The sequence below is a fragment of the Bacillus sp. ABP14 genome, assembly GCF_001831375.1.
In the GTDB taxonomy this organism is placed as follows: Bacteria; Bacillota; Bacilli; order Bacillales; family Bacillaceae_G; genus Bacillus_A; species Bacillus_A paranthracis.
Window position 1 is genome coordinate 793,926 of sequence record NZ_CP017016.1, and the last position, 57,545, is coordinate 851,470.

A 57,545-nucleotide genomic window follows, 5' to 3' on the forward strand; every position below is an offset into this window, starting at 1 on the left:
GTGCGACTGGTCAAGGAAGTGCTCAACTATTGAAATATAAAATTCTATCACAGTTCCGAGATAAATTAGAGATTGTAGGGATTACAGGTTATTATCAATTGAAAGTAGAAGATCTCTACAAAGAAAAGATAGATTGTATTATTAGTACGATTCATATACCAAGTGGTTTACCTGTGCCTGTTATAAAAGTAAACTCAATATTTGATGATAAAGAGATTAAGTCAATTGGTCAGCAGTTATTTACGCATGTGAATACTAGTGTGCAGCAATATATGAAGGAAGATTTAATCTTTTTAAATTACAGTGCTTCTACGAAGGAAGAGGTTATCCAATTTTTATGTGAGAAAGCTGCTGAAAAAAATTATGTACCAGAAAACTTTTATGACTCTGTTATGGAAAGAGAGAATACATCCCCTACAGCGGTTGGAAATTTAGTTGCGATTCCACATCCAATGCAGTTATTAAGTGAGAAAACATTTTTGATGTTTTGTACACTTAATAAAGCGGTTGACTGGGGAGATAAGAAAGTACAAGTTATTATTTTATTTAGTGTAAAGCGCAATAATAATGAAGATTTACAAAAGCTTTATGATTTTTTATATGATATTATGTCTAATCAAAATACGATAGAGAAATTAGCTCAGGCTGAAGTGGTTGAAGATTTTCAAGAGATATTATTATCGTTATAAGAGAAGTATATAAAAACTTCCGTTACACAACGGAAGTTTTTTATGTTTAATTGTATGCGTTTTCATAATAAGATAACCATATAGAAAAAAGATAGCTTGGGGGAATTTGAAATGACTGATATGCAAACTCCATTTGCGTTAATTTTACATGGTGGCAACGCGAGAAGCGCGTCACTTGAAGCAATTGCTTTTGCAAGACAAGGAGATTTTGAGAATGCGAGTGAAAAGATGACACTTGCTAGTGAAGAAATTTCAGCAGCTCATCGCATTCAAACAGACTTAATTCAAGAAGAGGCAAGAGGAAATCATGCAGAAATCAGTTTACTGTTAGTGCATGCGCAAGATCATTTAATGAATGCAATTACAGTGAAAGAACTTGCTGAAGAATTTATCACTCTTCATAAACGAATAGAAGAGAAAGTGACAGTATAAGATGTACATTTTATTATGTTGCGCAGCAGGCATGTCAACGAGTATGGTTGTAAGAAAAATGCAAGAAGAGGCAATGAAACAAGGGAAGAATTATAAAATTAAAGCAGTTGATTCAGAACTTGTGAAACTGGAGATAAAAAATGCTGATGTTGTTTTAATCGGACCACAGGTGAAGTATTTGCTTCCAGCGGTACAGTTTCTTGCGAAGTCATACGATATACCAGTTGCAATTATAGAGCAACGAGATTATGGCATGTGTGACGGTTTGAAAGTATTGAAACAAGCAGAACAATTAGTTTTAGCATAATTATATTTTTTTAAATATAAACATTATAATGTTATAACTTTATTTCATAGTAAGGAAAAAGAGGAGGGGTATTGATGAATGGTTTTATGAGTTTTATGGAACAAAAGATTATGCCAACAACGCAAAAGATTGCAGGACAACGACATTTATTAGCAATTCGAAACGGAGTTATTTCTACATTGCCGTTAACGATTGTCGGATCATTTTTCGTTATCTTTTTAAATTTACCAATTGATGCATATATGGAGTGGATTGCACCGTTTCGTCATATTTTAGATATTCCATTCCGATTTACAGTAGGTTTAATGGCGCTATACGCAGCATTTGGGGTAGGAGCTTCACTCGCCAACTTTTATCAGCTCAATCAGTTAAGTGCAGGGTTGTTATCTGTACTCGCCTTTTTACTAGCATCAGTTGAACCAATTCAAATTACGAAAGCTGTACCAGGTGTTATTGATGCAGGTAGATATATTTCAGTAGGAACATTAAGTGCAACATCTTTATTCGGAGCAATTGTTACAGCTTTAATTGCAGTAGAAATTTATCATTTTATGATTAAGCATAATATCTCGATTAAATTACCAGATAGTGTACCACCAGCAGTTTCAAATTCGTTTGCAGCATTAATTCCAACTTTAGTCGTTATTCTTTTATTCTGGGGTATTCGTTACGGTTTAAAATTTGATGTAAATACAACAATCACATATTTAATCGCACCACTAAAATCAGTATTAGTAGGAAATAATTTATTCGGCGGTTTATTAACGGTATTCTTAATCGTGTTCTTCTGGTCATTCGGTATACATGGTCCTGCGATTTTAGGACCAATCATTCGTCCGATGTGGGATTCAGCAATTCTTGAAAATATGGAAGTATTCACAGCTACAGGAAATGCACATCAATTACCAAACTTATTTACAGAGCAATTTATTCAATGGTTCGTATGGATCGGTGGATCAGGCTCAACGTTAGCTTTAGTTATTATGTTTATGTTCTCTAAATCTAAGTTCCTAAAAGAGTTAGGTAGATTATCATTTGTGCCAGGCTTATTCAATATTAACGAACCGATTATTTTCGGGGCACCAATTGTAATGAATCCAATCTTAATTATTCCATTCGTTATTACACCGTTAGTGACAACGACAGTATCATATTTCGCAGTTGTTTCAGGTATGATTCCGCTGATGATGGCGAAATTGCCATTTACGATGTTAGCACCAATTGCAGCGGTTATTAGTACGGACTGGACAATTATGGCTGGTGTACTTGTACTTGTTAACTTTGTTATCTCATTCGTTATTTACTATCCGTTCTTCAAAATGTATGAGAAACAACAATTAGCAGGAGAGGAGAAAGAAAAATGCTCGGAGCAATTATCATCTTAATTACATTTGTAGCGGGGCAGTGTATTGCACATTATTCAAAATGGGTACAAAGTAAATCTTTATTAGTTTTACTACTAGTATCAATTGTATTTATCGGTAGTTCAATGGGTGCCTATGTAATGCTAAGCTTACAATCACCGTACGTAATTATTGTACCAACGATTTTATGTGCAACATGTTTATCTGCAAAATATAGATTTACGAGCATGGCATTAATACAACGTGTGAAGGAGATGCAAAAGCATGGAGCGTAAATTAGGAATTTCACTTTATCCAGAGCATTCAACGAAAGAAAAAGATATGGCATACATTTCGGCAGCGGCACGCCACGGTTTTTCAAGAATATTCACATGCCTATTGTCTGTGAATCGTCCGAAAGAAGAAATTGTAGCTGAATTTAAAGAAATTATTCATCATGCGAAAGATAACGATATGGAAGTTATTTTAGATGTAGCTCCAGCTGTCTTTGATCAGCTCGGTATTAGTTATAGTGATCTATCATTTTTCGCAGAGTTAGGTGCAGACGGTATTCGATTAGATTTAGGGTTTGACGGATTAACTGAAGCGAAAATGACAAATAACCCGTACGGCTTAAAAATTGAGCTAAACGTAAGTAACGATATTGCATACTTAGAAAATATTCTTTCGCATCAAGCGAATAAGTCAGCTTTAATCGGTTGTCATAACTTCTATCCGCAAAAATTTACTGGACTTCCATACGAATATTTCATTCGCTGTAGTGAACGCTTTAAAAAACATGGTATTCGCACGGCAGCGTTTATTACGTCACATGCAGCTAACATCGGCCCATGGGATATTAACGACGGATTATGTACATTAGAAGAGCATCGTAACTTACCGATTGAAGTACAAGCGAAACATTTATGGGCGACAGGGCTTATTGATGACGTTATTATCGGAAATGCTTATGCGAGTGAAGAAGAGTTAGAGAAACTAGGAAACTTAAATCGTTACATGTTACAGTTAAAGGTACACTTTGTAGACGAGGCGACTGAAGTAGAGAAGAGAGCCACGCTACAAGAATTACATGTAAGACGCGGCGATATAACAGAATATATGGTACGTTCTACAGAAGTACGTAAGAAATACAAAGACTATGACTTCCCGGTGCGCGAAAGTGTACGACAGGAAAGAGGGCAAGTTGTAATTGGAAACAATTCATTTGGTAAGTATAAAGGTGAACTACAAATCATTCTAAAAGAAATGCCGATAGATGAACGGAAAAATATTGTCGGTACAATTGTAGACGAAGAGTTATTCTTACTAGATTATGTAGGAGCTTGGACGCAGTTTACTTGTGTGGAATAGGGGAGAGAAGGAGAGGATGCTGTGGCATCCTCTTTTTTCTGTTGAAATGGTAGTCTATCGTATATAGAATGCAAAGAGATAGACTTAATTTGGACGGGAGAGAAGGAGATGGAAGAGTATATAGATGATTTATTAAGGCGGATGGATGATGAAGAAGCAGGTATTCGGCAATGTGCGTATGAAGAAGCGAGGGAGTTAAATGATTTATCGCTTTTTTCTTGTTTCCAAGAGAAAGTAACGGAAGCACGAAAAGTATATATAAAAACGAGCCTTTATTTTTTAATTACACAACTTGCAATAAATACTAGAGAGATGTATATTGCAGATTATTTGATAAATCGGTTAGAAAGTGAAGAAAGCAGGGTAGTGTTGGATAGTATGCTTATAGATTTAAGTAAATTATCTGAAGCGAGCAATGCACATAAAATTATTCCTTACATATATCATAAAAATAGTGGAGTTCGTTATTCCGCTGTCATTGCTTTAAAGTTGTGTAAATCGTTAGAAGCAGAAGATGCCTTATTGAAGTTACTTACAGTGGAAGAGAATCGAGATGATATTGTAAATATATGTGCTACTTTACATGAGATTGGAACAAAGCGATCAATTTTATCTTTAACGAAACTTTTACACAGCGATAGTGCTTATATTCGTTCGGCAGCCATTGAGACTTTGGCAGAAATCGGAAGAACAGACTTACAAATAGTTTATATTGATTCTTTATCTGATAGAAGTGTCATGGTGAAATATGAGGCCATTCGAGCTATTTATGCATATGGAGATGAAATGGCGATTAAGCCAATTTGCGAACGTGTAACGAAAGTTGTTTCTAGAAGACGTAAAAATCAAGTAGAGTCTATTGATGAATCAGAAATCCTCATCGCTCTTCGTTTCTTACATAAGTTTGCTAATCATGAAGAAGTTCTAAAGACATTTGATAAAGTGTACAAAAAACGTGGAAACTTGTTTATGTCGGAGAGGAAATGGCTTCGAGATAATATTACTTACTTTCAAGAGAAAGAAAGAATGTAAGAATCATAAAAAAAGAGTCAGCCTCAATGAGACTGACCCTTTTTTACAAACTAGTTTAATACTTTAACTGTAACTGTTTTACGTCCCCAGTTACTTGATGTACCTTTATCAGGCATTAAAACATCGATTTTGTTTCCTTTAATAGCTCCACCAGTATCACCAGCGATTGCTACTCCGTAACCTTCAACCCATACTTTTGAACCTAATGGAATGACACTTGGATCAACCGCGATTAGTTTCATGTTTGGATTAGCTGTTAAGTTGTGACCTAAAGCTGATTTTACTTGGTCGCCTGCTTTATAACCATTTTCAAGTGGATCTGCTGTATAAGCTGTTGCTACAACGCGTAATTCACGAGAAGATGATGGTGCACTTGTTTCAGTTTCTTTTGCAACAGGTTGTTGTGTAGCTGGTTTTTGAGCTTTAGCCGCTTCACGAGCTTTAGCTGCTTCTTGAGCTTCAGCTGCTTCTTGAGCTTTAGCTGCTTCACGAGCTTTAGCTGCCTCTTGAGCTTTAGCCGCTGCTTGAGCTTCAGCTACTTCTTGAGCTTTAGCTGCTTCACGAGCTTTAGCTGCTTCTTGAGCCTTAGCTTCTGCTTGAGCTTCAGCTGCTTCTTGAGCTTTAGCTTCTGCCTGAGCTTTAGCTGCCTCTTGAGCCTTAGCTGCTTCACGAGCTTTAGCCGCTGCTTGAGCTTCAGCTGCTTCGCGAGCTTTAGTTGCTTCCTCCGCTTTAGCTTTTGCTTGCGTTTCAGCTACTTCACGAGCTTTAGTTGTTGCCACGGCTTTAGCTGTATCTTGAACTGTAGTTGTTTTTGCAGCTTTAACTACTGGTTGAACTTTAACTGGAGCTTTACCTGTTAAGTAAGGAACGTGAACATAAGCTGTTTTTCCGTTATATTCAAATTGGATCCAACCATTTTCAACTTGGTGTGTTGTTTCGATTACGTCATCTTGTTTCAATTTACCAAGAATCTCTGAGTCTGTGTTTGCACCAGCACGTACGTTTAATACGTTAGCTGTTACGTAGTAAGTGTCTTTTGTGTAGTCAGCACTAATGAAAGCTTCTTTACCGCTATTCAATTTCACTTTTGACCATCCGTTTTCTGTATGTAAAACGTTAACTTTATATCCATCTAATAATTTTCCTACAACTTTTGATTCAGTAGTTGGGTTTTCTCGTACATTTAGTACATCAGTCGTTACGATTGTTTCTGCTTTAGCAGATGTTGTGAAAATCCCAAGACCAAAAACCGCTGCTGTTGCTATACCCATAAATTTTTTCATAATAGCCTCCATTGCATTTGTTTTCGTTGACCTCATTATAGCAACCATTATTTTCTTATTTGCGAAAAACATAAAATTACAAAGCTTTCGTAACGGGTCATTAATATTTTGTAATAATTCCAGTAATATCCTAAAAGTGCTTTCTTATAGTTTTTAGGGGAGATTTGAGCATGTGATGCATAAAAAAGGTAGTATTTCAATTTCTGATAGGTTAATATTGTTTCTATAGTGTTACGTAATTATTTCGTAATCATTACAAAAATGGCGTATTTTGCTGTCGGAACAGAAAAGTAGTTATGTAAAAATAACTATTTTAGTTGTGGAGAAATAAAAATGAGGTGAAATTTAATAAAATATCGCTATAATTGTTACAAAATAAGTCGAGGTATGGAAAAAATTACGCCTTGATTTTCGACTTTCACATAGTATTTTTGCAATAATAGGATTCTATAATAGATTTAGTAGATTAAAATAATGAAAGATGTTTATAACGTGAAACATATATAATAGAAGAAACATGATTTAATAGATAAATAAAAAACGTAGGAGTGTAAACTCCTACGTTTTTGTTTATTCATATCGTAAACATTCAATTGGATCCAGTTTTGCAGCTTTGTTAGCTGGCAGTAAACCAAATATAATACCGATTAACATGGAGATACCTACTGCAAGAAGTCCAAGTTCTTTTGAGACAACGAGTGGCCATCCAGCAAAGATGGAGACAATCCAAGCGAAGAAGATACCGAGCATGAAACCGATGAAACCACCGAGTCCTGTTAAAATACAAGATTCAATTAAGAATTGTGTTAATACTTTACCACGCGTTGCACCAAGTGCTTTACGAATACCAATCTCACGTGTACGCTCTGTTACAGATACAAGCATAATGTTCATTACACCGATACCACCAACAAGTAAGGAGATAGCGGCAATACCACCGAATACCATCTTCATCATACCGATTGATTCATCTAATTGCTTCGTAAATTCACCTAAGTCTTGTGCTTCGAATTTGTGCTCAAATTTAGGAGCTTTCATTTCGTTTAAAACAGAAACGGCTTGTTTTTCTACACTTTTACGTTCGGCCGGAGAGGTCATTGTTAATCTTACAGAGTCATACTCAGTTACTCCTGAAATGACAGGCGCGTTTTCAAGTGATGTATAACCTTCAGGCATAGGCATTCCGAAGTCGTTTTTCGTTTCGTATACACCAACTATTTTATACGGCTTTCCTTTTATATCTGTGTATTGATTTGATTCCCAACCACTAAATAATTTGTTGAAAGCTTCTTCATTTAATATAACAGCAGGGATTGCTTGGTTTAGCTCACTGTCGTTTAATTCACGACCGTGAACTAATTTTATTTTCGAATCTGTCATAAAGGCGCCTGTTCCGCCTTTTAAATCAAGATTTACATCTTTTGAACCAGCAGATGCTTTTACTTTCATACTTACATCTGGATACACATCTTTAACGCCTGGTACAGTTTGCAGTCGGTTTAGCATATCAGCTGTAATTTTGGCATTATCTGTTCCATAGTCAGGATTGTTGTAGTAAATCGTTACTTCGTTATCTTTTCCTTGGCCTAACTCTTTTTTAAACTTTGCGTTTGTACCATCACCCATTGAAATGATAGTAATAATGGCACTAATACCGATAATAATACCTAACATCGTTAAAATAGAACGCATTTTATGGGCAAAGATAGAGGAAAGGGCCATGCGTATATTTTCACTCGTGTTCAAAATTAACCTCTCCAATCTTGGACGATATTTCCGTCACGAATTACAATTTGACGTGCTGCAGCTTCCCCGATTTCACGATCATGGGTAATCATAATGATTGTTGAGCCTTGTTTGTTTAATTCGTAAAAGAGGTCCATAATTTGTGTACTTGTTTTCGTATCAAGTGCTCCAGTCGGTTCATCGGCTAAAATGAACTTTGGATTATTTACGATTGCACGTGCAACAGCGACACGCTGTTTTTGTCCACCTGATAATTCGTTCGGTAAGTGAGTAGCACGATCAGCTAAACCTACTTTTGTTAAAGCAGCTAATGAGCGCTCACGTCTTTCCTTTTTATCAACTCCAGCGTAAATAAGAGGTAGCTCTACATTTTGAAGTGCTGTAAGTCTCGGTAATAACATAAAGTTTTGGAATACGAATCCGATCTCTTTATTACGAACGCGTGCAAGTTCTGTTTCAGACATGTTTGAAATGTTTTGTCCAGCTAGTTCGTACGTACCTGTCGTTGGTTTATCTAAACAACCGATAATATTCATTAAAGTTGATTTACCAGAACCAGATGGTCCCATAATGGAGGTGAATTCTCCTTGGTTCAGTGTTACGTCAATTCCGTGTAATATTTGAACGGATTCTGCACCATTTTGGAAGGATTTCGTGATGCCTTTTAAGTTAATCACTGGGCGACAACCTCCATACCATCTTTTAAGTCTTTTTCAGGTTTAGAGATAATTTGTTCTCCTTTTTTCACTCCAGAAACTTTTGCTTCGCTATCAGTCTCGAATTCAACAGTAATTGCTTGTTCTTTCGCTTTACCGTCTTTTATGACGAAGACAACATTTTTGTCACCTTTTTTCACGATGCTGCTTTTCGGAACAATTGTACCAGTTGCTTCGCCAGATTTACTCGTTACGTAAACGTGGAAGCCGTTTTGTAATTCTTCACTATTATCTAATGTGACAGTGAATTGATAGTTAGAAACAGTTTTATTTTCGTCCATGCTCTTTAATGGTGTAGAACCGATTTCTGTTACTTTTCCTGTCCAAGTCTTACCAGCGACAGTTTTTGAAGAAACAGTTACTTCTTGCCCAACTTTCATACTAGCAAGCTCATATTCAGAAAGTTGACCTTTTACTTTAAATGGACCAGCATGACGAAGTGTAATACCGCTCATACCTGTTTTTTCATCAGCAATTTTTACGATATCATCAATTACGCCATCAGCAGGACTCGTTACAGAAAGTGTGTTTACTTTCTCTTTTGCAGCTTTAATCATTTCATCAGATTTTTCAACTTCAAACTTTTTCATTTCAAGCTGTGATTCTAATTGTTGTACCTCGATTTCTGATGCTTTTAATGCTTCAGCAGGAAGGCCTGCATTTTTATCTTTTTGTAACTTTTGTTTTGCTGCATCAATTTGTTTTTGGAACAATGTTACTTCTTTTTGTGCGATTTTCTTTTGCATTTCTGCTTCAGTTACACCTTGTTTCGCAGTTGGGTCATTGTATTTAAATAGAAGCTGCCCTTTTTTTACTTCATCACCTTTTTTTACAGCTAATTCATACGTACCTTTTGTTGGATCAAATGAAATTGTTTCAATTCCGTTTGGAATGACTTCACCGCCAAATTTTTGCGCGTTTTCAATTTGTTTTTCTGTTACTTTATATCCGCTATATGCCATTGCTACTTCTGAACCGCCGCCAGCAAATGCAAAGTATGATCCAGCTGCAATTCCGATTGCTACTACACTAGTAATTAACACTTTATTTTTCTTCTTCATCTATTTATCACCTTTTCGTTCGTTTTAGTATCTACATTAAGTATAGAAGAGGGAAAGAATCTGACAAATCGTTTTAGCTTACAATAACCTTACAGTTTTGTAAGGTATGAATATGTAAATGTAAGGTAGAGCTTGTCCCAGTGTAAGCAAATGAATTGACGCGTGTTTTTTTTCTTACAATAATATTGTATGAAGGAGAGGAGGAAGGAAGATGGAAGCTTATTTTAGTGCGCATCCATTAAAACCGTTTATTCCCTACTCAAGGCAACATGCCATTATATTATTTATTCTGTTGGTGGGAATCGTTTTTTTATATCAATACCAAGATGTATTACGTCAAAATGAGTGGAATATAACGGTTCGATATGCGATTGCATTTCTATTTATAGGGAGTGAAATTGGACTTCATATGTGGGAGTGGAAAGCAGGGATTTTTGAGCTAGCCACTTCATTACCGTTTGAGTTATGTACGATTAGTTTGTTGTTAGCGTCAATTATGATCATAACGAAAAGTTACCGTATATATGAGATTGTATTTTTTACAGGAATTATTGGTGCATCACAAGCCATTTTAACTCCAAACTTGCAGTATACTTTTCCGCATTTTCGGTTCATTGAATATTTTATCGCGCATATATTGCTCATTTGGGCTCCACTCTTTATGACTTGGGTGGAAGGATATCGTCCGACAGTACAATCTATTAAACGCACAATGATATTTTTAAACATATTGATTCCGATTGTTTCGTTTGTAAATTACAAAACAGGTGGTAATTATATGTTTTTAGCTCATAAGCCAGAAACAGCTTCATTACTTGATATGTTAGGACCACATCCTTACTATATTATTTCATTAGAACTCGCAGCGCTTATTGGATGTTTTATTTTGTATATGTCGTTTGCGAAAAGAGAAAAACAGTTACATAAAGAATCGTTAGGGTCATAACCTAGCGATTTTTTATATATTAAATATTTACAATTCAGAAAATTAAGAATAAAATTGAGGAGTAAATTATAGAGAGAGAAGGGCGAAAATGGTCAAAAAAGTATTTTTGAATGGGATGGAAGTGACGGTTCAATTTCTTATTTCGATTTTGGGTATTATTTGTTTAGGGACATTGCCGAAACTATTTTATGGATTTGAGCTACATGCATCACAGTACATAAAGAGTTTACAAGAAGTGTTTGTGAATTTAATGGACATCTCCAATTTTAAATATGTGGGAGATAAATTTTTATTTCCACAGTTGTTTGTCCATTATAAAGAAACAATTATTATATTTTTAGCTGCTTTTTTCATTTCATTATTTGTAGCATTTTGTATTGTTTATGTAATTATGAGTAGTTCACCGCGTATACAACATCGAATTAAATCATTTCTTATCTTCCTAGAATCCATTCCAGATATCCTTCTTATTTTAGTATCACAAATTTTAGTTGTATGGTTTTTTAAACAAACAGGTTTTTTACCTTTTCAAATTGCTTCAATTGGTGGCGAGTCGATTAGAGGGTTGCCAATATTGTGTTTGAGCATCCCGACTACGATTATGTTTGTAAAAATGGTCGTGCTTCGTTTTGAAAATGAACTAGAAAAAGATTATGTACTATTTGCTAAGGCGAAAGGGCTGGGGCGCTTTCATATTTTAAATCGTCATATTTTACGAAATGTGTTGCTTAGTACATTATTCTTTGCGAAAACGAATATCTTTTTTATGTTATCTAATTTATATATTATAGAATGGATTTTTAATACGGGTGGTATTTTTATGTTTTTGAAATCGTATGAGGGTATTAGAGTTGAAGTTTTTATCGTGAGTGTACTGCTTATTTATATTCCGATTTTTATTTTATTTAAATTGTTTCATTATCTCATTCCGGCTGCGATGAAGGAGAGATTATAATATGTGGACGTATATAAAACGTGATAAAAGATTTTGGATAAGTATTGGGTTTCTTCTTCTATTAGTTCTTTTGAGCATCGGAAATACGTTATGGAATGATGGACATATTAGACAAGTTACATTGCAATATGATGCGGATGAAAATCCACAAGTGCCACCGTTTCCACCTTCATTACAATTTTTACTCGGGACAGATCGGAAAGGATATGACCTGTTACATTTAGTCATTGAGGGCGCGAAATGGACGGTTGGTATATCTATTTTAATTGCGGCACTTAGAATGGTAATAGGTGTATTTTTCGGTGTCGTGCTCGGAACGTACATAAAAAGAGGATTTTCAAAAATTGAGGCTTTCTTTGATAGTTTTACAGTTATTCCGACAGTTATGATTGCGTATTTTTTTCTTCAATTTGCAAGTACATTTGGAAGTGGGGAGGAAACAACAACCTTTTTTGAAAGGGCTTCGTTTCAAGTTGTCTTACTTGTAATGCTTGTAATGCCAGTTATTGCACTGTATGTTGCGAAGGAAGTTCGTAAATTGCGAACGGAGGAATTTGTTGATGCCGCGCGCATATTAGGTGGATCGAGAAGACATATTGTTATAAAGCATCTTTTCCCGCATCTTTATATGACGTTTATACTTGTATTTTTTCAGCAGTTTACGCAGACTCTTACTATTTTACTGCACTTAGGGTTACTAGAAATATTCTTTGGCGGAACGGTTAAGTTTTTAGGACCGATAGAAGAAATAGAATCTTACACACATGAATGGTCAGGGTTAATTGGAGTCTATTTTAGATCATTAACAGTGAATCCGTGGATCCCTCTCGTTCCGATTACATTTTTTGGACTTACTATTTTTTCAGGAAATATGATTGTAAAAAGTATCGAAGAGGCGATGATGAAAGTAAGGTTAGGAGGAGAGCTAAAGAAGGATGTTGTAGAAGAGGAACAATCTGTTGTGCAGTCAAAGGAAGAGCTGTTTACGTTTAAACATACGATGTAAAGAATCTAGGAAACTAGGTTCTTTTTATTTTGTTATATTACAATATCGTAAGAGAGATGTAATGAAAATCGATAGGGGAGAAATACGATTTCGTATACACTTCATGTATAGAGAAATACGAGGGCGGGTGAAGGTATACGATGGATTTTTTAGAAGTATCAAAACGTAGTATAAAACGAAATATGAAAGATTATTTTCTATACTTTATTTCATTAGTAGGCAGCATTATTATTTATTTTACATTCGTATCGATTAAACGAAATGAAAGTGTAGTAGCTCTTTTAAAAGAATCGGATAAGGTGGAAACGACATTTACGTTTGCACAAATATTGTTGATTATCTTTTTAACGATATTTATTTTTTATTGTAATGGCTTCTTTTTACGAAAGAAGAAAAAAGAAATTGCACTATACAGTTTACTAGGTATCCGTAAAGAGGAGATTGCGAAGTTACTCTTTTATGAAACATTATTAGTTGGTGCTGCGGCAAGTGTGTTAGGTATTCTTGCTGGTTTATTTATAGCGAATATGTGCGCAGGGTTTCTCGTAAAGTTAATGGGAAGTGCATTTACTTTTACATTTACGATTTCATTTTTATCTATAGTAGAAGTTCTTATAACGATAGGTGCAATTTTTTTTATTGCATCATGGAAAAGTAAAAAGTTAATTTATGAGCATCGTTTAGTTGAATTACTATATGGCGAAAATCAAAAAGAAGAGGCACCTACGTATTCAAGTAAGAAGGCAAAACGAGCGATTGTTTTATTAATTACAGGTTATATCATTGCGCTACTTACACAAGTTTTTGGATTTGGAGCAATTTTTATTACAGGTCTACTTATTTTTGGCTGTATTGTAAAAGGTACGTTTTTACTATTTGAGCAATATACAGTGAAATCACTCCATAAAATAAAGGGAGATAAAACGAAATATTGGAATGGAACGAACATTTTATCGATTTCTTCATTGTTCTTTAGAATAAAAGGAAACGTAAAGATGTTAGCTTTACTATCTTTATTAAGTGCGGTAACACTATGCACAATTGGTATGAGTTCTAGTATGTATTATGGAGCAAAGAAAACAGGAACACTTATGAATCCAGTTAGTTATGAATATGTAACCACTGGGAAGGAATTAAATAAGAAAGTTAGAGAAGAGATACAAAAACATGGAGGAATCATTAAGGGTGAAACAAAAGTAGAGTTGTTTTCGGGGCAAGTAAATATAGATGGTTCGAGTATGTTAACAGGATATTTAATTAGTGATGGCAATGTACAAGTTATAAAAGAGTCAGATTATAATAAAGCAGCTCCTATGTTAGGTAATAAAAAAGCTGTTTTAGGTTCTGAAAAGGAAGTTGTTTTATTAGATCCGTATAAATCATATAACATCGAAAAGAATTCACTTGAAGGAAATAATGTGTCCTTTGAAGGGATGAAGAGAGATGTAACAATTGTTGATCACCGCGAAGAAACAGTTGTTAGCGCGAAACTTGCACCAGTTGGACTTGTTGTTCAAGATTCGTTATTTAATAAGTTGCAGCAAGGACATGCTGTTTCTACAGTTAGAGGATTTATCGTCGAAGGAAATGGTAATGCAGAGGTAACGAAAAATTTAGCGAATATCCTTTCCAAAGAAGCGAAATTCCAATCATTTGAAGAGGCCAGCCAATCTGAATTGCAAGATGGCGCAGTGTTATTGTTTGCTAGTATATTTTTAGGGATTGTTTTTATTCTTGCAACGGGGTGTATTTTATACTTTAAACAAATAACAGAAGCGATGGCAGAGCGTCCAGCGTACGGAATGTTAAAGAAAATTGGACTAACGAAAAAGGAAGCAACAGAGTCTGTAAGAAAGCAAGTAGGTGCAATATTTTTAGTACCATTACTTCTTGCGATTTGTCATACATTCTTTGCATTTTTAAGTTTGATGGGCTTTACAGGAATGTTTGAATATAGTCTTCCTTTATTAGGAAGTATAGGTGTGTATATGATCATTTACTTTGGTTACTATATGTTAACGGTCCGTTCGTACACAAATACAGTATGTAGCGATAGAAAATAAAAAAGAAGCAAGCATGAAATCCATGCTCGCTTCTTTTTTATTTTGTAGAAACTTCGCCTTCAGCTTCTGTTTGCGGAATAAAGTATCCGATTATACCACCAATTATTGCTGGAACGATCCAACCGATTCCTAAGTTATAAAAAGGAATCGTGTGTACGATATTCGCGATAAAACTTGGTATCATTTCCACATTATCAAGTGCGTGAATACAGCTAATGATGAATGCTGCGATCATTGCTCCGATGTAGACAGAAGGTTTACGTTTCGTATATTTATCTATAAATGATACGAAAATTAAAATAATCGTAATTGGATATAAAATAATTAATACAGGTAATGTAATTTTGATTAATAAACTTAAACCTAAGTTTGAAATCACGAAGCTGAAAATACAAACGTATAGTACGAGCTTTTTGTAAGAAACATTTGTTAGTACTGTTGCGAAATAGTTTGCAAATGCACTTACAACACCAATTGCTGTCGTTAAACAAGCGAAGATAATGGCGATGCTTAATAAAACATTACCGCTTGTCCCAAAGAAGTGGTACATAACAGTCGCTAATAGTTGACCACCGTTCTCGAATTGTCCTAAGTTGCCGTTTGAAGCACCGATATAACCGAGTAAGAAGTACACAATTGTTAAAAATAGAGCTGCAATGCTTCCGCAAATAATTGTATATTTGGCGATAGATTTCTTCTCTTGTATACCGTTTTGGCGAATTGCATTTACAACAATCGTTGATAATACAAGTGCACCGATTGCATCTAACGTTAAAAATCCTTCAAGAAATCCTTTGAAAAATGGAATTTCTTTATAGTCACCAATAGGTTCTGTAAATGTTCCTGGTGAAAGTATCGCTTTTGTTGCCATAATTGCAATAATTCCAAGTAAAATTGGTGTTAATATTTTTCCGATATGATCTACTAATTTTGATGGATTTAATGATAAGAAGTAGACGACTGTAAAGAACATCGCACTAAAGATTAACATAGAGTACCATTGGTCCGGGAAAAGTGGTGCAATCCCAATTTCATAAGATACAGATCCAGTTCGTGGAATAACAAATAGTGGGCCGATTGAAAGATAAATAATGATAGCGAATATTGCTGCGAATTTTGGATGAACACGGCTTGCTAACGTGTTGAAACTACCACCGGCAAGGGCAACAGCGACAATAGCAAGTAGAGATAAACCGACGTCTGTAATAATAAATCCTGTAATGGAAATCCACATATTTCCTTCGGAAGAAAGACCGAGAAGGGGCGGGAAAATCATATTACCAGCACCGAAGAAAACTGCGAATAGTAATAAACTAATCGAAAGTATTTGCGCTGGTTTTAAAGTTGTACGCATATAAAGAAAATCCTCCTAATGAGTGTTTTTGTCGAAAATTCAAACAATTTGTCGAGTAACTGTTATTATTTTAAAGGTCTGATGACTAGAAAGCAATAGGGAATTTTGAAAAAATTAAAAAATAATGCATTAAATCGAATAAATATACTATTTATATGTTTAATAGGAAGGATTTAACTTATACGTAAAAAAACACATATCACTAGGATACGTGTTTTAAAAAAATATTTTTTTATCGCGTTCTTCTTTTAAAATTTCAACCGCTTCTCTGAAACGTTGTGAATGGACAATTTCTCGTTCACGTAAGAAGCGTAGGCTGTCATTTATATCTGGATCATCTGATAAGTTAATAAGCCATTGATATGTTGCGCGTGCTTTTTCTTCAGCCGCAATATCCTCATATAGATCGGCAATTGGATCACCTTTAGCTTGTATATAGGTTGCAGTAAATGGAACACCAGCAGCGTTATGGTAGTGAAGTGCACTATCATGATCAGCGTAATGAGGGTCAAGACCAGCAGCTTTCATTTGTTCAGGCGTTGCATCTTTCGTCAGCTTATAAACCATCGTAGCAATCATTTCAAGATGTGCAAATTCTTCTGTACCAATATCAGTAAGGAGACCAATGACTTTATCAGGAATTGTATAACGTTGATTTAAGTAACGGAGTGCAGCAGCTAATTCTCCATCTGCACCGCCATATTGCTCAATTAATAATTTTGCAAGTGCTGGATTGCAAGTTCCTACTTTAACAGGGTATTGTAATTTTTTTTCATAAATCCACATAGTTTCTCTCCTTTATATTTGCCATGGCCAAGGACCTTTGCTCCATTCCCAAGGGGCATTCGAATAACTGTTTCCAAACTGTTGGAGTGGTCCGTATTTTTCTTCCATCTGTTGTTTTAATACTCTTCGTTTATAGGAAAAGTCATTAAATTGATTAATAGCAGCAGTGTCGTCGGGATGTGTATCTAAATAAAGAGTGAGTTCGACTAGTACAAAGTCTAGTTCTTGAAGCTCTAGTAACAGCTGATAATATTCTTCTGGTAGCGATTGAGTCACGTCAGTAGTCACCGCCCTTTTTTATAAGGATTTTCATAATAGTCATAAAAAACAGGCCATAAAGTCCCTTTTTGTAGTGCTTCTTTTGGCGTGAATTGCGGTAAGTTTGGCGGTTGAAAGCCTAAAAATAAATTAGGAGGAGTAGAATAATATTTTTTTCCGATAGGAGGACAAGGATCGAGAGGACTATGATAGGGCACAAATGATCTCATATATTTATTCACGAATAAACCTCCTTACATGTTCATTACTACGTATTGTATTCAGACATAATGAGCATTTATGACACATATAAAAAAGTAATAGGTACGGGGGGAATGAATGTGGAGACTGTGAAACAATTCATTGTATTGGAAGTGAAAAACTTAAAGGAAACGTTGTATTTTTACGAAGGGATTTTAGGAATCAAACCTAGTTTAGAAAGACCGCAATTAGATACAACAGGAGTTTGGTATGATTCTGATTCAAAGAGAATTAGTTTTGTCATGAATCGCGTGTTAGGTGGACGGGAAAAAACTGTTACAGATTCATGTGAGGTTTTAACGTTTACGATTTCTAACATAGAGAAATTGAAAAAGAAGCTGGCGTTTTATGAGATTTTATATACAGAAAATGAATATGCGAAGAGTATTGTAGTACAAGACCCAGATGGATATAAACTTGAAGTGATGGAGAAGGATGAATAGACGGAGGGGATTTGGTGGAGAGAAATTATGAAGAAAGTGCGTTGTTTGAGCATCAATTTTGGCTAAAGGTACTTACTGATCATGCGCAGTTTTTACTTGATGCATTAGCTCCAAAGGAAAAAGAAGATATAAAAAAAGCTATTTATTTTGTTGAAACATTTACGAATCTGTTAAATAAAGTTCGTAATGTGAATCTCGTGGCATTTTCCAAAGAGGCGGAACAAGCAGCTAAGGAAATACGAATGTTTAAATTAAATATTATACAGAAACAGTTGGAAGGAAAAATTACCATTCATTTTACGCCAACTTTTATCAATCATATGGTAAATGAAGTTGAGGAGTATATAACGGTTTTAGAGTTTTTAAAGAAAGGGGAAGTTCCGCCTGTTTTTCACGAATTACATTATCATCTCGTTTGGTTAACAGATGCAGCTGGTCATGCAGGCTCTATTTCTGGTGGGCTAGATCTTGTTGAAAAAAGATTAAAAAAGAAAAGTGAAGAATTCGAGAAGCACTTTGAACAATTTTATTTGAAGGCAGTTGAAATGACGGGGTATTTAAGGACAGAGCTTCATCATTTTCCTGCATTAAAGAAGTTTACAAAAGATGTTTCACTTGAACTAAAATTATTTTCACATTTTTTACATGAAGTGGAAGAGCTCGAGTTATCAAATGAAATATTAAGTGCATTATCAGCGAGAATGGCAGATCATATGGCAAGAGAAGAATGTTATTATTTATTAAAATTAGCTCAATCGTCTGGGCTTGAAATGCCGAAGTGTAATCCGCTTTAAAGAAAAAGAGGTCAATTTTATTTGGCCTCTTTTTCTGTTTTATTGTCTCTTTTTATTTTTGCTTGTTCAATACTTGCCTGTAATGTCTCCATAATATTGATGATGTTTGGAGCAGGAGAGATGGTTTCCGTTTTTTCCTGTTCTTCAATTTTATTTTCTATTAATTCGGTAAGAGCTTCTTTATATTCATCTGTATATAACTCTTGTTCGAAAGGGTTTGTAAGATGGTGGATTAAATTAATTGCTGCGGTGAGTTCTTGTTTTTGAATCGGATAATTTTCGTTACTTGGTAAGTTAGGTGTATTTGTTATATCGCGAATTTCATTAGGATAGTGAATAGTTTGCAACATAAGCCCATCTTCAAAGTTACGGATAATAGCTAAATGTTGTTTTTTTCTAATGGAAATATGGATAAGACCAAGTTTATTCGTACGTTCAAGAGCTTCTTTTAATAATAAATACGATTTTTCGTGTCCTGGAGTAGGGCCTATAAAATAAGAACGATCATAGAGAACGGAATCAATTTCGTTATTTTGGATAAAAGATATAATACGAATAGATCGTGGTTCGTGAGCTTTTTGCAACGTAGATAATTCTTTTTCATCCATAATAATGTACTTATGAGGTGCGTATTCATAGGCTTTTACAATATCTTTATCATCGACTTCTTCATCTGTACAATCGGGAGCGAATTTTTTATATTTAATAGGTGTTAAGCATTCTTTATGGAGGCTTAAAAATTTTATATCGTTTTCATCTACGGCGCTATATAGTTTAATTCCTATATTTAATAGTCCAAGTGAAAGTGCACCTTTCCAGACGGTATGCAAATGAAACATCTCCTTTCGTTCAAAAATGGTTATGTATATTATGAGATAGTAGGAAATTTCCTATACGTGTATTTGTTTTTTACGGAAGGGATTGGAATATAAAAGATATTGACAAGCCCTCTGAAATATTTTAATGTGAGTGTATAAAATTGTGTATAAAGGGGAGTAACTTATTACAATAAAGTCGTCATTACAGGGAGAAACCCTCGGCTTTATTGGCAACGTTTCGTTGTTAGTGAGACCTTTACCAGCAATGGTAAAGGCCCCTTATTGTCTTTTTTAGGACCCTTACCATATTTGGTAGGGGCCTTTTTGTATACAAAGAGAGGAGAAATAAAAATGAAAAAACTGATTAGTAGATTAAGAGTTGTATTTCATGTTCGCCGATTTGTTCCATTCCTATTTGACTTTTTTACTTCAAAAGAGGTTTCAATAAAGAAGAAAATCTTATCCATTGCTTTTTTAGTTGGTTATGTAGCGATGCCGCTCGATTTAATTCCAGACTTCTTACCGTTCATCGGTATTTTAGATGATATTGGGATTGTGTTATTTATTTTGAACCGAATTGTAAAAATGGCGCCAGTTCAATTACAAGAAAAGCATAATGTAAACGTAGGATAGGAGTTAAAATATGGAGCAAATTATTTTAGATATAATTGAGTTTTTAAAGCAGTTTTCTTATTTTGGAGTTGTATTGGCTTTAACGTTTGAATTTATTCCAGCAGAAGTCGTTTTGCCTATGGTTGGATATTGGGTGTACGAGGGGGATATGAATTTTTGGCTAGCTGTATTAGCTGGAACACTTGGCGGAACGACAGGACCGTTAACGTTATACGCACTCGGTTATTACGGTGGTCGTACTCTATTAATAAAGTACGGGAAATACTTCTTTATTAAAGAAGAACAAATTCAAAAAGCAGATGATTTCTTTGAGAAATATGGACCAGTTGTAGCATTTGTTGGACGCTTTGTACCGGGAGTTCGAACACTTATTTCTGTTCCATGTGGTATGGCAAAAATGAATATATGGAAATTTAGTATTTATACATTTGTAGCAATGTTCCCGTTAACAACTTTATATGTCTATTTTGGAATGAAATTAGGTCCGCATTGGGCAAAAGCGGCGGATGTTGTTGGACAATATATGCTACCGATATTACTTGTCGTCGTTATCGTTGTCGGTGGTATATTAACCTATAAATTTATGAAAAAAAGGAACAGCACGGAATCTATCTAGTCATTGATATTTGTATATTTTTTGAAAATAGATGAATCGTACAGGCAAAAGACTCTGAAGGACATACACATATAGGGAATAAAAAAAGAGAGAGGGGAAACAACTATGTCTTGTGAGTGCTCAGGGATAGCATTAACTTGTTGTCCAGATAAAAATTATGTACAAGATAAAGTGTGTAGTCCGTGGTCTGCTACTGTAGTTGCAACAGCAATCGATAATGTTCTTTATACAAATAATATTAACCAAAACGTAGTGGGTACTGGTTTTGTTAAATATGATGTTGGACCAGGCCCAATTACTGTAGAGGTGCTTGATTCTGCTGGTACTGTACTAGATACACAAACATTAAATCCAGGAACGAGTATCGGGTTTACGTATCGTCGTTTTGATATTATACAAGTTGTGTTACCTGCAACACCTGCTGGAACGTATCAGGGAGAATTTTGTATTACAACACGTTATCCACTTTCATAGCAGAATAGGAGAGGATCAAAATGGGAATGAGAAGTTCCAGTTTGTCTTGTTGTTCTAATAAAACGCTTGTACAAGATCAAGTATGTACAGACTGGTCTATTACAGGTGCTGGTACTCAAATTGTATATACAAATAATATCACGCAAGAAGTATATGGTTCAGGTTACGTAAAATATGATGTAGGTGCGGCTCCAATTACAGTTGATTTTTTAGTAGGTGCTACAGTAATTGATACAATTACCGTACAACCACAAAGTAGCGGTACTTTCACTGTAAGATATTTTACGACTGTTCGAATTACTACAACAGGAACAACTGTTAATCAAGGCGAGTTTTGTATTACAGTACGTTATCCGATTTCATAAAAAAGCATACCGCAAATGGTATGCTTTTTTAATTGAGGAAGTAATAAGATTGGTATTTTATAAACAGCATGTAAATTGGCAACAGTACTTGCCTTCTAAATATAGTGAAGGATTATGTTGGATATTAGCAATATTAACTGACTGTAAGTCTTTTCCTGTGTACGATATTGTATTACCAGGAAACACAGTGAAAATATTGGTTACTGCTCCAACGATTTGAATTGTAATTGCTTCTGTGCTGCTAGTACTATTGTAAACCGAGACAGTGCCTGATATAGGCAGCATTCCATCACTTTGCCACAGTATCATCGATTGCGATTCATCTTTGGCGGAGGGAATGTTGTTATTCGTTATAAGGAAATTTCCTGCAAATTCATTTGTTACTCGCTCGCAATCTGGATCTGGAGGAGGGGGAGGTGGACAAGGATCTGGGCAAATGATAGACAAAGGAGCAAAACAGCCAATGTTTTTTTTATTCTTCAATACAACCCCCTCCTTTTTAAGTAGTCTTTTACTACTATTAAATGTAGAAGCATGGCCGATGTGTTAAGAATAGATAAAAAAAATAAAATCGTGATAGTTTCATAGGCCCATACCTCTTCACAGTTTTTATAGGAAAAAGTTAGTTAACTATTAGATAAAAGTGCTTGTTTTATGTATTAGACAAAAGTGCTTGTTTTATGTAAATGTGGCATTTAATATAAAATTGACTGTATATTTACAAAATTTAAACAAAATAAATTTTTAATTTAAATTAAGTTAATATATGTTCGATACAATAACCAATGTAATTAATTTATTATATGAGGGGGATTCATGTGGAAAGAACAGCTTTACGCAAAGTAAAAGGTCTTATTGGATTATTAATGGTTTTTGTATTAGCATTTGTATCATTTCCGTGGGGTACATCAGTTAAAGCGGAAGAGAAGAAGCAAGAAAAGGCACCGAGTGAGAAGAAGATCGTTTTCCCGGTTGTAAGTGATGTACATATTAAGAATAGTGGAACAGATGATACGTTTCGCTGGAAACGAGCAATCGAGCAACTGAATACACTTGCACCTAAACAAGATGCGTTTGTAATTGTGGGAGATTTTACTGATTCAGGATCACTGCAACAATATGATCGTTTCATGCAAGTGTATAATGAAAATGCAAATAAAGATGCTGTGCGAATGAATTCTCTTGGTAACCATGATTATTGGAACGGTTTATCTGTAGAGGGCGCACAGAAGCGTTTCTTAGAAAAAACAGGAATGGAATCGATTTACTATCATAAAGTGGTGAAAGGGTATCATTTCCTTGTTATGTCTCCAGAAGATGGGACAACTCATGGATATTATTCAGATAAGCAAATTAATTGGTTAAAAGAAGAAATGGCAAAGGCACAAAAAGATGATCCAGAAAAACCAATTTTCGTATTTTTACACCAGCATATTAAAGATACAGTATACGGTAGCCAAGAGTGGGGAACAAAAGATAGCGCGAAAATTAACGAGGTGTTAAAAGAATATCCACAAGTTATTACGTTTTCAGGTCATTCACATTATCCGTTAGATGACCCGAGATCGATTCATCAAAAAGACTTTACATCAGTTGGTACATCTTCAGTAAGTTATATGGAAGTTGAAGGTGGTAAAGTACAAGGGACGATCCCGCCAGGAGCTAGTACATTAAGCCAAGGCTTATTAGTAGAAGTAGACGATAAAGAAGTAACGATCAATCGCCGTGATTTCCATACAAATTCTTGGACAGGCGAGCCTTGGAAAATTAAATTACCAGCAAAGAAAGACACATTTACACATGTAGAAGATCGTGATAAAGAAAAGCCATACTTTGCAAAAGATGCAAAGCTCGCTGTATCAAATGTAACAGAAAATGCAGCAACAGTAACATTCCCACAAGCGCTGGATAACCTTCTTGTTCACTCTTATCGTGTACAAGCTAGAGATAAGCAAACGGGAGAAATAAAGAATAAATTGTTGGCATTCTCAGAGTTTTATCGTGATCCAGTGCCGAAAGAGCTCACATTTACACTGGCAGGGTTAGATGGTGGGAAAACATATACACTTGAAGTAGTTGCGATTGATTCATTTGGCAATGAAAGTGTACAACCATTAACGGCGGAAATTACTACGAAAAAAGATAATATTGACCCGAATGTGAAAGTACCAAAGGCTGATGTTTTCGATGTGAACTTTGCAGATGGTACATTTAAAGACAATTCACCATTTGCTACAAAAGGTGATATGAAGGGCAATGTGACTATTGAATATGATAAAGCATTGAAAAAGAATGTTATGAAATTAAACGGAAAAGCAAACACATTTGGATACCTTCCATTTTCAGCAGCACAAAAAGAGAAAGTAGCAAATACGTTCACGCTAGAAACTGTATTTTCAATGAATGAAATTCGCGGACAAGGTATTTTGCAAAATACAGAGAGTGGCGGAATTGGTTTTGAATCTACAGGAAGTGGATATGTTGAATTATGGGCTCACATTGGCGGCAGTTATAAACGCGTTGGCGTTCAATTAGAAGCAAACAAAACATATCACTTAACAGGAACGTATAACGGAAGTGAAGTAGCTATTTATGTAGATGGTAAAAAAGTAAATAGCCAACCGGCTACAGGAAAAGTGTATCATCCAAATGTACCATTTGCACTTGGAGCGGATCCTGATAGCAATGGAAAGGGCGGTATTCCGTTAAATGGACAAATCGCGCTTGCAAGATTATATAGTAAAGCGTTAAGTTCTTCAGAAGTATTAGCGGCGTACAATGAGTTTTCTAACCGTACGACATTAGAGCAAGTAAATGCGTTATTTGAAGAGCTTGGAAAAGTAAAAGAAGTGCTAGCTGGTACGTATGAGTTTGGTGATAAGCCAGGTCAATATTCAAAGGAAGCATTTCAAAAATTAGAGAAAAGCTATAATAATGCAAAGCAAGCATTTGAAAATGTAGGGAGTACGGGAGAGCAAATCGTTCAAACGTATAACGAATTAAAAACAGCTAATGTAACATTTGTACAATCTAAAGTAGTAGAACAACCGAAAACACCGAAAGAAAAATTACAAATCAATATTGAATCTGCAAAAGCAGTAGTGAAAAAAGCGCAAGATGTAAATGTAACGGACGGTTCAGTGAAAGCACTGAGTCAAAAAATTACAGTGGCCGAAGCTGTAGTGAAAGATGTAAAAGTAAAAGATGCACAGGTAGAAACGATGAATCGTACATTAGAGTATACGATTTCACTTGTTGAAAAAAGCATAAACAAATAAGAGAGAAGAAAAGAAGCTTATCATGATAGGCTTCTTTTTTGTTATACTAAAAATAGCATAGAATGAAGGAGCGAATAATTTGGAAGAGAAAAAGCTAAAAAGAATTCTTGAATATGTATGGATCGCGGTTGTGCTCCTTGTAGGATATTATTTCTTAAAAGAAAAAAGTATATGGGTTCTATTTTTAATGACGTTTTTATTAGCGGGTTTAGGCACGTTATTTATTAATTTCTTCTTTGATAGTTTAAATGCATGGAAGAAGAAAAAGAAGGGAACGAAGTAAAGGAGGGAACATATGCAAAAGTGGAAGCTCATATATCAGGTGATTATTTTCCTATTACTTGTAGGTATTGGAATTGTGAAATACGCAACGCCAATAGGAAATTGGGCATCATTTACAGCTTGCATCGGCATATTTTTCATTTTACAATCGTTAACGAAAAAATATAATAGTACAGAAAAATAGCTCGCCGCTAAAACGGCGAGCTATTTTGTTATGCTTTTTTCTTTTCATCATTCGTTTTTTCGGTAGCTAAGTGACTATGCTTTCTAGAGTAGAAGAAATAGAAGCATAAGCCGACTATAAGCCAAACGGCAAAGCTAATCCATGTTGTTTTAGACAAATTGATCATTAAATATAAACAGCAAAGAATAGCGACAACTGGTAGTACAGGTACGAAAGGTGTACGGAATCCGCGTTTCAAGTCAGGGTGTGTTTTTCGTAAAATAAGTACTGCGCAGCAAACGAATGTGAAGGCTGTTAATGTCCCGATGTTTACTAAATTCGCTAATACGTGCAGATCTAAAAGTCCTGCTAATAAAGCGGCAACAACACCAGTAATCCACGTGTTTAATAAAGGGATTTTCACTCTTTTATTTACACGTGCTAACGCTTTTGGAAGTAAACCGTCACGGCTCATCGCATACGAAACGCGAACTTGTCCATACATAACGACTAAGAGAACGGTTGTCATTCCAGTCATCGCTCCAACAGCGAGTAGTCCTGCAATTGTATCTTCGCCAACGAAATGTAAGGCAAATGCAACTGGATCAGAAACATCTAATTGTGTATAAGGAACCATACCTGTTAAAACGAAAGATACAATCATATATAAAACAGTACAAATAAGAAGGGAACCGATAATGCCGATTGGTAAATCGCGCTGTGGTTTTTTCGTTTCTTCCGCAGCGGTTGCGATTGCATCAAAGCCTAAGAAGGCGAAGAATACAGTAGCAGCTCCAGTAATAATACCGTCGTACCCGAATGGAATGAACGGCGTCCAATTTTCAGGCTTTACATATTTTGCGCCTGCTACGATAAAGGCGATAATAACAGCCAATTTAATAAGAACCATAATATTATTAATGCGTGCGCTTTCACGTATACCAAAACTTAAAAGACCTGTAATGAGTAGTAAAATACAAACAGCTGGTAAATCGATGAGACCACCTTTTCCTACGCCAGGGGCCGAGGCGATTATGGCGGGCAGATGAACGTTAAACCCTTGTAGTAAAGATTGTAAATAACCAGACCAACCGACAGCTACTGCCGCGACGGCAAGTAAATATTCGAGCATTAAACACCATCCGACGATGAAGGCGACGACTTCTCCGACTGTCATGTATGCGTAAGTATACACACTTCCTGAGACAGGAATAGAAGAAGCAAATTCGGCATAACAAAAGGCTACACAAGCACAAGTAAATGCAGCAATAAGAAATGATAGCATAATACCAGGACCAGAATGTTTCGCTGCAACAATACCTGTTAATACAAATATCCCTGTCCCAATTACGGCGCCAATTCCTAAAAACGTTAAATCAAGTGCGGTTAATGTTCTTTGTAGTTGTCGTGGTGATTCAGTAGTAATCGCCTTTTTTCGTAATAATGATTTCACTTTGGACTCTCCCCCCGTTTTTCATTTCCATAACTGCGAATGTAGTATGAGCCCACTAGAAAAGAGTATGTAAGGAAATGGAGGTACAGTTATGGTGCGTAGTTTTTTAAAATTGCTGGATTAATCTTAATATAATTCAGAATATTTTGTCAAATAAAAATATGACAAATAAAATGCGGATGAATAGGAGAAACTACTTGCAGGAATGGACGAGGGTTAACGACCCACTGATTAAAGTTAAAGTAGGAGAAGATGTTATGTTATTTTATTTTGAACTTGTCGTCATTTTACTTTGTACGAAATTAGCTGGTGATATTAGCGTGAGGCTTGGCCAGCCTTCTGTACTTGGTAAATTAATTATCGGTATTATTATCGGTCCAGCTGTACTTGGTATTATAAATAGCTCTGAACTGATTGATGAGCTGAGTGAGATTGGTGTTTTACTCCTTATGTTTATGGCTGGACTTGAAACAGATTTAGACGAACTAAATCGGAATTTGAAATCATCATTTGCAGTAGCAGCTGGTGGAATTATTTTTCCTTTCATAGGTGGTTATGTAACAGGATTGCTGTTTGGACTAATACAATCTCATGCAATTTTTTTAGGGTTATTACTTTGCGCAACGTCAGTTAGTATTACAGTGCAAACGCTAAGAGATTTAGGAAAAATGAATACGAGAGAAAGTACAACGATTTTAGGTGCTGCTGTATTTGATGACGTCATCGTCGTTATTTTATTAGCGTTTGTTATGAGCTTTTTAGGAACGCAAGATGTGAATATAACACTTGTTATCGTAAAGAAAATTATCTTCTTTGTTAGCATTGTTTTTATTGCATGGAAAGTTGTTCCTTGGATTATGAAAATGCTCGTGCCGCTTCGTGTAACAGAAGCGTTAATTAGCGCGGCTCTTATTATTTGCTTCTCTTTTTCTTATTACAGTGAAATGATGGGAATTGCAGGCATTATTGGAGCATTTGCAGCCGGAATTGCCATTTCTCAAACAGAGTATAAGCACGAAGTAGAACATAAAATTGAACCGATTGCTTATGCAATATTTGTACCGGTGTTCTTCGTAAGTATCGGAATGGAAATTACATTTCAAGGTATCGGAAGCCAGCTTTGGTTCATTATCATCATGACGCTCATTGCGATTTTCACAAAGTTAATTGGATCAGGTTTAGGAGCAAGACTAACAGGATTCAACCTTCAATCTTCTATTAGTATCGGTGCGGGAATGGTGTCGCGCGGAGAAGTAGCACTTATCATCGCAGCGAATGGACTTACGGCGAATTTACTAGCGAAAGAAAATTTCACAGCGATTGTTATTGTTGTTATATTGACGACGATTATTACGCCGCCGCTTTTGAAGAAGTATTTTGTATAGAGAGGAAGGGCTTATCTGAAGTAGATAAGCTCTTTTTTTTATAGTAAAAAGCAATAGTCATTAGCTTGAATAGGTTGTAATTATGGTAAAATCTATGTATGTAATATGACGAGGAGAGGGAAGGTTATCGGTATAATCATACTTATTGCAGTATGTACACCGTTTACTGCATGGAAAGAATCAAAAGCGAAAGGTTTTCCGGTTTCTATTTTTTCTTCCTATGTAGAAGATGAAAACCCGAAAGACTATAAGTAGACTGCTTTTGTACCTGACTGTGCAGTTTGGATACATGGATGGGGAAAATACCGATTTGAAGGTGAAATAACGTTATATAAAAAAGGGATGGAACTGTAATTGTTCACCATCCACCTGGTAATGATGGTTTTTATCTATATGGTGTAAATGATAGTAGAGAATATACGCAACCGTAAGAAGTGGAGGTTAAATAGTGAAAGCTTCAACATTACTATTTAAAATTGAAAGTAATATGGATCAATTTTCACCAGCTGAAAAGAAGGTTGCCATGTACATAACGGAGAATGCAGAGATTGTTCCGAACTTAACGACGAAAGAAGTGTCAACGAATGCAGGCGCAAGTGAGGCGAGTGTCGTTCGCTTTTGTAAATCGATTGGGATTGGGAGCTTTAAAGCATTTAAAATCGCGCTCGTTCGTGAATTAACGATTGCTGATTATAATATTAACGATTTTTCAGTGATGAATACGGAAGATGGACCGTATGACTTGTTTAATAAAGTTACATATGTGAATAAAGCTGCAATTGAGGCGAGCGTTACGGCGATAGATAAGAAGGAGCTTGAGAAAGCAGCAGATCGTATTGTAAATGCGGATAAAATTATATTTTACGGAGTAGGCGGATCAGCTACTCCAGCGATGGACGGGGCTTATAAATTTACACGGCTCGGATTTACGGCAATGATGCTGTCTGATTTTCATATGATGTTGCCGCTTGTGACGAATTTAAAAGAAGGCGATATATTTGTGGCGATTTCAACATCTGGTCGTACGAAAGATGTACTTGAAATGGCGCAATATGCGAAGAGACAGGGTGCAACAGTTATTGCGATTACGAAGCTTGATCAATCATCACCGTTATATAAAGAGGCGGATATTCGTCTTTGTATGCCAGATGTAGAACAAGATCATCGTATTGCAAGTATTGCTTCAAGAATGACGCAATTGAACATGATAGATGCTCTATATGTGATTACCTTTAATCGCATTGGTAATAAAGTGCTAGATCAATTTATGGAAACAAGAGAAGAAGCTTTGCGATTACGGAAGCTGAAATGAGAAGATGGGGAAACCCATCTTTTTTGCATACGGACGGACATAAATTCGTCATGAAAAGAAATTAAATTTCATAAAATAATAAAGTAATATTGATTTTAAATTTCTTGAAGTTATAATGAAAGTATGAAATTAAATTTCAAAGTAGGTGGGAATATGTTAGAAAATTTATCGACAGAACATCGTAATGAGAAGACGATGAATTTAGATGAGATGAGCATAAAAGAAGTTCTGCAAAGTATGAATGAAGAAGATCGAACTGTTGCATTAGCAGTTGAAAATGAAATAGAGCAGATTGAAAAAGTTGTGCAGACTGTTATTAAATCTTTCGAAGAAGAGGGCCGATTAATTTACATTGGGGCTGGTACGAGTGGCCGTTTAGGTATTTTGGACGCAGTGGAATGTCCGCCGACATTTGGCACAGACGATAAAATGGTGCAAGGATTTATAGCAGGTGGGTTGAAAGCGTTTACTAAAGCGGTAGAAGGTGCAGAAGATCGCGAAGAATTAGCAGAAGAAGATTTAAAAAGTATTGGATTAAATGAGAAAGATACAGTGATTGGAATTGCAGCAAGTGGTCGAACTCCTTATGTTATTGGTGGCTTGAAGTACGCGAATAGCGTAGGAGCGAGTACAGCTAGTATCTCCTGTAATAAAAATGCTGAAATAAGTAAATATGCAAAACTAAACGTGGAAGTAGAAACAGGCGCAGAAATTTTAACAGGATCAACGCGTTTGAAAGCTGGTACAGCGCAAAAACTAGTGCTCAATATGATTTCAACAGCATCTATGATTGGTGTAGGGAAAGTATATAAAAACTTAATGGTAGATGTTCAATCTACAAATGAAAAGTTAATAGAACGATCAAAACGAATTATTGTGGAAGCAACAGGTGTTAGTTATGAAGTAGCGGCAGAGCATTATGAAAAAGCAGAACGTAACGTGAAAGCTGCGATTGTTATGGTGTTATTGCAGTGTGAGTATGGGGAAGCACTGGAGAAACTAAAAGAAGCGAAAGGGTTTGTGAAGAAGGCACTATAAAATAATAGGGAGGGGGATTCTATTATGAAGAAAGAAGAGAGAATGGCCAGAGAAATTTCAGAGCAACTTGGGGGAGTAAAAAATATTCGTGGCATTGCTCATTGTATGACGAGACTACGATTAACGCTTCATGATGAAAGTAAAGTAAACATGGACCTTTTAAAAAAGGTTGAAGGGGTTATGGGCGTTATTGAAGATGAGACGCTTCAAGTTGTCGTTGGTCCGGGAACGGTAAATAAAGTAGCAGCAGAGATGGAAGGTTTAACGGGACTGCGAATTGGTGAGGTGGCAGATCATCACCTTGAAGATCTTGGGCAAGAGATGAAGTCAGAGATTAAGAAGAAAAATAATACACCGGTGAAAAACTTTTTAAGAAAAATAGGAAGTATTTTCATTCCGTTAATTCCGGGTCTTGTTGCGTCAGGTATTATAAATGGGGTTGCTAACTTTGCGAAAAACGCAGGTGCTGATCCGAATGCAACATGGCTACAAATGTTACTACTTATTGGCGGCGGTATCTTTACATTCTTAGGCATTTTAGTCGGTTGGAATACAGCGAAAGAGTTTGGCGGGACTCCAGTTCTTGGGGCAATTGCTGGTATTTTAATTTTCAATCCAGCGATGGCGAACGTAAAGTTATTTGGTGAAGCGCTCGTACCCGGACGGGGCGGATTGTTTGCAGTTATTTTTGCAGCGTGGCTTATGGTTGTAGTGGAAAGACAAGTTCGAAAAGCTGTACCAAATGCAGTTGATATTATCATAACGCCACTTATTACTGTGTTAGTCGTAAGTATCGTAACGATGTTAGCAATTCAGCCGGTAGCAGGTTTCTTATCTGAAGGAATTACGAGCGGAATTAATGGTATTTTAAGTATTGGTGGCGCGTTTGCGGGAGCAGTACTTGCAGGAACATTTTTACCGCTCGTTATGGTCGGATTACATCACGGTTTAACACCGATTCATATGGAGTTTATTAATCAAACGCACGTAACACCTTTATTACCAGTACTCGCAATGGCTGGAGCTGGTCAAGTAGGTGCAGCCATTGCGATTTTTGTAAAAACAAAAAATAAACGACTTCGTAACGTAATTAAAGGGGCATTACCAGTTGGATTTTTAGGAATTGGCGAACCGTTATTATATGGGGTTACATTACCACTTGGAAAACCGTTTCTTACAGCTTGTTTAGGAGCAGCAGTTGGCGGTGCATTCCAAGCAGTTATGAAAACAGCTGCACTCGGAATCGGTGTATCTGGATTATCATTAATTCCGTTAATTGCTGATAATAAATATTTATTATATTTCCTTGGATTAGTAGTGGCATATACGTTCGGATTCATCTTTACGTACTTCTTCGGATTTAAAGAAGAAATGGCAGAAAACATATAGAGAAAGGGATTCCTTTCTCTTTTTTTATTCATAGAAAGGGAGATTCATATGCTAGGAGTATCAATTTATCTTTCAAAAGAGCGAGTAAAGAAACAAGAAGAATGGCTAAAAGTAGCGAAGAAAAACGGATTTTTATCTATTTTTACATCACTTCATATACCAGAAGATGATCCAAATACGTATAAAGAGTTAATTCAAATACTTGGGAAACAGGCTCTTGAAAATGAAATGGAATTAATGGTTGATGTTTCCCAAAAATCGCTACACTATTTAGGAATGACGTACGAAAATGTGGAAGAGTTAGTAGAGTGGGGAATTACTGGTTTACGAATGGACTATGGCATCACGCCAAAAGAAATCGCACGCGTATCTCACAAGATGAAAGTAGCTTTAAATGCGAGTACGATTACAGATTCATTTTGGAAAGAGTTAATTACTGAAAAGATACGGGTCGAGAATGTAGAAGCGTGGCATAATTTTTACCCGCGCCCAGAAACAGGACTAGCAAAATCCTTTTTACAAAAACAAAACGAATATTTACATGCGTGCGGAATAAAAACGATGGCATTTATTCCAGGGGATGGGGAGAAACGGGGCCCGTTATATGAAGGATTACCAACGTTAGAAAAGCACCGCAATATGCGCCCGCTTGAAGCGTATTTAGAACTTGTACAAGATTGTGGTGTCGATAAGGTGTTAATCGGGGATATAAGCGGAAGTCTAGAAAGTGTACAAGAGATAGCGAGTGCGAGTAGAGGGATTATTCCGCTGCGGTACAAATCGTTTATAACTGATAAAGAAGTATTAAAAATAGTGGAACAAGTGCATACAAATAGACTAGATCCAGCTCGTGATGTCATTCGCTCAGTAGAATCGCGAGAAGAACATAAAGTGATTTTACAGCCGATTCATACCATTTCAAGAAAGAACGGTAGCATTACAATTGATAATGAATTGTACGGTAGATATGCTGGAGAGATGCAAGTTGCTATACATGATTTGCCTGTAGATGAGAAAGTGAACGTTGTTGGCATGGTTGTAGAAGAGGATATTTCTTTATTGCCGTATGTTGGCGCTGGAAAAATGTTTCAACTTTTTTGTGCGATAGAGTAAAAGCTTGAATTAACGCTACTTTGTAGGAAAACATTATCCGTAAAACGGATAATGTTTTTTGTTTTCTTTAAAAAAGTATTTGACGAATGAAATGAAATACCGTATTGTTTTGACTTGTAAATAAAAGTTCACCATAACAAAACAAAAAGGAGAGTTCAAAATGAATCAATATATTGGGAATTTAATTATTCGTATCGTGTTAGGAGTAACGTTCTTTGCACATGGTTTAGCGAAGTTTCAATCAGGTATCGATAACGTAGCAGGCTGGTTTACAAGCATTGGCTTACCGGGTGGTCTAGCGTATGGCGTAGCAACAGTTGAATTAGTTGGTGGTATATTATTAATTATCGGTTTAGGCGTACGATATGTAGGATTGTTATTTGCACTAATTTTAGCTGGAGCTATCGTAAAGGTAAATGGAGCAGCAGGTTTATTAGGAGATGGAAAGAATCCAGGATATGAATTGGACCTTGCATTATTATCAATGGGTGCGTATTTATTCGTTGTAAAAGCAGAAGGATATGTAGATCGTTTCTTAAAAGAGAAAGTAATGAAAACGAAGTAGATTTTATTTATAAATTGTTGACTTGAATCATTATTGTAACTATAATAATTACAACGTATAGATTAAGAATAAAACAATTTAAATATTTTTTTACACAAGATGTAACTACATAAGTTACATCTTGTGTAAAAATAAATAAAATGGGAGGAAGTAACATGCCTAAATCAAATTTAGAAATGATTCAAAGCACATATGAAGGATCAGCTTCTTCGAATGCAAAACATTTAGTAGAAGCTCTCTCTGAAAAAGCAGAATGGACAGAGGCAGAAGGGTTCCCGTACGGGGGAACTTATATCGGTGTAGAAGCAATAATGGAAAATGTATTTAGCCGATTAGGATCAGAATGGGATGATTATAAAGCAAGTGTAAATACATATCATGAAGTAAGCGGAAAAGATGTAATTATTGCTGAAGGTATGTATTCAGGAGTTTATAAAGAAACGGGAAAATCATTTGAAGCAGAATTTGTTCATGTATGGCAACTTGAGAACGGAAAAATTGTGAAGTTTAAGCAATATGTAGATAGTCATCTTGTTAGAGAAGCGATGAAGAGTTAATGCTTTTTAAATGGGGCGTAGGTATATGCATTACAATTATAATAATTTTCTCGTCTATAGTTGGCGGAAAGAAATTGCTTGCATATGTGGAAAAAGAAAATAAAAATATTCAAACCCAGCAAGTGGCAAACGAAAAAGAGAAGAAAGTTGCAGAAGAATCTCCGCAAGTTAGTGAAGGTGAAATTATTTCTACTATGCACAAAATGGTACACCAAAAGGTAAAATCCTCTGAAAAATGGGGATTTGTAGAAATGACAAACAAGGAAATTTCTAATGTGAAAAGAGATATTGAAAATAGCACAGGTTTTCAATATAAAATGAAGTTATTTTCTATTATAAATAGATGGGAAAAAGGAGATTTTTCTCAAACTGTTGAGGAGCATAACTTTTTATGGAGCCTTCAAGGTGGAGATACTGGCAAGGCGACGGAACGTTTATCGCCAGAAGAGGAAAAGCAGTATATAAAAGAAATGAAGAGAAAATAAAAACATCGCCAACCCAGATGACGATGTTTTTTCATTAAGAATGTTTTCGCATTAAAGGTCTAACAGGCTGAACGGCAACTGTTTTGAAATGAGAAAATAAATAACATCCTGTCACAACGATCATTGTCCCTAAAATTTGAATCCACGTTAATTCTTCTCCGAGGAAAAGGAATGCTAAAATAGCTGTGAAAATGGGATTGAAGTTTAGAAAAATGCCGGATGTAGTTGCTCCTAATTTTTGTACGCCAACATTCCAAAATACCATACAAAGAACTGTGGAAATGAGTCCAGTATATAAAAGTGATGTTATAAAAGAAGTGTTGATATTTGTAACAGTGAAGCTCCCTATGTTAAATGGTAGTAATAAAATAACACCGAAAATACCAGAGTAAAGCGTCGCCATGAGCGGTGTAGTTGTTTTTGTTGCCCATTTACTACAAACAGAATAGATTCCCCAAATACAAACTGCCGCAATCATCCATAAATCTCCGCTATTAAAGTGTAATGAAAATAAAAGTGAAAAATCACCTTTTAATAGGACAAGAATAACCCCAAAGAATGAAAGAATCATGGATAGAATTTGAAGTGTGTTTACTTTTTCTTTTAGAAATAATACTGAAAATAGTGCAATTGAAATCGCATTTAATGTAGAAATAAGCCCTACATTCGTTGCGGATGTTTTTTCTAGTGCTAAAAATTGAAAGATGTTAAAAAGAGCGACCCCTGAAATCCCCATTAGTAGTAACGGAAGTATTGCAGCACGAGGTGGAATGATTTTCTTTTCTTTAAACCAAACCATCGGTAATAAACAAACAATCGCAATCATCCATCTTAAACTTGTAAGTGTCATCGGAGATGCGTGATCAACAAGTGATTTTCCAACGACAAAGTTTCCTCCCCATAATAAGCTCGTTAGTAATAGTAAAAAGACATAAAAATAAGGCATATTAAAATCCCCTTTGTTGTAATCAATGTGAATTGTAAATAATTTTAGCATTTTTCTTTATTGTGTAATATATTATTTTGTATAATGGATAAAAATCGATAAAATGTTTTGTTATGAATGATATTTAAAGAAAAATGTTCAGTTTTATATGAGTTATAAGGTGTTTTTTCGAATAATCATCGGTAAGAAAAAAGGGGGAATTATAATGGAGTCGTCTGTTATTAAAGTGTTGGATGATCTAGATGTACAAATTTTAGATATATTGCAGAAGGAGTCACAAGTAAGTAATGCAGAGCTTGCACGACGTGTTAATTTATCACCAGCTGCAATGCATGCAAGAATAAAAAGATTAGATGGAGAAGGGTTCATTGATAAGCAAGTAGCTATTTTAAATCAAGAAAAGCTTGGTTTTGACTTGTTATGCTTCATTTTTATGAGTACGAATATTCATCAATCGGATAAACTTGAAGTGTTGGAAAAAGAATTAGAAGCGATGCCGGAAGTGTTAGAATGTCACTGTTTAACAGGGGAGTATGATTATTTATTAAAGGTTGCAAATCGTGATCGTAAGGAATTAGAGCAGTTTATTAGAAAGCTGAATAAGCTTGGTATTACAAAGATACAGACGAGTTTAGCACTTCGTGAAATTAAATATTCGACGGTATTACCGATACGAAATGAGGAACCGAGCATCGATTAGATTGCTTGGTTTTTTGTTTGTATAAAGTGATTGACGAGAAGAAAAGAGAGATGTATTATTATATAAAATTATGTATTAAAATTCATTTTGAGTTATAAATATTAATATCGGCGGCAAGGGGATAGCATATGAAAATCTGTAATGCGGTTACGAGTGATGTGAAAGAAATTTATAGTCTCATTGAAGTTTATGCAAAAGAGGGGGTAGTTTTACCGCGTTCTCTTTTGTCTCTCTATCAATATTTACAATGTTTATATGTTATGAAAGAAGAGGGGAAAATCGTTGGAGTTGCTGGTTTACATGTGTTAGGAGAGGATCTTGCAGAAGTACGATCGTTAGTCGTTTCGCATACATATGCAGGAAAAGGGATCGGACGTATGTTAGTAAACCATGTAATAAATGAGGCGGCGAAAATAAAAGTGAGTAGAGTTATTTCTTTAACATATGAAACGGAATTTTTTCAAAAGTGCGGGTTTGATTTTGTGAATAGAGAGGCGTTACCAGAGAAGGTATGGATTGATTGTAGACATTGTCCAAAGGTAGATTATTGTGATGAAGTAGCGATGATTCGGTACGTTGGATGAAGCAAAAGAAATAAGAGCAGCTAGCAAAAGCTAACTGCTCTATTTAAGGGATCTCTCCAAGGGGGAGTGGAGAAAATATTATGTTACTAGCAGTATTGACAGATTATTAGGAAATATACAAATCAGATGAAAGAAATTTTAAATAAACTTTCGGCATTGACAGTTTTTAAAATATTCATGTACAATACATATGAATGACATTCAGTCATTTTCTGTGTCAGGATGTAGTTAGTTTGAAAACGGAACAAATACAAAAGGTAAATGAGGATGATAGTTGTTTATATATAGTAGTGATGAAAGAGCATATTTTTTTAAAACAAAAATGACTGATAGTCAGTCATGAGAGGTGAGAGGTATGAAAAATAAAGCTTGGTTATATGTCATATTAACATGTATCTTTGAAATTTTTTGGGTGTTTGGTTTTAATACGGCCAATACTTGGTGGCATTGGATTATTATTTTAGGAGTTATCGCTGTTGATTTTCACTTCCTTTCTAAAGCGTGTGAACATCTTGCAACAGGGACTGTATATGCTGTTTTCGCCGGAGCTGGTACGGTAGGTACTTTCTTAATGGATGTATTCCTTTTCGGCGGGAGTTTCAGTGTAGGAAAATTATTCTTTATCGTGATGGTTGTAGCTGGCGTTATCGGTTTAAAGCTAGCTGATAATAAAGAAGATACTATGGAAGGAGCTGCTTAAAGATGGGTTGGTTTTTCGTATTTTGTGCTGCAATTAGTGAAATAGTCGGTGTGATCGGTCTTAAAATGTATAGTAAAGATAAAACGTTAGCAAATGGAGCACTTTATATAGGCGGGTTTGCTACATCCTTTGCATTCTTGTATACATCTTTCTTATTTTTACAAGTAAGTGTCGCGTATGCGGTTTGGATTGGTATTGGAACAGCAGGTGCCGTTTTATTAAACATGTTCCTGTTTGGTGAGTCGAAAAGTAAAGCACGTATCATTAGTGTAGCTCTTATTGTATGCGGCGTGACAGGGTTAAAGGCTCTTTCTTAAAGGTATTTGGCATTTTTATCTCCTAATTTTTTGTTAGGAGATTTTATTATGAAAAAAATGATTTCCTCGCAAAGTTCACTATCATTGACAGTACAATCGATTATCTTATAAAATGAGTGACAGTCATTCAATACGCGTGTGAAAGGGTTTAGATGATGAATAAAAAAGAGAAAATTGTCTATGCAGCGATTGAAGTATTTCAGGAAAAGGGCGTTGAAAAAACGAAGATTTCTGATATCGTGAAATTAGCTGGCATTGCACAAGGAACTTTCTATTTATATTTTCCTTCTAAGTTATCTGTTATGCCTGCAATAGCAGAAGTGATGGTTGAAAAGATGATACTTGCAGTAAAAGAAAAAGTTCAAAACGATGCGCCTTTCTCAAGTAAAGTAACGCAAGTAATAGATGCGGTGTTTCACTTCATAGAGGAATATCGTGAAATACAAGCTTTAATGTATGCGGGTCTTGCATCTACAGAACATATAAAAGAATGGGAAGCTGTGTATGAGCCTCTTTATATGTGGCTAAGTGAATTTTTAAATGAGGCGAAAGAAGCGGGTGAAATTCGTGATTCGGTTCACGCAGAGCGAACAGCGAAGTTATTTATTGCTCTAGTTGAATCAGCAGCGGAACAAGTGTATTTATATGATCATAAAGATGATGAGCAAGTGGAGATACAAAGGGCAGAAGTACTAGATTTTTTAACACATGCATTACATATAAAGAAATAGTGAGATGAACCTGTCTGAGAAGGTAGGTTCATTTTTGAGGAAAACTGAATGATAGTCATTCACCTAATGCGTATGTATGTGTGGAAGGATACAGTGAAATTCTAACGAGTAGGGGCATCTCTACTCATGATTAGCCCACAAATAGCAGGATAAAGAAAAAGCTTCTTGGGCATTATTTTTTGAGAGGAGCTTACGGGAAGAGGTGTTAAAAGTGAAGAAACCGATAAAAGAACAAAAGATGGTACTGGTCATTCTTTTGAGTAATATATTTATCGCTTTTTTAGGGATTGGATTAATCATTCCGGTTATGCCGTCCTTTATGAATGATATGGGTTTAACAGGTAAGACGATGGGATATCTCGTTGCAGTGTTTGCAATGGCTCAGCTTATTGCTTCACCTATTACAGGCCGGTGGGTCGACCTTTACGGTAGGAAGAAAATGATAATCATTGGATTATTTATTTTTGGTGTTTCAGAGCTTCTTTTCGGATTAGGAACAGATGTATGGATGCTTTATGTAGCAAGGGTGTTAGGCGGAATTAGTGCTGCGTTTATTATGCCTGGTGTTACGGCATATGTAGCGGATATTACATCTATCCAAGAACGTCCAAAAGCGATGGGATATTTATCTGCGGCGATTAGTACTGGGTTTATTATAGGGCCTGGAATTGGAGGATTTATTGCAGAGTACGGAATACGTGTGCCGTTTTTCGTTGCAGCAGCAATTGCCTTTATAGCATGTGTCATTTCCATCTTTATTTTAAAAGAGCCGTTAACGAAAGAAGAGCTTGCAGAGATTTCTGCTAACACGAAAGAATCGAGTTTTATTGGTGATTTAAAGAAATCATTACATCCAATGTATGCAATTGCATTTATTATCGTATTTGTACTTGCATTCGGTTTATCAGCGTATGAAACTGTGTTTAGTCTGTTTTCTGATCATAAATTTGGATTCACACCGAAAGATATTGCGGCAATCATTACAATTAGTTCAATCTTTGGGGTAGTTGTGCAAGTATTTATGTTTGGTAAATTGGTCGACATGTTCGGTGAAAAAGTGTTAATTCAAATATGTTTAATTGTAGGTGCAGTATTAGCATTCGTTTCAACTGTAGTCTTTAATTATTGGATTGTACTTCTCGTTACATGTTTCATTTTCCTTGCATTTGATTTACTTCGTCCAGCTTTAACGACGTTTTTATCAAAAGCAGCTGGAAAAGAGCAAGGATTCGTTGCTGGTATGAACTCGACTTATACGAGTTTAGGAAATATCGCAGGACCAGCGATGGGTGGCATATTATTTGATATGAATATTCATTATCCATATGCATTTTCAGGAGTTGTTTTAATAGTGGGTCTCGCTATTACATTTATGTGGAGAGAAAAACAGCTAGCTGAAAGTTTTGCAAAGTAATAAAACCCCTTACGACGTGAGGTAAAGTGACCCCCGAAAACGGGACACATATCAAAACACCTAAACCACCTATCCCCTAAATTCTTTAGGGGATAGGTGGTTTTGTTTTTATTGAATTTTCACATAATTGTAGTAATGAATGTATTCTAGCACAATCTTTCGTACAGTTGTGTTGGATACTTTTGTTATCTTTTGTGAATAGAAAGCTTCACTTTTTAAATGGCCAAAGAAGCCTTCCATGACGGCATTATCATGGCAATTTCCTTTCCGGGACATGCTGGTGATGATGCCGTTTTGTTTGGCATACGCTTGAAATTCCTTCGCAGTATAATACTTCCTTGATATGAGTGAAGGATGATATTTTTTACTTTTCACCCTCTCATTGCTTGTTTCAATATCTTCGTCGCTAATGTCAGTGTTTGTGATTCGTTGATGACACAACTAATAATTTCGCGATTAAGGGCATCCATGATCGTTGATAAATACAAGGTACGCTCTCCAAATAAGAGATACGTCACATCCGTAAACCTGGATGTATTGAATTTGCACTCCAATCGATGAGGGGCTACCATTGGTTCCGCACCATTGATATATTTCTTTTTTTCGACGTCCCTTACTTTCTCTTCTAAATGGGATACCACCCGCATTTTAACGAAAGTATACGCTAAGCAAATTTTGACATAAAAAAAGCCGATTTTTCTACTCTAAGAAATTTTCGGCTCTAATTCGTTATAGGTTAGTTGTTACTTTGGGTGCTTCATATTTTTTCACTATTTTATAAAAGTATTTTTCTTCAGTTTTAATAGTTTCATAAACTTAACTCCTGTTATTTCTCTATTTTTCTACCTTGGATAAATTTCTTCTGTAAATATTTTGCTTAAAGGTATCTTTAAATAGCATAAGTGAACAAGGCTTGCTGGAAGTAATGAACTAAGAGCAATATTTAAAATAAGATTGCAAAAAGCAGAGAGTTTAAAAGTTTAATAAAAATTTTATATTTGCCCTACATTTTATTTAATTAATTTTCTCTATCCTATATATATGTTGGAATTCATATAACACCTTTCTGTTAAAGAAGGAATTGTACTTAGCTAAGCATTAGATAAAAAAGTGATAATGAAAGGTAAATGTAGAATGAGAAAAATAAAAAAGTTAATTGTTCCAATTAGCTTCAGTCTATTGCTAATTGGATGTAGTGGTAAAGAGTTGAATGGGAATTGGAGATTAGCGGATAATGACACTACTTGTCCAGTTTCTTATCAGTTTGATAAAAAAATCGAAGTTAACCCAAAAACTAAAAAAAAGAAAACTATATGGTTAATAGAGATGCATACTCAAAAAATAGCAAATGAATATAAAAATTCAGGAACATACAATTGGCTTGATAATAAATGGATAAATATTGATTATGGAAACAATTTTACTCAAAAACAAAAAATGGTACAAAATAAAGACAAATTAACAATTTATTTTCCATGGGTGGAAAAAGTATGTACGTATAAAAAAACAAAGTAGGATGCCTTCAAAATTATAGAAGAAATTATGGATTGATAAAGGAACTTTAGATGTATTGCTAAAAAGCAATCTAGATATTATATATATTTGATATGTATGTAATGGAATACGAGCTGGTTTTACTTGTTATCTAGTCAATGATACTTGATTCCAAACTTGACTGTATGTGATAAGTTCTATTCATTATGGAGCTACATTTTCAATGAGGGAAAATATTAGAATGATGCTAGTAATGTATTTAAAAATATGCTTTATTAGAGATGTTCTGCGCTTTCCTTCTGAAAATGATAAGATTTCAATGTAGAAACGTGGAATTTTATAGCCATTCAAAAAATACTAAAAGAATTTTTTAAAGGAATGATAGGAATTCAAATTATTTTCAAAAAGAATGAATTACACATTAGTAATTTTGTAGATGAAATTAATAGAGTAATTAATTTTTGTATTTGAATATAAGGAAGAAAAAGAAGAGGTAGGATAAAATGAAGCCGATTACAATTCTAATAGCTGATGATGACTTGGAGATTGCTGAATTAATTGAAATACATTTAAAAAAAGAAGGATACCAGGTTGTAAAAGCAACTGATGGAGAAGACGCAATTGAAATTATTCAATCGCAGGCAATTGATTTAGTGGTTTTAGACATCATGATGCCAAAAATGGATGGTTATGAGGTGACGCGTCAAATCCGTACCAAACAAAATATGCCAATTATTTTCTTAAGCGCGAAAACATCTGATTTTGATAAAGTGACGGGTCTTGTACTAGGTGCAGATGATTATATGACGAAACCTTTTACACCAATTGAATTAGTTGCACGTGTAAATGCTCAACTTCGCCGATTTCTTACGTTAAATCAACCGAAAGTAGAAGAAGAAACATCTGTTTTAGAGGCTGGAGGCGTTGTTATTGATTTTGAGAAAAGAACGGTACATGTATACGGAGAACGAATTGATTTGACACCAAAAGAGTTTGATATTTTATATTTATTGGCGAGTCATCCGAAAAAAGTATATAGCCTTGAAAATATTTTTCAGCAGATATGGACAAATGATTATTATGATGATAACAATAATACAGTTACGGTGCATATTCGTACTTTACGAAAGAAACTTGGAGAAGATAAAAGGAAGAACAAGTTAATAAAAACGATATGGGGAGTAGGTTATACTTTCAATGGCTAAAATAATAAAAAGTTTTAGGTTTAAAATGATTGCCTTGTTTGCACTAAGTATGATGTTAGCAGCTTTCGGAACATATATAATTTATAAAACATTAGGGTTCTCTTATAGAATGATGGTTAATCATGAAGACTATGTAGCAAATAGAGTGGTTGGGGGAAGTACTTATTTCTCTTTCCTTTCCTTCACTTTGCTGTCTATTTTATTCTTTTTCTTTTTAACGAAACCATATTTAAAGTATTTTGATGAAATTTCTAATGGCATTCATTATCTCTCTAAAGGAGATTTCACACATAAAGTTTATATTTCATCAAATGATGAATTCAGCGATATTGCACGTGCAATTAATATCGCAAGTGAAAAATTAAAAGAGGCGGTTGAACGAGGAGACTTTGCAGAAAGTAGTAAAGATCAACTTGTTGTTAACTTAGCTCATGATTTAAGAACACCATTAACATCTGTCCTAGGTTATTTAGATTTAATTCTCAATGAGAAAAACTTAACTGCGGAACAAATTAAATATTATTCTACAATTGCATTCGCAAAATCACAACGGCTTGAAAGTTTAATTGATGAGTTATTTGAAATTACACGAATGAATTATGGTGTACAACAATTAGATAAAAAAAACATTAATATAAGTGAATTGCTCGTGCAATTAGATGAGGAATTATATCCATTATTAGAAAAAAATGAACTAGAGGCTAGATTACGTGTTGAACCCAATTTATCTATCAACGGTGACGGGAATTTATTAGCACGAGTATTTGAAAATCTTGTCACAAATGCGGTTCGATATGGAAGTAATGGAAAGTTTGTTGATATGAATGGATACAGTGAAGATGGAGACGTTGTTGTACAGATTATTAATTATGGAGAAAGTATACCAGAAGAAGAGTTACCCTATCTTTTCGATATGTTTTATACAGGTGATAAAGCAAGAACCGTGCAGAAAAACAGTACGGGACTTGGATTATATATTGCAAAAAACATTGTTGAACAACATGATGGGAGGATTTCTGCTGAGAGTAATGTAATTCGAACAATATTTGAAGTGAGATTGCCAAAAGAACAAACTTGAAAAATTTAATAAATATTTAATTTTTACCCCACTTTTTATTTAATTAATTTCTTCTATCCTATACATAGGTTAGGGCAAGGAGAAATTAAAAATAGCAAGTGGGGTTTTTATATTGCACGCCGTATGCGCTGGGCTTATATAACAAGATGGTTTTAAAAAGGTATGTTTCTATTTTGAAATCTAATATATATCATTCCCGAAAAAGTAAATTGTGCCCCAAAATACAATATAGAAAAAAGTGAGGATAATATGAAAAAAATAAATAAAGTAATTATCATTAGTGTGGTAACAATTGGTATAGGAGTTGGGGCGTATATGACGTTTGCCAGGAGTTCTGAACCAGTTATGACCTATAAAGTATCTGAAGTACTAGAGAAACAAATTGAAAATCAGCAAAAGTTTGCTGGTGAAGTGATTCCAAATGGAATGGAGATCATTTCATTTGATCCAACAAAAGGTACGTATGAACTGGCTGTTCAAAAAGGGAATGAGGTAAAGAAAGGACAGCTTCTGTTTAAATATAATGATCCAACTGTTAAACAAGGTGTAACAGAAGCAGAAATGCAAAAGAAAATTGCACAAAAAGAGGTAACATTACAACAAAAACAAATTGATGTAGTAAAACAAAAACTACAAAAAGATAAAAATGCTGGTCTTCCTGCGGAGGCAGTAAAAGCATCAGAGATTGAAATTCAACAATTAGAATCACAACTTGAAATGAAGAAGTTTGAAGTAGAAAAAGCGGATGAAATGATTAAAGTAGCAAAAGAGAAAGTAAACACACTTTCTGTTACGAGTCCTGCTGACGGTGTAATTGATGATATTGTTACAACTTCTACTGAAAGAAACAGTATGAGCGGTATTACACTTCGCCATGCAGGTCCATTTAAAGTACAAGGTCAACTATCTGAATTTGAACTTGCTAATGTAAAAATTGGACAAGAAATAACAGTTTCATCAAAAACTGTAGCGGGTAAAACATGGACAGGAAAAGTAACAGAAATTGGTTCTACACCATTAAAAAGTATGGATGAAAACAAAACAGTTTCTAGTTATCCATTTACTGTGACGTTAGACAATAGTGAAGGCTTACAAAATGGTTTCCACGTATACGTAGAAACTAAATCAGGCGAAGCAAAGGGCACAGTTATTCCAAAGACCAGCATTTTAAAAAAAGGTGATAAAAACGTTGTCTTTGTTGTAAAAGACGGAAAAGCAAAAGAACAAGTTGTTACGGTTGAATTTGAAACAGGTAATGAAGCAAAAATTTCCGGAGTGAAAAAAGGAGAAAAAATTATCTCTAGACCTACTGTAAATCTAAAAGATGGTATGGAGGTTGCCACGCAATGATTAATTTACAAGGTATTACAAAATCATTTCAAAATGGTGAAGAATCCATTCAAATATTGCACGGAATTGATGTAACGCTAAATCAAGGAGATTTCACTTCTATCATGGGGCCATCTGGTTCTGGTAAATCAACATTAATGAATATTATCGGGTGTTTAGATAAGCCTACGACAGGTTCCTATGAATTAGCTGGGCAAAATATTTCAAACATGTCTGAAACCGAGCTTGCACATGTTCGTAATAAAGAGATTGGATTCGTATTTCAAAACTTCATGTTACTGCCACGACTTACAGCGTTGCAAAACATTGAATTACCACTTATTTATGCAGGAGTCGATAAAAAAGAAAGACAAGAGCGTTCATTAGCAGCCTTAACAAAAGTCGGTTTAGCTGATCGAGCTACCCACCTTCCAAATGAATTGTCAGGTGGGCAAAAACAACGTGTTGCAGTTGCACGAGCAATTGTAAATAACCCGAAATTTATTCTGGCAGATGAACCAACAGGTGCACTAGATACGAAAACAAGTGAACAAATTGTAAATCTATTTTATGAATTAAACAGGCAAGGTTCAACGATTATTATGATTACTCACGATCGTGAAATCGGGGAAGCCGCAGCACGTCAAATCGTTATTCGTGACGGAAACATTGTTCAGGATTGGAGAGAATAAAATTGAATATAAATGAAAATATACGTATGGCTATCTCTTCTATCTTTGCCCATAAAATGAGATCTATTTTAACGATGCTAGGAATTATCATTGGAATCAGTGCGATTATTACGATTCTCGCAATGGGCGATGGACAAACTGCAAAGATGCAAAAAGAGCTTGCAGATAGTCAGAAGTTGGATGAAATCAATATAGAATATGTTAATCCAGATTCTCCAACAGAGATTGCGAAAATTACACCGGAAATGGTAAAACAATTAGAAGGGATACCAGGTGTAAAAGACGTGTATCCAAAGGCACGTATGGACATAAAAGCATATACGGGGTCAAAAGATATTTCTTTTAGTTTAAATGTAGCAACAGGTAATTTTATGCAAGATTCCAAGATAAAAATCGTACATGGGCGTGAGCTAACAGAGGATGAACTGACAAAAGCAACTCCTGTTGTGATTCTCCATGAAGATTTATTTACAAAGCTATTCGATACTTGGAAAGATGATTTATATATAGATATAAAAGGAAAACCCTATAAGATTGCTGGAGTATATGAATATGAGGACAGTTTTCAGCGACAATTTAAATCGTATGAGGGATATACAGCGATTGATAATGCACCATTAATTTCGGGGATTGAGGAATATGATATGGTGGAAATCAAGTTATCTTCTGTTAACGATCGAGAAGTGGTAGAGAAACAAGCTGTATCTGTACTAAATGAATTGAAAGCACCGGAATTTGAGCATACATTTACAGTGGCAGATACAGGAGCGTATAGTCAAGGGCTGGAAGAAAATGCCCGAATGATGAAAATGGTATTCGCTAGTATTGCTGGTATTTCTTTAATTGTAGGAGGTATTGGTGTGATGAATATCATGCTTGTATCTGTTACAGAGCGTACGAGAGAAATAGGTATTCGAAAAGCACTTGGTGCAACAAGAGGAAATATATTAATTCAATTTCTTATTGAAGCTTGTATTTTAACAGTATTAGGAGGAGTAATTGGTTTTGGATTAGGTATTTTCTTTGCTTGGGTGTCGGCAATCGTAGGTGAGTGGCCACTGGTTATTTCCGTAAATCTCGGTCTATTATCTGTTGGAATATCTATATTGATTGGCATTGCCTCTGGTATACTTCCAGCAAATAAAGCAGCTAAACTAGACCCAATTGATTGTCTACGATATGAATAATAGTGTAGGTGAAAGATAAGATATTTTAGAAAAGAGTAAATACCCCTATGAGTATTTACTCTTTTTAGAAATAGGGATTTTCATGGTATAACCAAAAATTTAAACAATCTTAATTCTAATTTTATATAGATTTCTTGGCTGTAAATACTAAGAGGAGAGAGGAATATAAAATGAAAACAGTGCTAGAAGCAAAAAATATAAAAAAAGTATATGACACGGGTGGAAATACATTTGAAGCGTTAAAAGGGATTAACTTACAAGTACAAGAAGGAGAATTTGTTGGGATTATGGGCCCTTCTGGTTCAGGTAAGACAACCCTATTAAATGTTCTTTCGACAATTGATCATGTGACGAGTGGTGAGATTTTAATAGATGGAAAAGATATTGTAAAGATGAGTGATGATACGCTAGCATTGTTTCGCCGCAATCATTTAGGTTTCATTTTTCAAGATTATAACTTATTAGATACGTTAACGGTGAAAGAAAATATCGCATTGCCTCTTGCTTTATCGAAGGTGAAGGTCAGTGAAATTGATCGACTTGTTCTTGAAATCTCAAAGAAGTTTGGCATTGATCATATCTTAAGTCAATACCCCTATCAAGTATCTGGGGGTCAGAAACAACGCTGCGCAGCATCACGTGCCATGGTTACGAATCCGAGTATGATTTTTGGGGATGAGCCAACTGGGGCGCTTGACTCTAAATCAGCAACGGATTTGTTAGAAAGTATGAAGTCATTAAATGAATATGATAACTCAACCATATTAATGGTAACGCATGATGCGTTTGCGGCAAGTTATTGTAAACGAGTGATTATGATTAAAGATGGTGAATTATATAAAGAATTACACCGTGGAGAATTAACACGTAAGCAATTCTTCCAACAAGTCATTGATGTAATGTCTTCCATTTCTGAAGATAAGGCTGATGATCTTATCTAATATGGCCATTTATAACATAATGTGTGATTAAAACAATGTATATTTTGTAGAAATAGTTTTTAGGAGGTTAAAATAAATGACTTTAATTGAAATCGTTCAACGAAATATAAGGCGAAATTTTAAGGAGTATATACTTTATTTTGTATCTTTAGCTTCGAGTATGCTGATTTATTTTATATTTGCGTCACTTCGATATAGTACGCAAATCAAAAAAGAAATGCTTAATAATGTAATGATTAATAGTGTTCTTCAGTCTTCAAAAGTGATACTCATTATTTTTATAGCCATATTTATTATTTACTCTACTAATTTTTTTATAAGAAAACGTAAAAAAGAGATAGGGTTATATTCTTTACTAGGCATTACTAAAAAACAAATTGGTACGATGTTATTTTGTGAAACATTAATAATGGGGGGCGTAGCTTTAATAGTTGGAATATTGATTGGCAGTATAAGTTTTAAGTTATTTTTAGAACTTCTAATGAGTTTGATGAAATTAAATGTGCCAATTACGTTCGAGTTATCTATAAAGGCCATAATAGACACAATTATTGTTTTTTTATCGATTCTATTATATACAGCTTGGAAAAACTCGCGCTTAATTTATCAATTTCCATTAATTGAAATGTTCCAAGCGAATCATAAAGGAGAGAGTATGCCAAAAGGATCTAAATATTTGGCATATATAGGTCTTATTTTAATTGGCTTTGGTTATGTTTTAGCATTCTTTTTTCGCGAAGTCGTAAAATTTGTGCAGAACCCTGAGGACCCTATGCGTCCGCTAATGGATCCTAAAATAATCCCGTTATCTATTTTGATTGCGATTGTTCTTGCAACCTACTGTCTATTCACGTCTTATACAGTTATTGTATTAAAGAAAATTAAAAGTAAGAGCAATATCTATTTTAACGGTATGAATATACTAAATATTTCACAGTTGTTATATCGAGTAAAAGGAAATGCCAAATTACTTGCGACTATTGCTATCTTAAGTGCCACAGCTTTAACGGCAGTTAGTACAGTTGTATCAGGGTATTATGTAGGGCAATCTGAAACAAATGAAGATTTTATGCAACTGTACGGAGTCACATTGTTTATTGGAAGCTTCTTAGGGATTATATTTGTACTAGCAACTGGTTCCATTATTTATTATAAACAACTATCTGAAGCGCATGCTAATCAGAAATACTATGAGGTTCTTCGTAAGATAGGTGTTACGAAAAAAGAAGTAAGAAAGTCAATTTCGAAACAAGTGAGCTTTAGTTTTATTTCACCTATAATAGTCGGACTTACGCATAGCTTATTTGCTTTACCAATAATAAACAACATGCCTATATACAGTATTATGATTCCTATTTCCATTAGTTCTATTGCATATTGCATAATCTATTTTGGATATTATATATTAACCGTTAATTCGTATTTTAGAATTGTGTATAAGTAATAAATTCTTTTGATATTGCGTAATAAAATTAGGAAATACAACCTATCAAGTTCTAAATAATAAAGAATAATGAAATGAACAAAAGCCGATATCCTTAACGTGTAGGGAATCGGTTTTTTCTATATGGGGTACCGCCACATCGCTATCAAGCTAAGAAAACAAAATTCCCCCTAAAATGAAAAAATACGCTATTCTTTTTGTAGAATCATAGGAAAGGATGGTGTTTTTTTAATTTTATAGATACTTTGTGGTAACCTCAAGTAGGAGGATTTAGCACAGTCAAATAATAATATCTTTTGTCTAGAAAGGAGAATGTTTTTTGAAATATAAATTAAGAAAAAAATTAAGCGTGTTTTTTATAGGATTATTAGTAACTAGTACTAATCGCTTCTATTTTCGTTTATTATAAGTTTTTAACACCTTCAGCAGATATTCAACAATACAAGGCATATTATGCTCCAAAAACAACACAAAAGGTATTGAATCACGGTGAGGTAAAGGTCACATTCTTAGGAACATCATCTTTACTATTTGATGATGGAAATACGCAATTAATGATTGATGGTTTTATTTCTAGGCCATCCTTACCAAAAATGTTGTTCAGCAATATAAAAACAGATGAAGATAATGTGGATAAAATTTTTAATCAAATAGGGGCTGATAATAATAAACTTAAGGGATTATTTATTGCACATACACATTATGATCATGCGTTTGATTTAGCTTATATAGCTAAACGAACTGGAACACATGTATATGGTTCAGAATCAGCAATTAACATAGGTATTGGTGGTGATATAAATAAGAACCAGATGTCTGTATATGAAGTAAATAAGGCTATGAAGTTTGGTGATTTTACTGTTACTGTCCTTCCATCGAAACATTCACCAACCTTTGATGAAGGAGAAAAAATAAAAAAGCCACTTAAACAACCAGCTAAAGCCCTAGATTATCATGAAGACTCTTCATATGATTACTTGATTACGTATAATAATAAAACTTTCCTTGTTAAACCAAGTGCTAACTATATAGAAGGGGTATTAGATGATATTCGAGCTGATGTCTTGTTTTTAGGAATAGGGGGATTAGGAAAGCAGGAAAGTACTTTGCAAAATACGTATTACGAGCAAGCTGTACGAAAAGTACAACCGAAGCTTGTTATTCCAATACATTGGGACAATTTCACCAAACCATTGACAGATACTCTTGAAGCAATGCCTAAATATGCGGACAATACTAAAAATGGATTAGATTTTATAATTCAAAGGACAAAAGCAGATAAAATTGATCTTCAAATACTACAAGGTGTTAGAAGTATTTACTTCTAAAAAAGAATCCACCACACCTCTATCAAGTTAAGAAACATAAAAAAACGATAATAATGAAATTCCGTGCTAAAAAAGCTACAAAATTTTCGTTTAGGGGCAATCTGTTCTGTTAGCTTGATGGCGATGTGTCTGTACCCCTATATCATCTTTCAAATCTTCCGTTCGTTGTAATGAGCGATAAAATATGGAACGGGGTAATTCTAATACGTTACGCAATTCTTTTACTGTTATTTTTGTTTGTACATTTTCCATAAAGTAACTACAGTTTCTGATTTCAGCCCCTTTCGATTTCCAGATACTTTCCCCGTACAAGTAATTTTGTTTTTAGGTGTTTATTTTCTATACGTAGCTATTCTAATTCACTGAGCTCTTTTGGTCTTTTTCCATAAGAATATTGTTTTCCTACAGGTTGTTGAAAGGGATACGTTTGATCTGTACGATACTATTTCATCTATGTCTTAATTTGGGAAACATTTTCAATTCCGAGCTTCTCCATAATGGTCCGATTGGAATACCCATCCTTTTTCATTTCAATCACTTTCCACTTTACTTTTTCTGGGTAATGAACTCTTATTTTTTCATGTACCACTATTCGGGTTCACTTCACTTCAACGGTAAGGTTTTTTTGTTTTATAAGCTTAATCCAAACCGTTTTAATTCAATAAATATCCCCTCTAATTGCTTCCCTTTATCCGTTAATGTGTACTCTACACGAGGTGGAACTTCTGGATATACTTTTCTCGTTATAATGCCTTGAGCTTCTAATTCTTTTAGTCGAAGCGATAATGTTTTTGGACTAATACCATCCATTGATTTTTGTAAATCACTAAAGCGTAATGTTCCTTCGATAAGAAGATCACGAATGATTAAAAATGTCCATTTCGTACTAATTACATCAAGGGTTTTAGCGATGGGACAAGGTATGCCAGGTAAACCTTTCGTTAATTCAACTGGATCTATATTGTTCATGGAACTAGCCTCCATAAAATTTTTTTTGATGAATTTGCTTTATAGTATCACAAAACTATACTTTTGGTAACTATATGAAAAAAATATCACTACTTCCATAAAGGAAGTTAGTGCATATACAATAGCAATACGAAATACAAAGGATTTAGAGGAGGAGGTGGTGATTTCCATGGGGATAAAAAAGTTATTTGGATTTCTTAGTTTGTTTGTTATTTGTATTGTGCTTGTAGCATGTGGTGTGGAAGAAAAAACGGAAGTTCAGTTATTAAAAGAAATGCCAAAGCCAAAAGCAATGACAATTGATCCTTCACTAAGTAAAAAGGAAGCGACCGAAATGGTTCATGCAGCGCAGCGTTTTTATGCATTTTGGGATACAGGTAAAGAGGAACTTATTCCGCAAACTGTTACTGAAAAATTTTTCGATCATACATTGCCGAAAGGGCGACTACAAGGCACGGAAGGATTAAAGTTTGCAGCGCAAAATTTTCGTAAAGTTGTGCCTGATATACATTGCGAGATTGAAGACTTATTGGTTGTTGGTGATAAAGTAACAGCCCGTCTTTCTTTTACAGGAACGCATAACGGTAAAAATATTAGCTTTTCTGCAATAGATATTTTGCATGTGAAAGACGGAAAGATTACGGAAGACTGGCATTTAGAAGATAATCTTACGTTGAAACAGCAACTTGGATTAATAAACGAGGAATAGAGTAGGGGAGAGAAAAACGATGAAAAATATATTTATTATAAATGGACATGAAAAATACGGTACAAAGGAAGGACGATTAAATAAAACGTTAGTGGATCATATGGTAACGGTATTAAGCGAGAACCATCAAGTGAAAACAACAACGATTCAAGATGGCTATAGTATTAAAGAAGAACAAGAGAAGTTTTTATGGGCTGATGTTGTGATTTATCAAACGCCGATTTACTGGTTTAGTGTACCTGGGTTATTTAAAACGTATATGGATGAAGTGTATGAATATGGTTTGTTCTTTAAAGGTGCAGATGAATATGGAACAGGTGGTTTGTTAACAGAGAAAGAGTATATGTTTTCTACAACTTGGAACGCACCTGAAAATTCATTTGGAGATAAGACGAAGTTCTTTGAAGGGGAAAGTCTAGAATCAACGCTTAGTCATTTACACCGCGTGCAGAAGTTTCTTGGGATGAGTCCGTTAAAGAGTTTTGCTTGTTATGATGTGGTAAAGAATCCGGATATTGAACAATATTTATTGAACTTGAAAGATCACTTAGATGGAGTAATTAAATAATAGTATGTGAAGAAGGTACTACTAAGGAGGTAGTACCTTCTCTTTCACGAAATACGTTTAAAATCTTTACCTATACAGGACTGCTTTAGTTTTTTTGATTTGATTAAATGTTTCATATCAGAGATGTTATCGTATGAAAGCTGAGTATGATAATAGTTAATGTACTCAAGTAATGCAAACATATAAATAAATAGAGTAAATGATAGCCCGCCTAAAGGTAAGTAGGGATACAAAATTACAACATCAATAGTAAACGTAATAAATCCCGTGATAATGAATGCTATATTTATCTTTTTAAGTATTTTTAAATATTGAATCATCCTAATGGGCGTAACAGATGTTTTCTCTTTTTTTAGTCGTTTCCACTTTACGTACCAGTAAATTACTCCTTGTAATAAGATAAACTCTAAAAGAAGAAATGAGATCCAAAAAGAATATAGGGAATATAAATGTAAAGTAGGATAAACATAATTAAGTAAGTAACTTGTGAAAATAAAAGTAATGACTGAAAATAATTCACCTGTGTATAGATAGGAAAGTCTTTTTTCTAGGGTGCGTTTCATGGTTTCTCTCCTTTTATAATGACTCATATTTTAAGACATGGATGGCTGTATCCATAACTTCGCAAAATTTGCCCAACCGAATGAATCAATTGTTACGTTTTTTAAAGAAGAAGGGTATGTCTTTCTTTTTAAAACGTGATAGTTAAATAAAATGATGTGTTCTGTTTGTAAAAATTCTTCGATCTCATACATGAGCTCATAGCGCTTCTCCTTATTTTCTTCTAATAAAAATGTATCAAGTAAACAGTTAATTTGTTTTTCATAGTGCGGGTCCATGAACCGGTTTACGAAGCAACTTTTATTTTTAAATACATTTAAGAATGCAAGTTCATGATCGGCAGCAAACACTTCTCCCATGAAAATAATATCGGCATGTTGATCGATAGAACGGTTCATATAATCTGAAACGAGAAATGGGTGAAGCTCTACTTGTATACCTAAACTTTCACATCGTTCTTTTAAGAAATATGCATCATTTGCACTATCTTTAAATGCGAAGAAGTAAATATGTATCGTCTCTCCATTATAAGTGCTCTTTTTTAAATACTCTTTCGCTTTTTCTAAAGAGTAGGACCTTTTAGTAGCTTGGCGGCTTCTTTCAGGGAAAAAGCTTGATGCAGCAATTGTTCGTCTACCCTCTATGCTACGAAGTATCGTTTCAACATCATATAGTTCTCTCCAAGCCTTTCGAAAGTAAATGTCGTGATGAGGACCAGGTTTTGTAAAGTTGAATCCAGCATAAATACAACCTATTTCTTCTATTTGTATATCATGCCTTTCATTTTCTTCTTCATTTGGTAGTTCATAATCAGCATCGATTTGTACATGATCCGGAATACCCCAAAATTCAATACGATCTAATAATGCGCGCTCTTTAAAATAATGAGTGAACGCTTCGAGTACGATATTGTCTTCAGAGTAATGAGCAAGTTTGAAAGGTCCAGTACCTATATAATGATGATTTTGAATAACTGCATCATGTGGCAAAATTGCTAGTTGTATGGAACTTACATAGTGTAAGAAGAAAAGGTTGGGCTTTGCTAAATGGAACCGTATTTGCAGTGGTGATGGCGTTTCAATTTGAACAATTTCTTCTGTTAACCATTCGAAAGGAGAGTGAACTTCTTTTAGTCTTTCAAATGAAAATTGTACATCTTTAGAAGTTAAAACTGTTTCGTTATGAAAATGAATGTCCTTTCGTAAATAAAAAGTCCACGTCAGCCCGTCTTCACTTAATTCCCACGTATGCGCAATGTGTGGCTCCATTTTTTCCGTAACATCGTTATAAACGACTAACGTATCAAAAATTTGACTTGTAAGATGGCTTTCTGTAGTTACAGCCACAAAAGCCGGATCTAAGGGGAATATCTTTCTCGATATAGGAATTTTTAATATGTCGTACATATCATTTGAAGGTTCGTATCCAAAATGATGATGTAGTTTATTTTCTATCTTTTTTTGAAGTGCAAGGGGGAGAGGTTCTTTTAAAAGAAGAAAAACGTCCTTTAATTTTTCTCGCGCTAACAGTTCATCTGTATAGGACTCAATCGCTTCTACGAAATTATGTATAAATAGAATTTCTGTTTTATTTCCGCGTCCTCGCCCTGGAGTCCAGCTAATTAATTGTTCCTCGCTCATTTTCTTTAATAAAATCTTTACGTTTTTCGTACTGCAATATAAAACATCCGCTAATTCTTGTAAGCTATTTCGCATATGTTGTTGATCTTGTGCATGTAGTCTTAGTCTAATGTAATAGTCCATAATTTTCATATATACACTTCCTTCTATTATAAAAGGGGAAACTCTTTAGAATATTCTAACCTTTTTCTTCCTTTTTTTCAAAGTAAAATAAGTAAGCATAAGGAGGGGGAAACAATGGGATTTTGGAGTATGCATCGAAATATAAAAATTAGAATTATAACTTCGTTTTTAACACGTACTGTATCCACGATGATTTTTCCATTTATGGCGATTTATTTTTCAATAAAGTTAGGTAGTGCGATTGCTGGTGCGTTACTACTTATTAATGTCATAGCTTCGTTAGTAATTGGTTTATACGGTGGATATGTTGGAGACCGGCTTGGTCGTAAAAAGGTGATGATTATCGGTCAAAGTATACAAGTCATTTCCATTGCTTGTATGGGGATTGCGAATTCCGATTATGTAGATTCACCGTGGCTAACATTTATATTTATGTTAGTGAATAGTTTAGGATCTGGACTTATGAACCCTGCGACAGAGGCAATGTTAATTGATGTAAGTACACCTGAAAATCGAAAAGTGATGTACAGCATTAACTATTGGGCAATTAATTTATCCATTGCGATTGGAGCGATATTTGGCGGATTACTATTTGAGAACTATAGATTGCAATTGTTTATCGGATTAACAGTGATTGCAGTTATTACTTTATATGTGATGGCTGTATATATGGAAGAAGTGTATGTAGCACGGAAAACGGTGGAGAAGAAAAATGTATTAAAAGATATGGCGGATAGTTATAAAGTTGTGATGAAAGATAGAGCGTTTTTAATTTTTTGTGCAGCAAGTATATGTACGTTATCTTTAGAGTTTCAAATTAATAATTATTTAGGAGTACGTTTGCAGAAGGAATTTGAAACGGTGCACTTTTTATTCGGGAATGGTGTTACGTTTGATTTAACAGGTATTCGCATGCTGAGCTGGATTTCTGCAGAGAATACAATTTTAGTTGTATTATGTTCAGCACTTCTTATTAAAATGCTGAAAAGCTTCAACGATTTGAAAATATTATATGTCGGCTTATTCATTTATACAATTGGATTTACAATACTCGGAACGAGCAATAGTTTATGGATTTTATTAATTGCAGGGCTTTTCCAAACGGTAGGCGAGATGATGTATGTGCCAGTGCGTCAATCTATTATGGCAGATATGGTACCAAATGAGGCGAGAGGTTCATATATGGCGATTAACGGAATGGTCTTTCAAGTGGCAAAAATGAACGGGGCATTGGGTGTTATGCTAGGTTCATTTATCGCATCTTGGGGTATGAGCGCTCTGTACTTTATCGTTGGTATGAGCAGTATTTTATTATTTATGAAGGCGATTGGGAGAGAGAAGTATGAGGGGGAGGTTTCTCAGATTGGATAAAACGATATGAAAAGCGATGCTAGAAATCGCTTTTCATATGGCTTTTAAAACGGATCAACTTCAGCTAAATTTGGAGTGGTGCTCGGTTGTAGTAAAAGATTTTTTAACGTTCCTACTTCAGAAAGAGTGACTAATATGTAGCCACTAATCAGTACAATAAGTCCGATGACGCGTAACGTTTGTAAGCTTACTTCATTATTATTCGTTTCCGTTGGATTTGGGGGCGTTGAAGGTGGATTGTTATTCATAAATAAGGCTCCCATCTTTTGTATTTATATATTTGTAAAATCATTATTTAACTTATGGATAGGAATCGTATAGTCATTTTCACTATATGAGAACTGCTTATGAAAAGTGATTAGAAGTTCTGGGGAGAGAAAAGAGGGTGTATAAAAAGATTATTAAAATAAGGTTCTTTTTTGTTTTTCATACAAATAAAAAGATTAATCAAAGTAGCTAAATAGCTACTTTGATTAATCTTTAATAACTATCCCAATATACGCAACGATTCTTCAATAAACGCCGGGATGTCCTCAGGTTGTCTACTTGTGACCAGCTGATTTTGGCATACGACTACTTCTTTATCGTGAAAGTTTCCGCCGGCGTTTTTTAAATCGACTTCAATAGATTTATATCCAGTCACATCGCGTCCTTCAAGTGTTTGTGCAGTGATGAGTAATTGGGGTCCGTGACAAATAGCAAAAACAGGTTTTTCCGCATCCATAAATGCTTTACTAAAGCG

Annotated in this window: 63 protein-coding genes and 3 pseudogenes (2 of these 66 cut by a window edge); 47 read left to right on the forward strand and 19 right to left on the reverse strand. The window is 34.9% G+C overall.

All coding sequences use genetic code 11. The annotated features are described in order from the left end of the window. From BGI23_RS04125 to BGI23_RS04155, 7 genes are all read left to right on the forward strand, one after another. Positions 1–689 carry the 3' end of a BglG family transcription antiterminator gene (locus tag BGI23_RS04125; protein WP_070805286.1) on the forward strand. 1,252 nt of this gene lie to the left of the window's left edge, so 689 of the gene's 1,941 nt are visible here — the last part of the coding sequence; its start codon lies beyond the left edge, outside the window; it ends in the stop codon at positions 687–689. Between the two features lie 111 nt (positions 690–800). After that, positions 801–1,121, forward strand: coding sequence for a PTS lactose/cellobiose transporter subunit IIA (locus tag BGI23_RS04130; RefSeq protein WP_070805287.1), 321 nt, complete (start codon positions 801–803; stop codon positions 1,119–1,121). A 1-nt stretch (position 1,122) separates the two neighbouring features. Next, positions 1,123–1,428, forward strand: a complete 306-nt coding sequence (locus BGI23_RS04135; RefSeq protein WP_070805288.1) for a PTS sugar transporter subunit IIB — start codon at positions 1,123–1,125, stop codon at positions 1,426–1,428. 74 nt (positions 1,429–1,502) lie between these two features. Beyond that, the gene (locus tag BGI23_RS04140) at positions 1,503–2,813 is read left to right on the forward strand and encodes a PTS sugar transporter subunit IIC (protein ID WP_001013059.1); all 1,311 of its coding nucleotides are present in this window, start codon (positions 1,503–1,505) and stop codon (positions 2,811–2,813) included. Next, on the forward strand, positions 2,789–3,067 hold the full coding sequence (locus tag BGI23_RS04145) for a hypothetical protein (RefSeq protein WP_000900037.1): 279 nt from the start codon (positions 2,789–2,791) through the stop codon (positions 3,065–3,067). Before BGI23_RS04140 ends, BGI23_RS04145 begins: the two co-directional genes overlap by 25 nt. After that, positions 3,057–4,142, forward strand: a complete 1,086-nt coding sequence (locus BGI23_RS04150; protein ID WP_070805289.1) for a DUF871 domain-containing protein — start codon at positions 3,057–3,059, stop codon at positions 4,140–4,142. The genes BGI23_RS04145 and BGI23_RS04150 overlap by 11 nt, the downstream gene beginning before the upstream one ends. A 108-nt stretch (positions 4,143–4,250) precedes the next feature. Continuing rightward, a complete protein-coding gene (locus tag BGI23_RS04155) occupies positions 4,251–5,174 on the forward strand; it encodes a HEAT repeat domain-containing protein (protein WP_000393381.1) in 924 nt (307 codons plus the stop codon). 50 nt (positions 5,175–5,224) lie between these two features. On the opposite strand, the gene entC is transcribed toward BGI23_RS04155, so the two are convergent. From entC to BGI23_RS04175, 4 genes are all read right to left on the reverse strand, one after another. Further along, positions 5,225–6,580, reverse strand: coding sequence for a cell wall-binding protein EntC (entC, locus tag BGI23_RS04160; protein WP_070805290.1), 1,356 nt, complete (start codon positions 6,578–6,580; stop codon positions 5,225–5,227). A 447-nt stretch (positions 6,581–7,027) separates the two neighbouring features. Then, positions 7,028–8,179, reverse strand: coding sequence for an ABC transporter permease (locus tag BGI23_RS04165; RefSeq protein WP_002020451.1), 1,152 nt, complete (start codon positions 8,177–8,179; stop codon positions 7,028–7,030). Between the two features lie 26 nt (positions 8,180–8,205). Then, complete coding sequence (locus BGI23_RS04170) at positions 8,206–8,880, reverse strand: ABC transporter ATP-binding protein (protein WP_000609103.1); 675 nt, start codon at positions 8,878–8,880, stop codon at positions 8,206–8,208. Next, complete coding sequence (locus tag BGI23_RS04175) at positions 8,877–9,980, reverse strand: efflux RND transporter periplasmic adaptor subunit (RefSeq protein WP_070805291.1); 1,104 nt, start codon at positions 9,978–9,980, stop codon at positions 8,877–8,879. The genes BGI23_RS04170 and BGI23_RS04175 overlap by 4 nt, the downstream gene beginning before the upstream one ends. 211 nt (positions 9,981–10,191) lie before the next feature. Here BGI23_RS04175 and BGI23_RS04180 point away from each other — a divergent pair, with 211 nt between their 5' ends. From BGI23_RS04180 to BGI23_RS04195, 4 genes are all read left to right on the forward strand, one after another. Then, positions 10,192–10,926: a YwaF family protein gene (locus tag BGI23_RS04180; protein WP_070805292.1), complete on the forward strand. Its 735-nt coding sequence runs from the start codon at positions 10,192–10,194 to the stop codon at positions 10,924–10,926. A gap of 88 nt (positions 10,927–11,014) precedes the next feature. Then, on the forward strand, positions 11,015–11,881 hold the full coding sequence (locus BGI23_RS04185) for an ABC transporter permease subunit (protein WP_000239703.1): 867 nt from the start codon (positions 11,015–11,017) through the stop codon (positions 11,879–11,881). A 1-nt stretch (position 11,882) separates the two neighbouring features. Next, positions 11,883–12,887 (forward strand): ABC transporter permease, encoded by a 1,005-nt coding sequence (locus tag BGI23_RS04190; protein ID WP_000269964.1) that lies wholly within the window; start codon positions 11,883–11,885, stop codon positions 12,885–12,887. Positions 12,888–13,027: 140 nt separating this feature from the next. Beyond that, entirely contained in the window at positions 13,028–14,950 is a 1,923-nt protein-coding gene (locus BGI23_RS04195) for an FtsX-like permease family protein (RefSeq protein ID WP_070805293.1), read from the forward strand. A gap of 37 nt (positions 14,951–14,987) precedes the next feature. Here the strand turns inward: BGI23_RS04195 and brnQ2 are convergent, their stop codons facing one another. The 4 genes from brnQ2 to BGI23_RS04215 form a co-directional block, all read right to left on the reverse strand. After that, a complete protein-coding gene (gene brnQ2 / locus BGI23_RS04200; protein ID WP_070805294.1) occupies positions 14,988–16,304 on the reverse strand; it encodes a branched-chain amino acid transport system II carrier protein BrnQ2 in 1,317 nt (438 codons plus the stop codon). A 216-nt stretch (positions 16,305–16,520) separates the two neighbouring features. Continuing rightward, positions 16,521–17,090, reverse strand: coding sequence for a spore coat protein CotJC (gene cotJC / locus BGI23_RS04205; protein WP_000265273.1), 570 nt, complete (start codon positions 17,088–17,090; stop codon positions 16,521–16,523). A gap of 12 nt (positions 17,091–17,102) precedes the next feature. Continuing rightward, entirely contained in the window at positions 17,103–17,366 is a 264-nt protein-coding gene (locus tag BGI23_RS04210; protein WP_070805295.1) for a spore coat protein CotJB, read from the reverse strand. 8 nt (positions 17,367–17,374) lie between these two features. Further along, positions 17,375–17,590, reverse strand: a complete 216-nt coding sequence (locus tag BGI23_RS04215) for a spore coat associated protein CotJA (protein WP_001046257.1) — start codon at positions 17,588–17,590, stop codon at positions 17,375–17,377. A 48-nt stretch (positions 17,591–17,638) separates the two neighbouring features. On the opposite strand from BGI23_RS04215, the gene BGI23_RS04220 reads away from it, so the two are divergent. After that, positions 17,639–18,052 (forward strand): VOC family protein, encoded by a 414-nt coding sequence (locus tag BGI23_RS04220; RefSeq protein WP_157441019.1) that lies wholly within the window; start codon positions 17,639–17,641, stop codon positions 18,050–18,052. Between the two features lie 14 nt (positions 18,053–18,066). Further along, positions 18,067–18,846 (forward strand): DUF2935 domain-containing protein, encoded by a 780-nt coding sequence (locus tag BGI23_RS04225; protein ID WP_070805297.1) that lies wholly within the window; start codon positions 18,067–18,069, stop codon positions 18,844–18,846. 17 nt (positions 18,847–18,863) lie between these two features. On the opposite strand, the gene ku is transcribed toward BGI23_RS04225, so the two are convergent. Then, positions 18,864–19,676: a non-homologous end joining protein Ku gene (gene ku, locus BGI23_RS04230; protein WP_070805298.1), complete on the reverse strand. Its 813-nt coding sequence runs from the start codon at positions 19,674–19,676 to the stop codon at positions 18,864–18,866. Between the two features lie 339 nt (positions 19,677–20,015). On the opposite strand from ku, the gene BGI23_RS04235 reads away from it, so the two are divergent. From BGI23_RS04235 to BGI23_RS04250, 4 genes are all read left to right on the forward strand, one after another. Then, positions 20,016–20,297, forward strand: a complete 282-nt coding sequence (locus tag BGI23_RS04235; protein WP_000733844.1) for a YkvA family protein — start codon at positions 20,016–20,018, stop codon at positions 20,295–20,297. A 10-nt stretch (positions 20,298–20,307) separates the two neighbouring features. Continuing rightward, on the forward strand, positions 20,308–20,913 hold the full coding sequence (locus tag BGI23_RS04240) for a DedA family protein (RefSeq protein WP_070805299.1): 606 nt from the start codon (positions 20,308–20,310) through the stop codon (positions 20,911–20,913). Positions 20,914–21,018: 105 nt separating this feature from the next. Beyond that, on the forward strand, positions 21,019–21,387 hold the full coding sequence (locus BGI23_RS04245; protein ID WP_070805300.1) for a DUF3992 domain-containing protein: 369 nt from the start codon (positions 21,019–21,021) through the stop codon (positions 21,385–21,387). Positions 21,388–21,407: 20 nt separating this feature from the next. Continuing rightward, positions 21,408–21,752: a DUF3992 domain-containing protein gene (locus tag BGI23_RS04250; protein WP_000525809.1), complete on the forward strand. Its 345-nt coding sequence runs from the start codon at positions 21,408–21,410 to the stop codon at positions 21,750–21,752. A gap of 57 nt (positions 21,753–21,809) precedes the next feature. Here BGI23_RS04250 and BGI23_RS26965 read toward each other — a convergent pair whose 3' ends face one another. Next, positions 21,810–22,235, reverse strand: a complete 426-nt coding sequence (locus BGI23_RS26965; RefSeq protein WP_000791316.1) for an S-Ena type endospore appendage — start codon at positions 22,233–22,235, stop codon at positions 21,810–21,812. Positions 22,236–22,570: 335 nt separating this feature from the next. Here BGI23_RS26965 and BGI23_RS04265 point away from each other — a divergent pair, with 335 nt between their 5' ends. The 3 genes from BGI23_RS04265 to BGI23_RS28270 all read left to right on the forward strand — a co-directional run bounded on the left by BGI23_RS04265 (position 22,571) and on the right by BGI23_RS28270 (position 25,496). After that, positions 22,571–25,030, forward strand: a complete 2,460-nt coding sequence (locus BGI23_RS04265; RefSeq protein ID WP_070805301.1) for a LamG-like jellyroll fold domain-containing protein — start codon at positions 22,571–22,573, stop codon at positions 25,028–25,030. A gap of 79 nt (positions 25,031–25,109) precedes the next feature. After that, positions 25,110–25,313: a hypothetical protein gene (locus BGI23_RS04270; protein ID WP_000391504.1), complete on the forward strand. Its 204-nt coding sequence runs from the start codon at positions 25,110–25,112 to the stop codon at positions 25,311–25,313. 12 nt (positions 25,314–25,325) lie between these two features. Continuing rightward, on the forward strand, positions 25,326–25,496 hold the full coding sequence (locus BGI23_RS28270) for a hypothetical protein (protein ID WP_001174836.1): 171 nt from the start codon (positions 25,326–25,328) through the stop codon (positions 25,494–25,496). Positions 25,497–25,524: 28 nt separating this feature from the next. On the opposite strand, the gene BGI23_RS04280 is transcribed toward BGI23_RS28270, so the two are convergent. Further along, positions 25,525–26,928, reverse strand: coding sequence for a branched-chain amino acid transporter BcaP (locus tag BGI23_RS04280; protein WP_046198846.1), 1,404 nt, complete (start codon positions 26,926–26,928; stop codon positions 25,525–25,527). A 161-nt stretch (positions 26,929–27,089) separates the two neighbouring features. Here BGI23_RS04280 and BGI23_RS04285 point away from each other — a divergent pair, with 161 nt between their 5' ends. The 9 genes and pseudogenes from BGI23_RS04285 (at position 27,090) to BGI23_RS04325 (ending at position 34,772) form a co-directional block, all read left to right on the forward strand. Next, positions 27,090–28,313, forward strand: coding sequence for a cation:proton antiporter (locus tag BGI23_RS04285; protein ID WP_369804957.1), 1,224 nt, complete (start codon positions 27,090–27,092; stop codon positions 28,311–28,313). A gap of 105 nt (positions 28,314–28,418) precedes the next feature. Beyond that, positions 28,419–28,744, forward strand: a pseudogene (locus BGI23_RS04290) (outer surface protein). 17 nt (positions 28,745–28,761) lie between these two features. Next, on the forward strand, positions 28,762–29,625 hold the full coding sequence (locus BGI23_RS04295; protein WP_000648180.1) for a MurR/RpiR family transcriptional regulator: 864 nt from the start codon (positions 28,762–28,764) through the stop codon (positions 29,623–29,625). A gap of 153 nt (positions 29,626–29,778) precedes the next feature. Continuing rightward, positions 29,779–30,663, forward strand: coding sequence for an N-acetylmuramic acid 6-phosphate etherase (gene murQ, locus BGI23_RS04300; RefSeq protein ID WP_000892365.1), 885 nt, complete (start codon positions 29,779–29,781; stop codon positions 30,661–30,663). Positions 30,664–30,687: 24 nt separating this feature from the next. After that, the gene (locus BGI23_RS04305) at positions 30,688–32,052 is read left to right on the forward strand and encodes a PTS transporter subunit EIIC (protein WP_000711318.1); all 1,365 of its coding nucleotides are present in this window, start codon (positions 30,688–30,690) and stop codon (positions 32,050–32,052) included. Positions 32,053–32,100: 48 nt separating this feature from the next. Further along, positions 32,101–33,165: a DUF871 domain-containing protein gene (locus BGI23_RS04310; protein ID WP_070805302.1), complete on the forward strand. Its 1,065-nt coding sequence runs from the start codon at positions 32,101–32,103 to the stop codon at positions 33,163–33,165. Between the two features lie 160 nt (positions 33,166–33,325). Continuing rightward, positions 33,326–33,730 (forward strand): DoxX family protein, encoded by a 405-nt coding sequence (locus tag BGI23_RS04315; protein WP_001077751.1) that lies wholly within the window; start codon positions 33,326–33,328, stop codon positions 33,728–33,730. A 155-nt stretch (positions 33,731–33,885) separates the two neighbouring features. Next, positions 33,886–34,287, forward strand: coding sequence for a nuclear transport factor 2 family protein (locus tag BGI23_RS04320; protein ID WP_070805303.1), 402 nt, complete (start codon positions 33,886–33,888; stop codon positions 34,285–34,287). Beyond that, entirely contained in the window at positions 34,287–34,772 is a 486-nt protein-coding gene (locus BGI23_RS04325) for a PRK06770 family protein (RefSeq protein ID WP_000897971.1), read from the forward strand. The genes BGI23_RS04320 and BGI23_RS04325 overlap by 1 nt, the downstream gene beginning before the upstream one ends. Before the next feature lie 34 nt (positions 34,773–34,806). Here the strand turns inward: BGI23_RS04325 and BGI23_RS04330 are convergent, their stop codons facing one another. Then, complete coding sequence (locus BGI23_RS04330) at positions 34,807–35,718, reverse strand: DMT family transporter (protein ID WP_070805304.1); 912 nt, start codon at positions 35,716–35,718, stop codon at positions 34,807–34,809. A 205-nt stretch (positions 35,719–35,923) separates the two neighbouring features. Between BGI23_RS04330 and BGI23_RS04335 the strand changes: the two genes are divergently transcribed. The 6 genes from BGI23_RS04335 (at position 35,924) to BGI23_RS04360 (ending at position 40,164) form a co-directional block, all read left to right on the forward strand. Continuing rightward, complete coding sequence (locus BGI23_RS04335) at positions 35,924–36,418, forward strand: Lrp/AsnC family transcriptional regulator (protein ID WP_000446103.1); 495 nt, start codon at positions 35,924–35,926, stop codon at positions 36,416–36,418. Positions 36,419–36,546: 128 nt separating this feature from the next. Beyond that, complete coding sequence (locus BGI23_RS04340; RefSeq protein ID WP_000686674.1) at positions 36,547–37,002, forward strand: N-acetyltransferase; 456 nt, start codon at positions 36,547–36,549, stop codon at positions 37,000–37,002. A 355-nt stretch (positions 37,003–37,357) separates the two neighbouring features. Beyond that, entirely contained in the window at positions 37,358–37,702 is a 345-nt protein-coding gene (locus tag BGI23_RS04345; protein ID WP_000790625.1) for a DMT family transporter, read from the forward strand. Between the two features lie 2 nt (positions 37,703–37,704). Then, positions 37,705–38,019, forward strand: a complete 315-nt coding sequence (locus tag BGI23_RS04350; RefSeq protein WP_000539674.1) for a DMT family transporter — start codon at positions 37,705–37,707, stop codon at positions 38,017–38,019. A gap of 152 nt (positions 38,020–38,171) precedes the next feature. Then, positions 38,172–38,750 (forward strand): TetR/AcrR family transcriptional regulator, encoded by a 579-nt coding sequence (locus BGI23_RS04355; protein ID WP_070805305.1) that lies wholly within the window; start codon positions 38,172–38,174, stop codon positions 38,748–38,750. 211 nt (positions 38,751–38,961) lie between these two features. Then, positions 38,962–40,164 (forward strand): MFS transporter, encoded by a 1,203-nt coding sequence (locus BGI23_RS04360; RefSeq protein ID WP_070805306.1) that lies wholly within the window; start codon positions 38,962–38,964, stop codon positions 40,162–40,164. 108 nt (positions 40,165–40,272) lie between these two features. Here the strand turns inward: BGI23_RS04360 and BGI23_RS26970 are convergent. Further along, a pseudogene (locus BGI23_RS26970) lies at positions 40,273–40,799 on the reverse strand (DDE-type integrase/transposase/recombinase); the annotation flags it as partial. Positions 40,800–41,298: 499 nt separating this feature from the next. On the opposite strand from BGI23_RS26970, the gene BGI23_RS04365 reads away from it, so the two are divergent. The 9 genes from BGI23_RS04365 (at position 41,299) to BGI23_RS04405 (ending at position 50,862) form a co-directional block, all read left to right on the forward strand. Next, positions 41,299–41,679 (forward strand): hypothetical protein, encoded by a 381-nt coding sequence (locus BGI23_RS04365; RefSeq protein ID WP_070805307.1) that lies wholly within the window; start codon positions 41,299–41,301, stop codon positions 41,677–41,679. A 482-nt stretch (positions 41,680–42,161) separates the two neighbouring features. After that, positions 42,162–42,863 (forward strand): response regulator transcription factor, encoded by a 702-nt coding sequence (locus tag BGI23_RS04370; RefSeq protein WP_049114251.1) that lies wholly within the window; start codon positions 42,162–42,164, stop codon positions 42,861–42,863. Next, complete coding sequence (locus BGI23_RS04375) at positions 42,856–43,941, forward strand: HAMP domain-containing sensor histidine kinase (RefSeq protein WP_070805308.1); 1,086 nt, start codon at positions 42,856–42,858, stop codon at positions 43,939–43,941. Before BGI23_RS04370 ends, BGI23_RS04375 begins: the two co-directional genes overlap by 8 nt. A gap of 249 nt (positions 43,942–44,190) precedes the next feature. Beyond that, positions 44,191–45,291: an efflux RND transporter periplasmic adaptor subunit gene (locus BGI23_RS04380; protein ID WP_070805309.1), complete on the forward strand. Its 1,101-nt coding sequence runs from the start codon at positions 44,191–44,193 to the stop codon at positions 45,289–45,291. Then, positions 45,288–45,962 (forward strand): ABC transporter ATP-binding protein, encoded by a 675-nt coding sequence (locus BGI23_RS04385; protein ID WP_070805310.1) that lies wholly within the window; start codon positions 45,288–45,290, stop codon positions 45,960–45,962. Before BGI23_RS04380 ends, BGI23_RS04385 begins: the two co-directional genes overlap by 4 nt. Positions 45,963–45,964: 2 nt before the next feature. Further along, a complete protein-coding gene (locus BGI23_RS04390) occupies positions 45,965–47,149 on the forward strand; it encodes an ABC transporter permease (protein ID WP_049114244.1) in 1,185 nt (394 codons plus the stop codon). Positions 47,150–47,319: 170 nt separating this feature from the next. Beyond that, positions 47,320–48,090: an ABC transporter ATP-binding protein gene (locus tag BGI23_RS04395; RefSeq protein WP_049114241.1), complete on the forward strand. Its 771-nt coding sequence runs from the start codon at positions 47,320–47,322 to the stop codon at positions 48,088–48,090. 76 nt (positions 48,091–48,166) lie between these two features. Then, a complete protein-coding gene (locus tag BGI23_RS04400; protein ID WP_070805311.1) occupies positions 48,167–49,534 on the forward strand; it encodes an FtsX-like permease family protein in 1,368 nt (455 codons plus the stop codon). 554 nt (positions 49,535–50,088) lie between these two features. Next, a complete protein-coding gene (locus BGI23_RS04405; protein ID WP_255369078.1) occupies positions 50,089–50,862 on the forward strand; it encodes an MBL fold metallo-hydrolase in 774 nt (257 codons plus the stop codon). A gap of 138 nt (positions 50,863–51,000) precedes the next feature. Here BGI23_RS04405 and BGI23_RS28085 read toward each other — a convergent pair. Next, a pseudogene (locus tag BGI23_RS28085) lies at positions 51,001–51,391 on the reverse strand (IS3-like element ISBt2 family transposase); the annotation flags it as partial. 101 nt (positions 51,392–51,492) lie between these two features. Then, complete coding sequence (locus tag BGI23_RS04415; RefSeq protein ID WP_063223780.1) at positions 51,493–51,831, reverse strand: winged helix-turn-helix transcriptional regulator; 339 nt, start codon at positions 51,829–51,831, stop codon at positions 51,493–51,495. Positions 51,832–52,000: 169 nt separating this feature from the next. Here BGI23_RS04415 and BGI23_RS04420 point away from each other — a divergent pair, with 169 nt between their 5' ends. Together BGI23_RS04420 and BGI23_RS04425 are read left to right on the forward strand one after the other, a co-directional pair. Further along, entirely contained in the window at positions 52,001–52,540 is a 540-nt protein-coding gene (locus BGI23_RS04420; protein WP_070805313.1) for an ester cyclase, read from the forward strand. Between the two features lie 19 nt (positions 52,541–52,559). Beyond that, positions 52,560–53,108, forward strand: coding sequence for an NAD(P)H-dependent oxidoreductase (locus BGI23_RS04425; RefSeq protein WP_070805314.1), 549 nt, complete (start codon positions 52,560–52,562; stop codon positions 53,106–53,108). A 44-nt stretch (positions 53,109–53,152) separates the two neighbouring features. Here BGI23_RS04425 and BGI23_RS04430 read toward each other — a convergent pair whose 3' ends face one another. Both BGI23_RS04430 and BGI23_RS04435 read right to left on the reverse strand, forming a co-directional pair. Continuing rightward, a complete protein-coding gene (locus tag BGI23_RS04430; protein ID WP_070805315.1) occupies positions 53,153–53,671 on the reverse strand; it encodes a general stress protein in 519 nt (172 codons plus the stop codon). A gap of 30 nt (positions 53,672–53,701) precedes the next feature. Further along, complete coding sequence (locus BGI23_RS04435; RefSeq protein WP_157441020.1) at positions 53,702–55,462, reverse strand: SgrR family transcriptional regulator; 1,761 nt, start codon at positions 55,460–55,462, stop codon at positions 53,702–53,704. An 84-nt stretch (positions 55,463–55,546) separates the two neighbouring features. On the opposite strand from BGI23_RS04435, the gene BGI23_RS04440 reads away from it, so the two are divergent. Next, positions 55,547–56,803 (forward strand): MDR family MFS transporter, encoded by a 1,257-nt coding sequence (locus BGI23_RS04440; protein WP_000508188.1) that lies wholly within the window; start codon positions 55,547–55,549, stop codon positions 56,801–56,803. Positions 56,804–56,847: 44 nt separating this feature from the next. Here BGI23_RS04440 and BGI23_RS04445 read toward each other — a convergent pair whose 3' ends face one another. Together BGI23_RS04445 and BGI23_RS04450 are read right to left on the reverse strand one after the other, a co-directional pair. Further along, positions 56,848–57,051, reverse strand: a complete 204-nt coding sequence (locus BGI23_RS04445; protein ID WP_001063866.1) for a hypothetical protein — start codon at positions 57,049–57,051, stop codon at positions 56,848–56,850. A 239-nt stretch (positions 57,052–57,290) separates the two neighbouring features. After that, positions 57,291–57,545: the end of a type 1 glutamine amidotransferase domain-containing protein gene (locus BGI23_RS04450; protein ID WP_000037518.1), read on the reverse strand. Its footprint extends 261 nt past the window's final position; 255 of the gene's 516 nt are visible here — the last part of the coding sequence; the start codon falls outside the window, past its right edge; it ends in the stop codon at positions 57,291–57,293.

Excerpts from the sequence above, each read along its gene's own strand:
- BGI23_RS04185 (WP_000239703.1), top strand. The coding sequence starts at position 11,015 with ATGGTCAAAAAAGTATTTTTGAATGGGATGGAAGTGACGGTTCAATTT.
- BGI23_RS04405 (WP_255369078.1), top strand. The coding sequence starts at position 50,089 with ATGATTGATGGTTTTATTTCTAGGCCATCCTTACCAAAAATGTTGTTC.
- BGI23_RS04220 (WP_157441019.1), top strand. The coding sequence starts at position 17,639 with ATGAGCATTTATGACACATATAAAAAAGTAATAGGTACGGGGGGAATG.
- BGI23_RS04350 (WP_000539674.1), top strand. The coding sequence starts at position 37,705 with ATGGGTTGGTTTTTCGTATTTTGTGCTGCAATTAGTGAAATAGTCGGT.
- BGI23_RS04385 (WP_070805310.1), top strand. The coding sequence starts at position 45,288 with ATGATTAATTTACAAGGTATTACAAAATCATTTCAAAATGGTGAAGAA.
- BGI23_RS04190 (WP_000269964.1), top strand. The coding sequence starts at position 11,883 with ATGTGGACGTATATAAAACGTGATAAAAGATTTTGGATAAGTATTGGG.
- BGI23_RS04305 (WP_000711318.1), top strand. The coding sequence starts at position 30,688 with ATGAAGAAAGAAGAGAGAATGGCCAGAGAAATTTCAGAGCAACTTGGG.
- BGI23_RS04145 (WP_000900037.1), top strand. The coding sequence starts at position 2,789 with ATGCTCGGAGCAATTATCATCTTAATTACATTTGTAGCGGGGCAGTGT.
- BGI23_RS04165 (WP_002020451.1), bottom strand. The coding sequence starts at position 8,179 with ATGGCCCTTTCCTCTATCTTTGCCCATAAAATGCGTTCTATTTTAACG.
- BGI23_RS04325 (WP_000897971.1), top strand. The coding sequence starts at position 34,287 with ATGCTTTTTAAATGGGGCGTAGGTATATGCATTACAATTATAATAATT.
- BGI23_RS04430 (WP_070805315.1), bottom strand. The coding sequence starts at position 53,671 with ATGAAACGCACCCTAGAAAAAAGACTTTCCTATCTATACACAGGTGAA.
- BGI23_RS04250 (WP_000525809.1), top strand. The coding sequence starts at position 21,408 with ATGGGAATGAGAAGTTCCAGTTTGTCTTGTTGTTCTAATAAAACGCTT.
- BGI23_RS04335 (WP_000446103.1), top strand. The coding sequence starts at position 35,924 with ATGGAGTCGTCTGTTATTAAAGTGTTGGATGATCTAGATGTACAAATT.
- BGI23_RS04150 (WP_070805289.1), top strand. The coding sequence starts at position 3,057 with ATGGAGCGTAAATTAGGAATTTCACTTTATCCAGAGCATTCAACGAAA.
- BGI23_RS04235 (WP_000733844.1), top strand. The coding sequence starts at position 20,016 with ATGAAAAAACTGATTAGTAGATTAAGAGTTGTATTTCATGTTCGCCGA.
- BGI23_RS04180 (WP_070805292.1), top strand. The coding sequence starts at position 10,192 with ATGGAAGCTTATTTTAGTGCGCATCCATTAAAACCGTTTATTCCCTAC.
- BGI23_RS04330 (WP_070805304.1), bottom strand. The coding sequence starts at position 35,718 with ATGCCTTATTTTTATGTCTTTTTACTATTACTAACGAGCTTATTATGG.
- BGI23_RS04375 (WP_070805308.1), top strand. The coding sequence starts at position 42,856 with ATGGCTAAAATAATAAAAAGTTTTAGGTTTAAAATGATTGCCTTGTTT.
- BGI23_RS04345 (WP_000790625.1), top strand. The coding sequence starts at position 37,358 with ATGAAAAATAAAGCTTGGTTATATGTCATATTAACATGTATCTTTGAA.
- BGI23_RS04420 (WP_070805313.1), top strand. The coding sequence starts at position 52,001 with ATGGGGATAAAAAAGTTATTTGGATTTCTTAGTTTGTTTGTTATTTGT.
- BGI23_RS28270 (WP_001174836.1), top strand. The coding sequence starts at position 25,326 with ATGCAAAAGTGGAAGCTCATATATCAGGTGATTATTTTCCTATTACTT.
- BGI23_RS04155 (WP_000393381.1), top strand. The coding sequence starts at position 4,251 with ATGGAAGAGTATATAGATGATTTATTAAGGCGGATGGATGATGAAGAA.
- BGI23_RS04380 (WP_070805309.1), top strand. The coding sequence starts at position 44,191 with ATGAAAAAAATAAATAAAGTAATTATCATTAGTGTGGTAACAATTGGT.
- BGI23_RS04310 (WP_070805302.1), top strand. The coding sequence starts at position 32,101 with ATGCTAGGAGTATCAATTTATCTTTCAAAAGAGCGAGTAAAGAAACAA.
- BGI23_RS04440 (WP_000508188.1), top strand. The coding sequence starts at position 55,547 with ATGGGATTTTGGAGTATGCATCGAAATATAAAAATTAGAATTATAACT.
- BGI23_RS04315 (WP_001077751.1), top strand. The coding sequence starts at position 33,326 with ATGAATCAATATATTGGGAATTTAATTATTCGTATCGTGTTAGGAGTA.
- BGI23_RS04445 (WP_001063866.1), bottom strand. The coding sequence starts at position 57,051 with ATGAATAACAATCCACCTTCAACGCCCCCAAATCCAACGGAAACGAAT.
- BGI23_RS04320 (WP_070805303.1), top strand. The coding sequence starts at position 33,886 with ATGCCTAAATCAAATTTAGAAATGATTCAAAGCACATATGAAGGATCA.
- cotJC (WP_000265273.1), bottom strand. The coding sequence starts at position 17,090 with ATGTGGATTTATGAAAAAAAATTACAATACCCTGTTAAAGTAGGAACT.
- BGI23_RS04425 (WP_070805314.1), top strand. The coding sequence starts at position 52,560 with ATGAAAAATATATTTATTATAAATGGACATGAAAAATACGGTACAAAG.
- brnQ2 (WP_070805294.1), bottom strand. The coding sequence starts at position 16,304 with ATGCGTACAACTTTAAAACCAGCGCAAATACTTTCGATTAGTTTATTA.
- BGI23_RS04195 (WP_070805293.1), top strand. The coding sequence starts at position 13,028 with ATGGATTTTTTAGAAGTATCAAAACGTAGTATAAAACGAAATATGAAA.
- BGI23_RS04340 (WP_000686674.1), top strand. The coding sequence starts at position 36,547 with ATGAAAATCTGTAATGCGGTTACGAGTGATGTGAAAGAAATTTATAGT.
- BGI23_RS04370 (WP_049114251.1), top strand. The coding sequence starts at position 42,162 with ATGAAGCCGATTACAATTCTAATAGCTGATGATGACTTGGAGATTGCT.
- BGI23_RS04400 (WP_070805311.1), top strand. The coding sequence starts at position 48,167 with ATGACTTTAATTGAAATCGTTCAACGAAATATAAGGCGAAATTTTAAG.
- BGI23_RS04395 (WP_049114241.1), top strand. The coding sequence starts at position 47,320 with ATGAAAACAGTGCTAGAAGCAAAAAATATAAAAAAAGTATATGACACG.
- murQ (WP_000892365.1), top strand. The coding sequence starts at position 29,779 with ATGTTAGAAAATTTATCGACAGAACATCGTAATGAGAAGACGATGAAT.
- BGI23_RS04240 (WP_070805299.1), top strand. The coding sequence starts at position 20,308 with ATGGAGCAAATTATTTTAGATATAATTGAGTTTTTAAAGCAGTTTTCT.
- BGI23_RS04245 (WP_070805300.1), top strand. The coding sequence starts at position 21,019 with ATGTCTTGTGAGTGCTCAGGGATAGCATTAACTTGTTGTCCAGATAAA.
- BGI23_RS04135 (WP_070805288.1), top strand. The coding sequence starts at position 1,123 with ATGTACATTTTATTATGTTGCGCAGCAGGCATGTCAACGAGTATGGTT.
- BGI23_RS04285 (WP_369804957.1), top strand. The coding sequence starts at position 27,090 with ATGACAAATAAAATGCGGATGAATAGGAGAAACTACTTGCAGGAATGG.
- BGI23_RS04415 (WP_063223780.1), bottom strand. The coding sequence starts at position 51,831 with ATGAACAATATAGATCCAGTTGAATTAACGAAAGGTTTACCTGGCATA.
- BGI23_RS04140 (WP_001013059.1), top strand. The coding sequence starts at position 1,503 with ATGAATGGTTTTATGAGTTTTATGGAACAAAAGATTATGCCAACAACG.
- BGI23_RS04175 (WP_070805291.1), bottom strand. The coding sequence starts at position 9,980 with ATGAAGAAGAAAAATAAAGTGTTAATTACTAGTGTAGTAGCAATCGGA.
- BGI23_RS04355 (WP_070805305.1), top strand. The coding sequence starts at position 38,172 with ATGATGAATAAAAAAGAGAAAATTGTCTATGCAGCGATTGAAGTATTT.
- BGI23_RS04365 (WP_070805307.1), top strand. The coding sequence starts at position 41,299 with ATGAGAAAAATAAAAAAGTTAATTGTTCCAATTAGCTTCAGTCTATTG.
- BGI23_RS04130 (WP_070805287.1), top strand. The coding sequence starts at position 801 with ATGACTGATATGCAAACTCCATTTGCGTTAATTTTACATGGTGGCAAC.